56 protein-coding genes, 1 tRNA gene, 1 pseudogene and 1 riboswitch (1 of these 59 only partly in view) are annotated in these 54,959 nt (G+C 64.7%); of the genes and pseudogenes, 17 read left to right on the forward strand and 41 right to left on the reverse strand.

What is annotated here, in order from left to right; genetic code table 11:
* Together ACR9YP_RS02075 and ACR9YP_RS02080 are read left to right on the forward strand one after the other, a co-directional pair.
* Window positions 1–7 carry the end of an MBL fold metallo-hydrolase gene (locus ACR9YP_RS02075; RefSeq protein ID WP_474218904.1) on the forward strand. It extends 728 nt beyond the left edge of the window, so the window shows 7 of its 735 coding nt (coding positions 729–735); the start codon falls outside the window, past its left edge; it ends in the stop codon at window positions 5–7.
* A gap of 1 nt (window position 8) precedes the next feature.
* Complete coding sequence (locus tag ACR9YP_RS02080; protein ID WP_474218905.1) at window positions 9–1,334, forward strand: MATE family efflux transporter; 1,326 nt, start codon at window positions 9–11, stop codon at window positions 1,332–1,334.
* A 105-nt stretch (window positions 1,335–1,439) separates the two neighbouring features.
* Here the strand turns inward: ACR9YP_RS02080 and ACR9YP_RS02085 are convergent, their stop codons facing one another.
* Complete coding sequence (locus tag ACR9YP_RS02085) at window positions 1,440–2,537, reverse strand: quinone-dependent dihydroorotate dehydrogenase (protein WP_474218907.1); 1,098 nt, start codon at window positions 2,535–2,537, stop codon at window positions 1,440–1,442.
* Window positions 2,534–2,878 carry a DUF952 domain-containing protein gene (locus ACR9YP_RS02090; RefSeq protein ID WP_128936849.1) on the reverse strand — a complete coding sequence of 115 codons (345 nt, stop codon included), beginning with the start codon at window positions 2,876–2,878 and terminating at the stop codon, window positions 2,534–2,536. The genes ACR9YP_RS02085 and ACR9YP_RS02090 overlap by 4 nt, the downstream gene beginning before the upstream one ends.
* Window positions 2,879–3,173: 295 nt before the next feature.
* Between ACR9YP_RS02090 and ACR9YP_RS02095 the strand changes: the two genes are divergently transcribed.
* A complete protein-coding gene (locus ACR9YP_RS02095; protein WP_474218909.1) occupies window positions 3,174–3,827 on the forward strand; it encodes a S24 family peptidase in 654 nt (217 codons plus the stop codon).
* A gap of 118 nt (window positions 3,828–3,945) precedes the next feature.
* Window positions 3,946–4,698: a carbonic anhydrase gene (locus tag ACR9YP_RS02100; RefSeq protein ID WP_474218911.1), complete on the forward strand. Its 753-nt coding sequence runs from the start codon at window positions 3,946–3,948 to the stop codon at window positions 4,696–4,698.
* Window positions 4,699–4,849: 151 nt separating this feature from the next.
* Here ACR9YP_RS02100 and ACR9YP_RS02105 read toward each other — a convergent pair whose 3' ends face one another.
* From ACR9YP_RS02105 to ACR9YP_RS02125, 5 genes are all read right to left on the reverse strand, one after another.
* On the reverse strand, window positions 4,850–6,493 hold the full coding sequence (locus ACR9YP_RS02105) for a lysine--tRNA ligase (RefSeq protein WP_474218912.1): 1,644 nt from the start codon (window positions 6,491–6,493) through the stop codon (window positions 4,850–4,852).
* A 228-nt stretch (window positions 6,494–6,721) separates the two neighbouring features.
* The gene (locus ACR9YP_RS02110; protein WP_438104321.1) at window positions 6,722–7,657 is read right to left on the reverse strand and encodes a transporter substrate-binding domain-containing protein; all 936 of its coding nucleotides are present in this window, start codon (window positions 7,655–7,657) and stop codon (window positions 6,722–6,724) included.
* A 250-nt stretch (window positions 7,658–7,907) separates the two neighbouring features.
* On the reverse strand, window positions 7,908–8,498 hold the full coding sequence (locus ACR9YP_RS02115) for an SCO family protein (RefSeq protein WP_474218913.1): 591 nt from the start codon (window positions 8,496–8,498) through the stop codon (window positions 7,908–7,910).
* Between the two features lie 23 nt (window positions 8,499–8,521).
* On the reverse strand, window positions 8,522–8,716 hold the full coding sequence (locus ACR9YP_RS02120) for a hypothetical protein (protein WP_474218915.1): 195 nt from the start codon (window positions 8,714–8,716) through the stop codon (window positions 8,522–8,524).
* A gap of 110 nt (window positions 8,717–8,826) precedes the next feature.
* The gene (locus ACR9YP_RS02125) at window positions 8,827–9,348 is read right to left on the reverse strand and encodes a Clp protease/crotonase-like domain-containing protein (RefSeq protein ID WP_370987783.1); all 522 of its coding nucleotides are present in this window, start codon (window positions 9,346–9,348) and stop codon (window positions 8,827–8,829) included.
* Between the two features lie 264 nt (window positions 9,349–9,612).
* Here ACR9YP_RS02125 and ACR9YP_RS02130 point away from each other — a divergent pair, with 264 nt between their 5' ends.
* On the forward strand, window positions 9,613–11,271 hold the full coding sequence (locus ACR9YP_RS02130) for an FAD-binding dehydrogenase (protein WP_474218916.1): 1,659 nt from the start codon (window positions 9,613–9,615) through the stop codon (window positions 11,269–11,271).
* A 36-nt stretch (window positions 11,272–11,307) separates the two neighbouring features.
* Here ACR9YP_RS02130 and ACR9YP_RS02135 read toward each other — a convergent pair whose 3' ends face one another.
* The 3 genes from ACR9YP_RS02135 to ACR9YP_RS02145 form a co-directional block, all read right to left on the reverse strand.
* Complete coding sequence (locus ACR9YP_RS02135; RefSeq protein ID WP_474218917.1) at window positions 11,308–11,610, reverse strand: hypothetical protein; 303 nt, start codon at window positions 11,608–11,610, stop codon at window positions 11,308–11,310.
* 45 nt (window positions 11,611–11,655) lie between these two features.
* The gene (locus ACR9YP_RS02140; RefSeq protein ID WP_474218919.1) at window positions 11,656–13,764 is read right to left on the reverse strand and encodes a methyl-accepting chemotaxis protein; all 2,109 of its coding nucleotides are present in this window, start codon (window positions 13,762–13,764) and stop codon (window positions 11,656–11,658) included.
* Between the two features lie 515 nt (window positions 13,765–14,279).
* A complete protein-coding gene (locus ACR9YP_RS02145; RefSeq protein WP_474218920.1) occupies window positions 14,280–15,284 on the reverse strand; it encodes a PAS domain-containing protein in 1,005 nt (334 codons plus the stop codon).
* A 206-nt stretch (window positions 15,285–15,490) separates the two neighbouring features.
* Here ACR9YP_RS02145 and ACR9YP_RS02150 point away from each other — a divergent pair, with 206 nt between their 5' ends.
* From ACR9YP_RS02150 to ACR9YP_RS02160, 3 genes are all read left to right on the forward strand, one after another.
* On the forward strand, window positions 15,491–16,414 hold the full coding sequence (locus tag ACR9YP_RS02150) for a CE1 family esterase (protein WP_474220994.1): 924 nt from the start codon (window positions 15,491–15,493) through the stop codon (window positions 16,412–16,414).
* A 115-nt stretch (window positions 16,415–16,529) separates the two neighbouring features.
* Window positions 16,530–16,880 carry a RidA family protein gene (locus tag ACR9YP_RS02155; protein ID WP_027575148.1) on the forward strand — a complete coding sequence of 117 codons (351 nt, stop codon included), beginning with the start codon at window positions 16,530–16,532 and terminating at the stop codon, window positions 16,878–16,880.
* Window positions 16,881–17,080: 200 nt separating this feature from the next.
* The gene (locus ACR9YP_RS02160) at window positions 17,081–17,446 is read left to right on the forward strand and encodes a nuclear transport factor 2 family protein (protein ID WP_474220995.1); all 366 of its coding nucleotides are present in this window, start codon (window positions 17,081–17,083) and stop codon (window positions 17,444–17,446) included.
* Between the two features lie 190 nt (window positions 17,447–17,636).
* Here ACR9YP_RS02160 and ACR9YP_RS02165 read toward each other — a convergent pair whose 3' ends face one another.
* From ACR9YP_RS02165 to ACR9YP_RS02220, 12 genes and pseudogenes are all read right to left on the reverse strand, one after another.
* On the reverse strand, window positions 17,637–18,488 hold the full coding sequence (locus tag ACR9YP_RS02165) for an amidohydrolase family protein (RefSeq protein ID WP_438104309.1): 852 nt from the start codon (window positions 18,486–18,488) through the stop codon (window positions 17,637–17,639).
* Window positions 18,489–18,491: 3 nt separating this feature from the next.
* Complete coding sequence (locus ACR9YP_RS02170) at window positions 18,492–19,469, reverse strand: aldo/keto reductase (RefSeq protein WP_474218923.1); 978 nt, start codon at window positions 19,467–19,469, stop codon at window positions 18,492–18,494.
* 108 nt (window positions 19,470–19,577) lie between these two features.
* Window positions 19,578–20,509, reverse strand: a pseudogene (locus tag ACR9YP_RS02175) (sugar-binding protein).
* Window positions 20,510–20,605: 96 nt separating this feature from the next.
* Window positions 20,606–21,688 (reverse strand): ABC transporter permease, encoded by a 1,083-nt coding sequence (locus ACR9YP_RS02180; RefSeq protein ID WP_474218925.1) that lies wholly within the window; start codon window positions 21,686–21,688, stop codon window positions 20,606–20,608.
* Window positions 21,688–22,446, reverse strand: a complete 759-nt coding sequence (locus ACR9YP_RS02185; protein WP_091885062.1) for an ATP-binding cassette domain-containing protein — start codon at window positions 22,444–22,446, stop codon at window positions 21,688–21,690. Before ACR9YP_RS02185 ends, ACR9YP_RS02180 begins: the two co-directional genes overlap by 1 nt.
* A 12-nt stretch (window positions 22,447–22,458) precedes the next feature.
* Entirely contained in the window at window positions 22,459–23,781 is a 1,323-nt protein-coding gene (gene xylA, locus ACR9YP_RS02190) for a xylose isomerase (protein WP_474218926.1), read from the reverse strand.
* On the reverse strand, window positions 23,782–25,236 hold the full coding sequence (gene xylB / locus ACR9YP_RS02195) for a xylulokinase (protein ID WP_474218928.1): 1,455 nt from the start codon (window positions 25,234–25,236) through the stop codon (window positions 23,782–23,784).
* Between the two features lie 81 nt (window positions 25,237–25,317).
* Window positions 25,318–26,361 (reverse strand): LacI family DNA-binding transcriptional regulator, encoded by a 1,044-nt coding sequence (locus tag ACR9YP_RS02200; protein WP_091885050.1) that lies wholly within the window; start codon window positions 26,359–26,361, stop codon window positions 25,318–25,320.
* A 133-nt stretch (window positions 26,362–26,494) separates the two neighbouring features.
* Entirely contained in the window at window positions 26,495–26,959 is a 465-nt protein-coding gene (locus ACR9YP_RS02205; protein ID WP_474218930.1) for a GNAT family N-acetyltransferase, read from the reverse strand.
* A 43-nt stretch (window positions 26,960–27,002) separates the two neighbouring features.
* Entirely contained in the window at window positions 27,003–27,584 is a 582-nt protein-coding gene (locus tag ACR9YP_RS02210) for a helix-turn-helix domain-containing protein (protein ID WP_128942033.1), read from the reverse strand.
* 339 nt (window positions 27,585–27,923) lie between these two features.
* Window positions 27,924–28,142, reverse strand: a complete 219-nt coding sequence (locus ACR9YP_RS02215; RefSeq protein ID WP_474218931.1) for a hypothetical protein — start codon at window positions 28,140–28,142, stop codon at window positions 27,924–27,926.
* A 43-nt stretch (window positions 28,143–28,185) separates the two neighbouring features.
* A tRNA-Gly gene (locus tag ACR9YP_RS02220) sits at window positions 28,186–28,259 on the reverse strand.
* Window positions 28,260–28,432: 173 nt separating this feature from the next.
* Between ACR9YP_RS02220 and ACR9YP_RS02225 the strand changes: the two genes are divergently transcribed.
* From ACR9YP_RS02225 to ACR9YP_RS02250, 6 genes are all read left to right on the forward strand, one after another.
* Window positions 28,433–29,011: a methylated-DNA--[protein]-cysteine S-methyltransferase gene (locus tag ACR9YP_RS02225; RefSeq protein ID WP_474218933.1), complete on the forward strand. Its 579-nt coding sequence runs from the start codon at window positions 28,433–28,435 to the stop codon at window positions 29,009–29,011.
* 95 nt (window positions 29,012–29,106) lie between these two features.
* Entirely contained in the window at window positions 29,107–29,946 is an 840-nt protein-coding gene (locus tag ACR9YP_RS02230) for a helix-turn-helix transcriptional regulator (RefSeq protein WP_474218934.1), read from the forward strand.
* A gap of 128 nt (window positions 29,947–30,074) precedes the next feature.
* Complete coding sequence (locus ACR9YP_RS02235) at window positions 30,075–30,434, forward strand: hypothetical protein (RefSeq protein WP_474218935.1); 360 nt, start codon at window positions 30,075–30,077, stop codon at window positions 30,432–30,434.
* 104 nt (window positions 30,435–30,538) lie between these two features.
* Complete coding sequence (locus ACR9YP_RS02240; protein ID WP_164935100.1) at window positions 30,539–30,898, forward strand: VOC family protein; 360 nt, start codon at window positions 30,539–30,541, stop codon at window positions 30,896–30,898.
* Between the two features lie 217 nt (window positions 30,899–31,115).
* Window positions 31,116–31,517, forward strand: coding sequence for an SRPBCC family protein (locus tag ACR9YP_RS02245; RefSeq protein WP_474218937.1), 402 nt, complete (start codon window positions 31,116–31,118; stop codon window positions 31,515–31,517).
* Window positions 31,518–31,630: 113 nt separating this feature from the next.
* Complete coding sequence (locus tag ACR9YP_RS02250; protein ID WP_474218938.1) at window positions 31,631–32,131, forward strand: hypothetical protein; 501 nt, start codon at window positions 31,631–31,633, stop codon at window positions 32,129–32,131.
* Between the two features lie 90 nt (window positions 32,132–32,221).
* Here ACR9YP_RS02250 and ACR9YP_RS02255 read toward each other — a convergent pair whose 3' ends face one another.
* From ACR9YP_RS02255 to ACR9YP_RS02270, 4 genes are all read right to left on the reverse strand, one after another.
* Window positions 32,222–33,667: an MATE family efflux transporter gene (locus tag ACR9YP_RS02255; RefSeq protein ID WP_474218940.1), complete on the reverse strand. Its 1,446-nt coding sequence runs from the start codon at window positions 33,665–33,667 to the stop codon at window positions 32,222–32,224.
* Between the two features lie 344 nt (window positions 33,668–34,011).
* Window positions 34,012–35,064 (reverse strand): hypothetical protein, encoded by a 1,053-nt coding sequence (locus ACR9YP_RS02260; RefSeq protein ID WP_474218942.1) that lies wholly within the window; start codon window positions 35,062–35,064, stop codon window positions 34,012–34,014.
* Window positions 35,065–35,168: 104 nt separating this feature from the next.
* Window positions 35,169–35,582, reverse strand: coding sequence for a PAS domain-containing protein (locus ACR9YP_RS02265; RefSeq protein WP_474218943.1), 414 nt, complete (start codon window positions 35,580–35,582; stop codon window positions 35,169–35,171).
* A gap of 107 nt (window positions 35,583–35,689) precedes the next feature.
* Window positions 35,690–36,796, reverse strand: a complete 1,107-nt coding sequence (locus ACR9YP_RS02270; RefSeq protein WP_165405259.1) for a 2'-deoxycytidine 5'-triphosphate deaminase — start codon at window positions 36,794–36,796, stop codon at window positions 35,690–35,692.
* Between the two features lie 109 nt (window positions 36,797–36,905).
* Window positions 36,906–36,985, forward strand: a riboswitch (SAM riboswitch).
* A 73-nt stretch (window positions 36,986–37,058) separates the two neighbouring features.
* Here ACR9YP_RS02270 and ACR9YP_RS02275 point away from each other — a divergent pair.
* Window positions 37,059–38,246 (forward strand): O-succinylhomoserine sulfhydrylase, encoded by a 1,188-nt coding sequence (locus ACR9YP_RS02275; protein ID WP_474218944.1) that lies wholly within the window; start codon window positions 37,059–37,061, stop codon window positions 38,244–38,246.
* Window positions 38,247–38,375: 129 nt separating this feature from the next.
* Here ACR9YP_RS02275 and ACR9YP_RS02280 read toward each other — a convergent pair whose 3' ends face one another.
* Genes ACR9YP_RS02280 through ACR9YP_RS02290 form a run of 3 tightly spaced genes read right to left on the reverse strand, consistent with a single transcriptional unit; the run spans window position 38,376 to window position 41,416 of the window.
* Window positions 38,376–39,368, reverse strand: coding sequence for an SGNH/GDSL hydrolase family protein (locus tag ACR9YP_RS02280; RefSeq protein WP_474218945.1), 993 nt, complete (start codon window positions 39,366–39,368; stop codon window positions 38,376–38,378).
* Between the two features lie 12 nt (window positions 39,369–39,380).
* Entirely contained in the window at window positions 39,381–40,160 is a 780-nt protein-coding gene (locus tag ACR9YP_RS02285) for an SGNH/GDSL hydrolase family protein (RefSeq protein WP_370991155.1), read from the reverse strand.
* Entirely contained in the window at window positions 40,160–41,416 is a 1,257-nt protein-coding gene (locus ACR9YP_RS02290; RefSeq protein WP_128936885.1) for an OpgC domain-containing protein, read from the reverse strand. Before ACR9YP_RS02290 ends, ACR9YP_RS02285 begins: the two co-directional genes overlap by 1 nt.
* 197 nt (window positions 41,417–41,613) lie before the next feature.
* Between ACR9YP_RS02290 and apaG the strand changes: the two genes are divergently transcribed.
* Window positions 41,614–42,006 carry a Co2+/Mg2+ efflux protein ApaG gene (gene apaG, locus ACR9YP_RS02295; RefSeq protein ID WP_128936886.1) on the forward strand — a complete coding sequence of 131 codons (393 nt, stop codon included), beginning with the start codon at window positions 41,614–41,616 and terminating at the stop codon, window positions 42,004–42,006.
* A gap of 228 nt (window positions 42,007–42,234) precedes the next feature.
* On the opposite strand, the gene ACR9YP_RS02300 is transcribed toward apaG, so the two are convergent.
* The 3 genes from ACR9YP_RS02300 to ACR9YP_RS02310 all read right to left on the reverse strand — a co-directional run bounded on the left by ACR9YP_RS02300 (window position 42,235) and on the right by ACR9YP_RS02310 (window position 45,516).
* On the reverse strand, window positions 42,235–43,242 hold the full coding sequence (locus tag ACR9YP_RS02300) for an Hsp33 family molecular chaperone (protein WP_438104281.1): 1,008 nt from the start codon (window positions 43,240–43,242) through the stop codon (window positions 42,235–42,237).
* Window positions 43,243–43,384: 142 nt separating this feature from the next.
* Window positions 43,385–44,308, reverse strand: a complete 924-nt coding sequence (argF, locus tag ACR9YP_RS02305; protein ID WP_091884961.1) for an ornithine carbamoyltransferase — start codon at window positions 44,306–44,308, stop codon at window positions 43,385–43,387.
* On the reverse strand, window positions 44,308–45,516 hold the full coding sequence (locus tag ACR9YP_RS02310) for an aspartate aminotransferase family protein (protein WP_438104280.1): 1,209 nt from the start codon (window positions 45,514–45,516) through the stop codon (window positions 44,308–44,310). Before ACR9YP_RS02310 ends, argF begins: the two co-directional genes overlap by 1 nt.
* A 468-nt stretch (window positions 45,517–45,984) precedes the next feature.
* Between ACR9YP_RS02310 and ACR9YP_RS02315 the strand changes: the two genes are divergently transcribed.
* Window positions 45,985–46,497: a GcrA family cell cycle regulator gene (locus tag ACR9YP_RS02315; protein ID WP_091885401.1), complete on the forward strand. Its 513-nt coding sequence runs from the start codon at window positions 45,985–45,987 to the stop codon at window positions 46,495–46,497.
* 243 nt (window positions 46,498–46,740) lie between these two features.
* Here ACR9YP_RS02315 and phoB read toward each other — a convergent pair whose 3' ends face one another.
* From phoB to ACR9YP_RS02360, 9 genes are all read right to left on the reverse strand, one after another.
* Window positions 46,741–47,448, reverse strand: a complete 708-nt coding sequence (gene phoB / locus ACR9YP_RS02320; protein WP_008143479.1) for a phosphate regulon transcriptional regulator PhoB — start codon at window positions 47,446–47,448, stop codon at window positions 46,741–46,743.
* A gap of 14 nt (window positions 47,449–47,462) precedes the next feature.
* The gene (gene phoU, locus ACR9YP_RS02325; protein ID WP_091884957.1) at window positions 47,463–48,179 is read right to left on the reverse strand and encodes a phosphate signaling complex protein PhoU; all 717 of its coding nucleotides are present in this window, start codon (window positions 48,177–48,179) and stop codon (window positions 47,463–47,465) included.
* 11 nt (window positions 48,180–48,190) lie between these two features.
* Complete coding sequence (pstB, locus tag ACR9YP_RS02330; RefSeq protein ID WP_091884952.1) at window positions 48,191–49,009, reverse strand: phosphate ABC transporter ATP-binding protein PstB; 819 nt, start codon at window positions 49,007–49,009, stop codon at window positions 48,191–48,193.
* A complete protein-coding gene (gene pstA / locus ACR9YP_RS02335; protein ID WP_128955834.1) occupies window positions 49,006–49,851 on the reverse strand; it encodes a phosphate ABC transporter permease PstA in 846 nt (281 codons plus the stop codon). Before pstA ends, pstB begins: the two co-directional genes overlap by 4 nt.
* A 1-nt stretch (window position 49,852) precedes the next feature.
* A complete protein-coding gene (pstC, locus tag ACR9YP_RS02340; RefSeq protein WP_164934782.1) occupies window positions 49,853–50,842 on the reverse strand; it encodes a phosphate ABC transporter permease subunit PstC in 990 nt (329 codons plus the stop codon).
* A gap of 171 nt (window positions 50,843–51,013) precedes the next feature.
* The gene (gene pstS / locus ACR9YP_RS02345) at window positions 51,014–52,027 is read right to left on the reverse strand and encodes a phosphate ABC transporter substrate-binding protein PstS (RefSeq protein ID WP_091885397.1); all 1,014 of its coding nucleotides are present in this window, start codon (window positions 52,025–52,027) and stop codon (window positions 51,014–51,016) included.
* Between the two features lie 144 nt (window positions 52,028–52,171).
* On the reverse strand, window positions 52,172–53,470 hold the full coding sequence (locus ACR9YP_RS02350; protein ID WP_438104277.1) for an ATP-binding protein: 1,299 nt from the start codon (window positions 53,468–53,470) through the stop codon (window positions 52,172–52,174).
* Window positions 53,471–53,503: 33 nt separating this feature from the next.
* The gene (locus tag ACR9YP_RS02355) at window positions 53,504–54,559 is read right to left on the reverse strand and encodes a putative bifunctional lysylphosphatidylglycerol flippase/synthetase (RefSeq protein ID WP_091884934.1); all 1,056 of its coding nucleotides are present in this window, start codon (window positions 54,557–54,559) and stop codon (window positions 53,504–53,506) included.
* Window positions 54,560–54,871 (reverse strand): hypothetical protein, encoded by a 312-nt coding sequence (locus ACR9YP_RS02360; RefSeq protein WP_128955835.1) that lies wholly within the window; start codon window positions 54,869–54,871, stop codon window positions 54,560–54,562.
* Between the last annotated feature and the right edge of the window lie 88 nt (window positions 54,872–54,959).

Below are 54,959 nucleotides of genomic sequence, written 5' to 3' on the forward strand. Positions count from 1 at the left end.
GTTCTGACATGCACGCGCCCGTTCATCCCAGGATAGGCTCCCGCCAGGTGTTCGCCATCGCCGGTCCCGCGATGGTCGCGAACCTCACCACGCCGCTGATCGGCGTGGTCTCGACCACGGCGATCGGGCGGCTCGACGATGCCGCCCTGCTCGGCGGCGTCGCGATCGCGTCAGTGATCTTCGACTGCCTGTTCTGGCTGTTCGGCTTCCTGCGCATGAGCACGCTCGCCTTCACCGCACAATCGCTGGGCGCGGGTGACACGCGCGAGCCGACCGCGATTCTCGCGCGCGGCTTCATCGTTGCTGGCCTGATCGGCGCCGCGCTGATCCTACTGCAGCTGCCGCTGGCCGCAGTGCTGTTCGATCTCATGGGCGGCAGCGAGGGTGTGACACGGGCCGCGAAGACCTACTTCAAGATCCGGATCTGGTCGTCGCCGTTCGCGCTCGCCAATTACGTCATCCTCGGCTGGCTGATCGGCCAGGCCCGCGCCAATTCAGCGCTGTTGCTTCAGGTGGTCATCAACCTCGTCAACATGGCGGCGACGATCCTGCTGGTGCTGATCTACGACACAGGCATCGCCGGCGCGGCGATCGCCGCACTGTTGTCGGAAGCGGTCGGATTCGCGCTCGGCGTGATCGTCTGCCGCCATTATGCCGACGGCGGCTTCGCCGTGCCGTACGCTACTCTGCTCGACCGCGAGAAGCTGTTGCGGATGCTGGCGGTGAATTCCGACATCCTGATCCGCACCGCGGCACTGATCGCCGCGTTCCTGTTCTTCACCGCCAAGGGGGCACAGGCCGGCGACGTGACGCTCGCCGCCAACTCCGTGCTCAACAATTTCCTGCTGGTCAGCGCCTTCTTCCTCGACGGTCTCGCCAACGCGGCCCAGCAGCTCTGCGGCCGCACCCTTGGCGCACGCGATGCAAAAGGATTTGCCGATTCGACCCGGCTGGTGCTGCTGTGGGGGCTCGGCTTTGCAGTCGTCGTCGCGGTGCTGTTCGCGCTGTTCGGGCCGGCCTTGATCGATTTCATGACCGCGAGTGACAACGTCCGCCGTGCCGCGCGCGAATTCCTGCCGTTCGTCGTGCTCGCACCCATACCCGGCGTCTTCGCCTTCGGCTTCGATGGCATCTATATCGGCGCGACCTGGGCGCGCGAGATGCGCAATTTGATGCTGGCCTCGCTCGCAATCTTCCTCGGCACCTGGTGGGCGCTGCAATCGTTCGGCAATGCCGGACTGTGGAGCGCGCTGATGGCGTCCTACGTCTCGCGCGGCGGCTTGCAGGCCGCGCGCTATCCGGCGCAGTTCAGGGCGACGTTCGCCAAGCGCTAGAAGAATCGTAGCCCGGATGGAGCGCAGCGCAACGCAATCCGGGGTCTTCGTGCAGGTGGGCCGATCCCGGATTGCGCTTCGCTCCATCCGGGCTACGCAGCTCGCTTACATCCCCGGCCAGTCTTCTGCCGTGAGCGTCGCGGCATCCGCGCCGACGATCTCGGAGAGCGAATCCCGCCCCGTGCGGAGCAGCGTCGACGTCAGGTCGCGCTTGATCTCGTCGACGAGACCGAGACCCTTATAGACCAGCGACGAATAGAGCTGGATCAAGCTGGCACCGGCGCGGATCTTGGTCAGCGCGGCCCCGCCGGAATCGACGCCTCCGACACCGATCAGCGGGAATGCGCCCTCGACGCGCACATAGGTCTCCGCGACCATCCGCGTCGACAGGCGGAACAGCGGCCGTCCGGACAGACCACCCTGCTCCCTGGCGCGCATTTCCTCGCGCAGCGTGCTCGGCCGCGCGATGGTCGTGTTCGACACGATCATGCCGTCGACCCGGCGCGCGCGCGCGACCTGCACGACGTCGTCGAGCTGAGCGAGGCTGAGGTCAGGCGCGATCTTGAGCAGCACCGGCGTGTCGCCGGCCTTCTGCCGCACCCGCTCGCGCGCGTCGATTACCCTGGCGAGGAGATCATCGAGCAATGCGCCTTCCTGAAGGTTGCGCAGGCCCGGCGTGTTCGGCGAGGAGACGTTGATGGTGAAATAGCTCGCGACCGGCGCAAAGGTCTCGATCAACTTGACGTAGTCGCCGACGCGATCGGGAGAATCCTTGTTGGCGCCGACATTGACGCCGACGATGCCGCCGTGCTGCGCGCGCGCAGCTAACCGGCGCAGGGCGAGGTCCGCGCCGTCATTGTTGAAGCCCATGCGGTTGATGACGGCCTCGTCGCGCTCCAGACGGAACAGCCGCGGCCGCGGATTGCCGGCCTGGGGTTTCGGCGTCACCGAGCCGATCTCGACGAAGCCGAAGCCGAGCCGCAGCAGCGCATCCGGCACCTCGGCGCTCTTGTCGAAGCCCGCAGCCATGCCGATCGGATTGGGGAAGTTGAGCCCGAAGGCGCGCACCGCGAGCTTGGGATCATCAGCGCGCGGCTTGACCGGCGGCAAAAAGCGCAGGCCCTGGATCGCGAGGCGATGCGCGTCTTCCGGATCGAGCCAGCGCAGCACCGGTAGCGAAAAGGCGTCGAAAGCGCGGATCACGGCAGCAGCTCCGGAACATCGTGGCTACCGTCGGAGCGGATGTTGAGGTTCATCACCGCGATCACCGCGCCGAGATCGAGCTCGCCATAGAGATGCGGAAACAGCTCGTCATTGCGCGAGCGCTCCCAGCGCAATTCGCTGCCGAGCGCATCGCCGTCGACCTCGACCAGGAACAGCGCGCGCTGCCCGGCATAGTGCTTGCGCAAGGTCTCGGGAACCTGGGCCGCGGTCGAGAAATGGATGAAACCGTCGCGCGCATCGTCCGCGCTGCCGCGGTAGACACCCTGCCGTTCCGCCTCGCGCCAGGCCGAGGCCGGACAGATTTTGTAGATCTTGACCACCGGTTACGCAGCCCTGTTTGCTCTTTGAGTCTTTTGGGTTTTTTCGTCTCTCGCGGGTCCTTAAAACCCGGGCGCGACCGTAAAGGCGGCCCCTGCCGAACTCAAGACCTAGAGCCTTTTCCGCTCCGATGAAATCGGAATGGGACTCTAGATTCCTGTTTTGACGCGTTTTCTTGACGCGAACCGGGTACCCACTTCGCTTGAAAACGCTTTCCCCCGCCGCCTCTTGCACGGAAAGCGGAAAACCGGTTGATTTGAGGACAGTTTTCCTGAGTTGCGACGGGCTGGACCTTCCATGGTCAAACAAGCCAAAGCGCAGAGGATGCTGACTCACGACCAGATCTGGGGCGCGCTGGATCGGCTGGCCGCGCGCGCCGGGCTGTCGCCGTCCGGCCTTGCCAAGCGCGCCGGGCTCGATCCCACCACCTTCAACAAGTCCAAGCGCGTCACCTCCGACGGCCGCGAGCGCTGGCCCTCGACCGAATCGATCGCGAAGGCGCTGGCCGCAGCCGGCTCCTCGATCGACAGCTTTGCGAGGCTGATCGACGAGGACGCCGGCGACGATCGCTCGGTGCCGCTGCTCAGCTTCGCACTCGCCGGTGCCAGCGGCGCTTTCGACGAATCCGGCGTTCCATCCGGCAAGGGCTGGACCGAAATCGCGCTTCCCACCGCCGAGGACGGGCACGCCTTTGCGCTGGAGATTTCCGGCGATGCGCTACAGCCTGCCTATCGCAACGGCGATATCATCCTGGTCTCGCCCGGCACGCCGACCCGCAAAGGCGATCGCGTGGTGGTGAAGACCAAAGCGGGCGAGGTGGTGGTCGCGACGCTGAAGCGCCGCACGGCGAAGGCGCTGGACTTGCAGCCGTTCGATGCGTCACGGGCGGAGCGGACGATCGCGATGAGCGACGTCGCCTGGATCGCGCGGATCGTCTGGGCGAGCCAGTGATTGCGTCCCGCCCGGCGTGGTGACCGGGCGATGCGCCGCGGGCGAGCTTGCGACTCACCGGCCCTCTCGCATAGGTTGCGCACCGATTGCCGATCAAAATTCATCTCGGGGGAATACGATGAATCGCCGTCACGCATTGAAGGCCCTGGCGGGTCTCGCGCTTTGTCCGCTCTGCAAGCCGGCCTTCGCCGCCGAAGGCGTGCATTGGAGCTATGAGGGCGCCGGCGGTCCGGCCAAATGGGGCGATCTCGACGCGGCCAACAAGGCCTGCGCGATCGGCCTGCAGCAATCGCCGATCGACATCGAGGGGGCGATCAAGTCGCAATTGCCCGTTCTGAAGCTGAACTGGGCCAAGAGCGCCGACACCATCGTCAACAACGGGCACACGATCCAGCTCAACTTCGCCGAAGGCAGCACACTGATGCTCGGCAACGTCAAGTACAAGCTGCTTCAGGTGCACTTCCACCGCCCGAGCGAGCACATGATCGGCGGCAAGAATTTTCCGATGGAGGCACATTTCGTCCATCGCAACGATGCCGGCGGGCTCGCCGTGATCGGCGTGCTGATGGCCGAAGGCAGGCCGAACGCAGCCTTCAGCAAGATCGTCAAGACTATGCCGGCAGCCGAAGGTCCCGCGGTGAAGGCCGATGCGACCATCGATCCTCACGCCATGCTGCCGCAGCGACTCAGCTATTTCCGCTATCCCGGCTCGCTGACGACGCCGCCCTGCTCGGAGGTGGTCGAATGGCTGCTGCTGACCGACCCGATCCAGGTGTCAGCCGCCGATGTCGCCGCGTTCGCAAAGCTCTATCCGATGAACGCGCGTCCGGTGCAGAAGGACAACCGGCGTTACGTGCTGCGCTCGATCTAGGCGGGCGTCACTCCGCAACTTCGCTACATTGTTCAATGTCATTCCCCGCGAAGGCGGGGAATCTAGTCCACCGCGGCCTCTCGGCTCTATAACAACCGCCTCTGGAATACTGGATCGCCCGCCTTCGCGGGCGATGACAGCGGGAGTGCGCTCACGCGCTTCGCGCCAGCGCACCGTCGATCATGTTCACCGCATTCTGGATGCCGTACACCGCGACGAAAGAGCCGAAGCGCGGGCCCTTCTCCTGGCCGAGCAGCACCTGGTAGAGCATGTTGAACCAGTCGAGCGTGACGCCGGGGCGGCCGTCCTTGCCCTTCTTGACCTGATCGAGGAAAGGCTCGCGGCGGCCGACCTCGTAGACGACGTTCTGGATGTCCTCGGCCGATGCGTCCTGCGGCAGTTGCGACAGCGCATCGCGCAGGTCCTGGAGCGCGGCGCGCTCTGTGTCCGTGGGCACGCGGAACTGCTTCGTTGGCGCGACGAAGTCGCGGTAATAGTTGATGGCATAACCGACCATGGCATCGAGCTTCGGATGCGTCTGCGGGCTCACGCCGGGGCGGTAGCGGCCAATAAAACCCCACAGCGTCTCGGCATTCTCGGCGTTCGACGACGACACCAGCGTGAGCAAGAGCTGGAACGTCACTGGCATGTCGCCCTTCGGCGGCTTGCCGTTGTGGATGTGCCAGACCGGATTGCCGAGCTGCTGCTTGCCGTCCTGCTTGGCAAAGCCGTCGATGAATTGCTGGTAATCGTCGACATTGCGCGGGATGACGTCGAAATACAGCCGCTTGGCCGCCTTCGGCTCGCGATACATGAACAGCGACAGCGATTCCGGCGAGGCGTAGCGCAGCCATTCGTCGATGGTCAGGCCGTTGCCCTTCGACTTCGAGATCTTCTGGCCCTTCTCGTCGAGGAAGAGCTCGTAGTTGAAGCCTTCGGGCGGCGTGGCGCCGAGCGCCCTGGCGATCGCGCCGGACAGCTTCACCGAATCGATCAGGTCCTTGCCGGCCATCTCGTAGTCGACGCCGAGCGCGACCCAGCGCATCGCCCAATCCGCCTTCCACTGACATTTGACGTTGCCGCCGGTCACGGACGTCTCGACTTCCTGGTTGGTATCGGGGTCGACATAGGTCACCGTGCCGGCTGCGACGTCGCGGCGGATCATCGGCACCTGCAGCACGACACCGGTCGTCTTGCTGATCGGCAGGAACGGCGAATAGGTGGCGCGGCGATCGGGGCCGAGTGTCGGCAGGATGATGGCCATGATCTTGTCGTAGGCGGCCAGCATCTTGAGCAGCGTCGCATCGAAGCGGCCCGATGTGTAGTAGTCGGTCGAGCTCGCGAACTCGTAGTCGAATCCGAAATGATCGAGGAAGGCACGAAGCCGCGCATTGTTGTGATGCCCGAACGAGGGGTGTTCGTTGGAGAACGGATCCGGCACCTGCGTCAGCGGCTTGCCGAGATGCGCGGCCAGCATGTCCTTGTTGGGGACGTTGTCGGGCACCTTCCGAAATCCGTCCATGTCGTCGGAGAAGGCGAGCAAGCGCGTCTTGATCTTGTCCTCGGTCAGCACGCGGAAGGCGTGCCGCACCATCGAGGTGCGCGCGACCTCGCCGAACGTGCCGATATGCGGCAGGCCGGAGGGACCGTAGCCGGTCTCGAACAGCACCTCGTCCTTCGGGCTTTTCTTCAGCCGCGCGACAATGGCCTTCGCCTGCTCGAACGGCCAGGCGTTGGATTGTTCGGCGAGCGCACGCAGGTCGCTCGGGTTCGCAGCAAGATCGATAACGGACATCAGGGCCTCCGGGCCGCGGAAAATAGCGATTTCCGGGCAGAATGCAAAAGTTCGTGCGGCTGTCGCCGCGCTTACTCCCTCTCCCCGTTCTTACGGGGAGAGGGTTGGGGTGAGGGGCTGCTTCCGCGATCACGGTGAGAATTGGACTCGCGGAGAGTCCCCCTCACCCGGAATTTGCTCTCGCAAATTCCGGCCTCTCCCCGCACGCGGGGAGAGGCGAACAAGGAGCTAAAACGGGCTCACTGAAAAATACCGCAGCCACAGATCGGTGTAGCGGCCTTTTTCCCAGACGCGGAACAGGGCCCAGTTCAGGGCCTGGCGCAGCACGTCGTTGCCCTTGCGCACGGCGATGCCGATGCCCTCGCCGAAGAAGCGGCTCTCGACGAAAGGACCGCCGGAGAAGGCGCAGCAATCGCCGGAATCGGTGCCGTTGATCCAGAACGCGAGCGAGATGGCGTCGCCGAAGATGAAATCGACCTCGCCCTTGCGTAAAGCGCTGCGGAGCGCATCGTCGTTGGGATAGGCGTGCAGCTCGGCGTCGGTGAACATCGCCTTCAGATACGCCTCGTGCGCGGAGCCGGCGATGACGCCGACCTTCTTGCCTTCCAGATATTCGGGACGGATCTCTGGCATCACCGCGTCCTTGCGCGAGACGAAACGCGCCGGCACCCGGTAATAGGGATCGGTGAAGTCGACGCGGGCGCGAAGCTGTGGGCTCACCGCCATCGAGGCGATGATGGCATCGCCGCGGTTCGAGGTGAGCGCGTCGACCAGCGTCTCGAAGCGGCGCATCTGCACCGTGCAGGTGACCTTGATCTCGTCGCACAGGCTGCGTGCGAGATCGACGTTGAAGCCGGCCGGATTGCCGTCGGCGCCGGTGAAGTTGAACGGCGGATAGTCGGTCTCGGTCAGGAAACGGATCACGGTCAGGCGCGACAGGTCCGGCCGCTCCGGCCGGCGCCGCGGGTCCCAGAAGCCCGGCACGGCCTGTGGGGCGGCCTGGGGCGCGGTTTGCGGCGTGGCCTGGGGCGCCGTGGGCGGCCGCTTGGCTGGTGTCTGGGCATTCGTGGCGCCTGTCCCTGCGAACAGGCAAGCACCGATGGCCAGCCCCATCAGCAAACCACGGGCAGATTTCGACGATTTCGCCTGTTGCGATGGAGCCATCGGCCGGAAATGAACGAATTACGTTGAGATCGGAAGGCCTTATAGACCATTCGGCCCGGAACGCGAGCGCCGATTGTGGCCAAGGTAACGGTGCGCTCCCTCCCCCGCTCTTGTCCGCCGAAGCCTTGGCGAAGGCGGATGCGGGGGGAGGGCTGGGGAGAGGGTGCCTCCGCGGGCGAGAACCCCAGCGCGGAGAGACCCCTCACCCGGCGCTCCGCGCCGACCTCTCCCGCAAGCGGGAGAGGTGTCCCTAGAGATACCGCTTCAGCTCGGTCGCGGCCTCTTCCGGCGTCCGCTTCAAATTGAACGGCGAGACGAAGCGGCCGTCGCGGTCCATCAGATAGACCAGCGCCGTGTGGTCCATGGTGTAGTCGCCGTCCTTGGTCGGGACCTTCTTGGCGTAGACGCGGTAGGACGTGATCACCTTGGCGACCTCGGCGGGATCGCCGGAGAGGCCCGCAAGATGCGGATCGAAGCTCGTCAGATAGTCCTTCATCGCCGCCGGCGTATCGCGCTCGGGGTCGACCGAGATGAAGATGGCATTGACCTTGTCGGCATCCTTGCCCATCGCACGCAGCACTTCCGACATCTCGAACAACGAGGTCGGGCAGACGTCGGGACAATGGGTGTAGCCGAAGAAGATCAGGGTCGGCTTGCCCTTCAGGCTCTTGTCGGTGACGGCCTTGCCGTTCTGGTCGGTGAGCTGGAACGGGCCGCCGATCGCGGCCGGTTGCGCCACCTTGCTCACCCCGCCCATGGCCCAGAACATGACCAGCAGCCCGACAATGAGGCTTGCGGCGAAGGCAGTCGCGATCACCAGCGGACGGGCGATGGGGCTCATTGTCGGAACACTTCCTATCGGGATCAGAAGCAGGCGGCGAAGCCGGTCCTGATCATTTCGAAGAACACCTGGGTGCCGTAATGGAACCAGAGCGCGAGGGCGGCGACCACGACCAGCGCGCCGAGACCTGCGCCCGCCCACAGCAGCACGGACGGCATCCGGCCGGCATTGGGCGAATTGTCCGATACAGGATGAGCCGGATGCAGTGGTTGAGCCATGGCAATGATCTGGGCGAAGGCCCCGGTTCCCAGGCCTTCAGATAGGCTTTGGGCCGCCCGCGGACAAGACACCCGCGTCGGCCCGAAAGGATCCCATCATGCCGCGAAGATCAGTGAAGCAGCTGGCCCCGAGCGGATTCGAGTTGCTCCGCTTGTGGGAGAGATCGGCGCGACGGCCTGTTGCTCGAGGCTTGCGCGTCCAGGTAGCAGGGCTTGTACATGGCCTCGAGCTGCTTGCCCCTCAGGAAGAGCATGCGTGGGGTCAGCCCGCCCCGCTGGCCGATCCAGCGCCTCACCTGCGAGGGATACATCGCATAGAGCATCTGGGTCGCTTCGGGATTGGTGACGGCGCGGCCATTGCTGCCGAAATCCCAGGCGGCGTGGAAACCGAGCGTTGCATGCGAGGTCACGCAGATGCGGTCGCGTGGGATGGCGCCGAGGACGATGGTGCAGGCGGAGGCGCAGAGGCCGTCGATAATGACGGTTTCGCCTGACTGGCGCAGGTCCTGGTACCTGTCGACGTAGGTTCCGATCCTGCCGCCGCGGTCATCCGCGATACGAACCACTGCGTGAGAAGCCCCCATGCCGGCGATCAGGAGAATCGCCGCAAGCAACCCCGTCAGAAACTTCATTGTTCCCCGCCCCAGTCGGATTCGAATCTGCGTGTCAGTGGTGATGCACGGCTAGCGTCTGTCGACTCTGCAATTTTGTCTAGGCGCGTCGGCTCAGTCAAAACAAATTCAAATACACTGTTGCGTCCGCGCTGCACTCGGCTGGTCTCTATCCCGAAGTGGAACAAGTTAATGTTGTCTTACGGGCCGCACCCTTGATCTCAGTTGCAACCGCTGGCTTCAATCCGGGTAACTACCGGGGGGAACCCGTGGAGGGGGAAATACATGGCGGAAGAAACTGACGTCATCGTGGTCGGCGCGGGACTATCGGGCCTCGTGGCCGCAACCGAGATCGCGGACGCGGGCAAGCGCGTGATCGTGGTCGACCAGGAGGGCGAGCAGTCGCTCGGCGGCCAGGCGTTCTGGTCGTTCGGCGGATTGTTCCTGGTCGATTCGCCGGAGCAGCGCCGGCTCGGCATCAAGGACTCCTACGAGCTCGCGCTCCAGGACTGGATCGGCACCGCCGGCTTCGACCGCGACGAGGATTTCTGGCCGCGGCAATGGGCCGAGGCCTATGTGGCGTTCGCGGCCGGCGAGAAGCGCGATTGGCTGCGCGCCATGGGCCATCGCATCTTTCCCGTGGTGGGTTGGGCCGAGCGCGGCGGCTATGACGCGATGGGCCACGGTAATTCGGTGCCGCGCTTCCATGTCACCTGGGGCACCGGCCCCGGCATCGTCGAGCCATTCGAGCGCCGCGCGCGCGAAGCCGCCCGAAGCGGCCGGCTGACCTTCAGGTTCCGCCATCGCGTTGATGCGCTCTCCATCACCAACGGCACCGTGGATGGCGTCAGCGGCGCCGTTCTTGCCCCCGACACTATCGAGCGGGGCAAGAGCTCGTCACGCAACGTCGTCGGCGAGTTTGCGTTGAAGGCGCAAGCCGTGATCGTCGCCTCCGGCGGCATCGGCGGCAATCATGAGCTGGTGCGGCAGAACTGGCCGAAGCGGCTCGGCGAGCCGCCGAAATTCATGATCTCGGGCGTGCCCGAGCATGTCGATGGCCGCATGATCGGCATCACGGAAAAGGCTGGCGCGCGACTGATCAATCGCGACCGCATGTGGCATTACGTCGAGGGCATTCAGAACTGGAATCCCATCTGGCCGCGCCACGGCATCCGCATCCTGCCCGGCCCGTCCTCGATGTGGTTCGACGCCACGGGCACGCGGCTGCCGGCGCCGCTATTCCCCGGCTCCGACACGCTCGGCCAGCTCAAATACATCATGTCGACGGGCTATGATTATTCCTGGTTCATCCTGACGCAGAGCATCATCAAGAAGGAGTTTGCGCTGTCGGGCTCGGAGCAGAACCCCGACCTCACCGGCAAGAGCTGGCGCATGACCTTGCGCCGCGCCACCAACAAGGGGGCGCCGGCGCCGGTGGAGGCGTTCAAAAGCCACGGTGTCGACTTCATCGTGCGCGACAAGCTCGATGAGCTCGTTGCAGCCATGAACGAGCTCGCCGGCAGCGATCTCCTCAGGCTCGAGCACATCAGGATGCAGATCGAAGCGCGCGACCGCGAGATCGCCAACCCCTACGTCAAGGACGCGCAGGTGATGAACATCCACAATGCGCGCCGCTATATCGGCGACAAGCTGATCCGCACCGCCTCCCCGCACAGAATCCTGGACCCCGGGCATGGACCGCTGATCGCGGTGAAGCTCAACATCCTCACCCGCAAGACGCTGGGCGGCTTCGAGACCGATCTCGAGTCGCGCGTGTTCGGGGAAGAGGGCAGCGTCATCCCCGGCCTCTATGCCGTCGGCGAAGCCGCCGGCTTCGGCGGCGGCGGCATGCACGGCTACCGCTCGCTGGAGGGCACCTTCCTCGGCGGCTGCCTGTTCTCGGGGCGCAATGCCGGCCGCTCCGCGGCGAAGGCGGTGGGGTGATCGGCGAGACCGGCGCCGCGCGGCGGCGCACCCGCCTCAGCCGCTGCGAAGCAAGTCCTGCAACAAGCGTTCGGTCAGCGAGAGCTGATCGAGCCGCAGAGACAACAGCTCGTTCAGCTCGGCCATGTGGACTCGAAGTCCCTCGGCCTCCGGCCCGTCATCGAGGTTGCGGACAAAATCGCCGAGCGCCCTGAGACATTGCTGCATTGTCACGATGCTTTGCTGCAGCGATTTGCAGTCTCTGCTGGTATTGGCGACCAGGCTGGTTTGGTTGAGCGGCAACGCGATGACGTTATCGACCGCGCCCGCGAGCGATTCTTGTGTGGTTCGATCGGCCATCGCGTTCCCCCATGCGATACTCGTAGGGCACCTCGTCTCTTCGGGTCAGGCTGCGCGCACCGTGGTCAGGAACTGCTCGACCTCGGAGTGCAATCGCGCGCTGTCCTTCGACAGCCTTTGTGCCGAGGCAAGCACCTGGGTTGAAGCCGAACCAGTCTCCGCCGCCCCGTGCTTCACATCGCTGATGTTGGCTGCGACCTGGTCGGTGCCTTGCGCCGCCTGCTGGATGTTGCGGGCAATCTCCTGCGTCGCCGCTCCCTGCTCTTCGACCGCCGAGGCGATCGCCGAAGAAATCTCCGAGATCCTGCCGATTGTTCCGCTGATCTCCTTGATCGCGATCACCGATTCCTGGGTGGCGGCCTGAATGTCGGCAATCTGGTGACCGATCTCTCCGGTTGCCTTCGCTGTCTGCTCGGCCAGCGCCTTGACCTCGGACGCAACCACGGCAAAGCCGCGCCCGGCTTCGCCGGCTCGCGCCGCTTCGATCGTGGCGTTCAGAGCGAGCAGATTGGTCTGCCCCGCGATCGTGTTGATGAGTTCTACGACGTCGCCGATGCGGGTGGCCGCCTGCGACAGCTTGTTGACCCGATGATTGGTCCTCTGCGCCTGCTCCACCGCCGCGCCGGCGATTCTGGCGGCGTCCTGCACTTGGCGGCCGATTTCGGTCACGGATGAGCTCATCTCTTCGGTGGCGGAGGCAACCGATTGAACATTGGTCGACGCTTCCTCGGACGCGGTAGAGACAACGCTCGAGAGCTCCTGGGTGTTCTCCGCGGTCTTGCTCAGGGTCCGGGCCGCCGCTTCGAGCTCGGTCGATGAGGACGACAGCGTCTTCACGATGTCGCCGACCGCGTCCTCGAACTGACCCGCGAGCCTGTGCATGTCGGCTTTGCGTTGAGCGGCCGCGCGAGCCTCCGTCTGTGCCTGCTCGGCGCGCAGACGATCGGCCTCGATCATGTTGTCTTTGAACACCTGGACCGCATTGGCCATCTCGCCGACCTCGTCGGTGCGGCCCACGCAGGGAACGTTCGTGGAGGTGTCGCCGCCGGCGAGCTTGCCCATAGCAAAGGTCATTCCCCGGATCGGGGCGGCGATCGAGCGGGACGTGAACAATGCGATTGTCCCGCCGAGGCCGACTCCCGCGGCCAACAGAGTCCACAGGACCAGCTTCAGCAGCGAGATGCTGTCCTGCACGCCGCGCGTCTCCTCGACGAGCATCCGCTTCTGATTGGACTTGATGCCTCCCGAGCGGGTGCCGTCGACGTCCTTGGGCCCGTCGAGCAGGTCGAGAATCCTTGCGGCGCGTGGCGCGGCTTCGGTCACCAGCAGATAAACCGGCGCGTTCCAGTCCGGGGACTCGCGAAGCGCGAAGATCCTTTCATAGAGGGGCGCGAACTCGCTTTTCGCCTTTGCGATCTTGTCGAAGGACGCCTGTTGCGAAGCAGTGAGCAGGTCCTTTCGCGCATTGACTCCCGCATAGCCTTTCTCAAAGGCCTCCCACGGCCTTGCGAATTTTTCCTTGTCGGTCTTTTCGCCCGAGAGCAGGTACATCCGGAGCAGGGCCGTGGCAGCGGCAAAATTGCCCCGCGTGTCGGCCATCGCCTTGAGCAACTTCTTCCGTTCTGGCGTAGCTTCCTGTGCTTCCTCCTGATCGATCATCTTCGTGATCTCGGAGAAGATCACGTCTGCGCGCGGGCCGGCCTCGCCGACCATGAGCTTGGTCGCCGGATAGGCGTCAGGGGTGAAAGCGATCGCTTCGGCCTTGTCCTGCGCCGCACGAAACTCGGCGAGCAGCAGCCTGGCTTGCTCCCATTTTTGCCTGTTCTCGGGATTGGTGAATTGCGCCGCCTGCTCTTCGAACGCAGCTACAGTCCTATCCATCTCCTTCCACATTGACATGCGATCGAGCTTGCCTTGCGGATTCCCGCTCAGCAAATAGCCGCGCAGGGTCGCGAGCGTGGAATAGAGATTGCCGATCAGCTCGGTGCTCGCCAGCGCGACCGGCGTGCGCAGGTTCGTCATGCGATTGACCGTCGTTGAAATGCGCCCGACCTCGAACATGGTGTAGCCGGCGGAAAGGGCAATGATGGCGCAGACTGCAGCAAATCCCGCGATTAACCGGCCACCGATACGAAATTTGAAATAAGAAGACATTGGCAAATACTCCGCAGCTATGGCCGCTATGGCCTAAGACATCGCATGAAAATCCCCGCGCGGACGTTGCCGCAGACGGATATGACCGTTTGACATGACCAGATCGGGCGATACCCCACCATTCCGATCGCGACAGCATTGGCGCACCCGGCTGGCAATGATCCAGACAGATCGACGCGCGCGCCGCTTGAGCAATCCGGACGACGATGCAGCGCCCCGTTACCCCGCTACTACCGTCAGTTTTACGCCCCTCCGACTCTGACTTTGACGTGTGTGGCCAAGGTGACCAAAATTGCTTATTGCGACATTAAGAAAAATTTGTTCGCGAGGTCTCTCAACGCGCAAAAATTGAGCGCTGCTTCTGCAGCCGGAATTAAAGTGCGAGGCCTTGCCAGGATCTTGTTGTCTCTCAATCGACAGAGCGCTGCGCCAACATCAAAACTGGTGAGAAGTGGGCTCGATCTCACCTCGATCTCCGCAAAGATCGATGGCGGTCGCGATTGGCTGCTCGACGATTATCTCGGCCTCACGCCAGGTTTCCCGGCTCCGAAGATGAACTCGATGCCCGCAGACGAGAGCGTGGCGCAAAGAGTCGTCAATGTCTCGTCGGGCAGGCGCAGGAGACCGTTCTGCTCCTCAAGCCGGCGAATCACGGCAGCAGAAATCCCGGTTCGCGCGGCGAGCTGTTTCACCGACCAGTTCAGCATGCCGCGGGCCGCGCGCAATTGCGCCCCCGTCAATCTCGACGGCGCTGCCTGTTCGATCGAGAGTCGATCCTCATGCACGTCCGTGGAGATTCCCAACCATTCCCGAATACCGCCATTCGCATCCGGGACCGGCACAGCCCTGCAATGATACCAGCGATAAGAGCCGTCGGACTGGCGCAGCCTATGCTCGACATCGTAGAGCTCTCCCGTTTCGGCAGCAGCCGCCCAGATCCGCAAGGCCGCTTCGCGTTCCTCTTCGGGGAGCAGATCGACCCAGCCCTTGCCGAAAAACCGGTGCGCGTCCGGCTTGTTCTCAGCATTCAACAGCGCGGTAATCCGGCCGTCCCGACTGCCGACCCACAGCAATCCGCCTGCGACCTGCGTCAGCGCCGCGTAGCGACCCGCATCAATCTTGAGAGGCTGCAATGATCTGCGGTGTTCGGTGATGTCGATGGCGACGCCGACCACGCATTCCGGCTCGCCGGCCGAGTTCAAAAAAGTCTCGGACTGCATACGGATCCAGCGCAGTGCACGATTCGGCCGGATGATGCGAAACTCGCCGTCGAGCAAAAATCGGTCGAAGGCCAATTCGCGCGGATCGCGCTGCTGCCGGCGATCCTCCGGATGAATTCGTCTCTCGATTTCCGCATAGCTGGGCGCGACGGCGTGGGGATCGAGGCCCAGCAGGCCGTAGAAGCCACGCGACCACTGCATCCGGCCTTCGGCATCGCAGCGCCAGACGCCAGTCCCAAATTTTTCTTCAAAAAGACGAAGTATCTCCGAAGGATCGAGGTAGTTTTCCAGGTGGCGCAATTCAGCCTCCTGTCGTGAAAATTAAATCTCATCTATTAATTGCAGTCTATCTCACTTCCGCTCGTTGACGCAGCTCAATTCGCGATTGCTGCAAGATATTTGTGCAATCCAGATATACATGCGGTCGAAGGTCGCGCCGAGATCTTGAACTTGGTTACGTGCGTCGAAGCGGCTAAACGCTATCGATGGTACCGATCATGGCCTGGATGATACGACCAGCCTTGCACGTTGCCCCGTTCTGGCTGGCCGTGATCTGCTGCTTCTCTCCTGCATCGGCCGACACTGTCGACGTCAACGGCGTGAAGCGCTCCTACACCGCGCAGCTGCCGGCGAAAAAGCCGGCACCGCTCGTGATCGTGCTGCATGGCAAGACCCAGCGCGGTGCCGACATGGTCGCGCGGACGGCGTGGCCACAGCTTGCCAAGCGCGAGGGCCTGGCCGTGGTCTTTCCGGACGGGCTCAACCACGCCTGGGCCGATGCGAGGACCAAGGCGGGACCCGCGCTCCGCGGCCCACCCGATGGCACCGATGACGTCGCGTTCATCGCAAAGCTGGTCGAGAAGCTGGTGGCCGACGGCACGGCCGATGCGAAGCGCGTTTATGTCACCGGCATCTCCAATGGCGGCGCCATGGTGATGACGCTGGTTTGCGCCCGCGCCGATTTGTTTGCGGCCGGCGCGAGCGTGATCATGAACCTCACTGAAGAGGCCGCCGTCACCTGCCATCCGTCGCGGCCGTTGCCGATGCTGCTCATGAACGGCACCGCCGATCCGCTGGTGCCCTATGAGGGCGGGCGCGGATCGAGCTATTATGCCGCAGACGGGTTCTGGTCGACGGACGAGACGCTGGCATTCTGGCGCAGCCTCAATGGCTGTGAGACCGATGACGCCGAGGTGACCGAGATGCCCGACAGGGCGCCCGCAGACCAGTCCACCGTCACGCGCATCAATTCGCGCTGTCCGACCGGGCACGACGTCGTGCTCTATCGCATCAACCATGGCGGCCACCGTATGCCCGGATTTGCACCGGACGCGCGTTTCCCGAAAGTCGCGACCAAACTGCTCGGCCCGCAGAACAGCGACATCGACGGCGCCGAGACGATCTGGGCTTTCTTCAGCCAATTTCGCTGAGCGGCGCATCGCGCGCAGGCGACGCATGCGTGCCTGGCAACGCATGCGTGCCTGGGGTGGCAGAGGGCGGGTCGCTGGGCTAGACAGGGCCGCCCTTTCCACCAGGAGACCCCAAATGAGCATTCAGCGTTTTGAAACCGGCCCGCGCATGAGCCAGGTCGTCGTGCACGGCAACACCGTCTATCTCGCCGGCGTCGTCGCGAACAAGGCCGCCGGCGAAAGCGTGACGAAACAGACCCAGGACATCCTGGCAACCATCGACGGTCACCTCGCCAAGGCTGGCACCGACAAATCAAAGCTGCTCTCGGCCACGATCTACATCACCGACATGAAGACGTTCGGCGAGATGAACGCGGTGTGGGACGCCTGGGTCTCGCCGGGCAATACGCCGGCCCGCGCCACGGTCGAAGCCAAGCTGGCGGCGCCGCAATACACCGTCGAGATCATGGTGACCGCGGCGAAGTGACGCCCGCATGAGATTATGCGTGCGCCTGAGGCGCGATGAAACATCATCGCGCCTCAGTTTTTTTGCGCATGGTCTGATCGGAAAACCGCTCCACACTTTTCCGGATCATGCGCATGACCTCCGAGGTAATCGATCGGCGCGCGCATTCCTTCGATAGTCGCGGTCAGCCGGACAACACGGCGCCATCGAAGGAGAGTACCATGGCCGACCCCGTCACCATCGCCCGCCGCTACATCGAGCTCTGGAACGAACGCGCCGCCGGCCGCCGCCGCGAGCTGCTCCGCGCGAACTGGACGGCGGACGCGAACTATGTCGATCCCCTGATGAAGGGCGATGGCCAGGACGGCATCGACGCGCTGATCGCCGGTGTGCAGCAGCGCTTTCCCGATTTCAGATTCAAGCTGATCGGCGAGCCCAACGGCTACGGCGACCATGTGCGCTTCTCGTGGGGACTTGGTCCTGACGGCGTCGACAGCCCGATCAAGGGGACGGACTTCGCCGTGCTGAAGGACGGCCGGATCAGGAGCGTGACAGGATTCTTGGATCAAGTGCCCGCGGGGGCGTGAGGTCTCTTACCCTCCCCTGGAGGGGGAGGGTCGGCTCACATTGAGCGCAGCGAAAATGTGAGACGGGGTGGGGTGACAGTCTCTCCACGGCAGCGGTGCCCGAGTGGAGAGATCACCCCACCCCGCTCGCGCTGCGCGCGGTCGACCCTCCCCCTCCAGGGGAGGGTAAGAAACAGCCCGGTGCTTCGCTCTAACTGCCAACCCCCAACCGATACGCCGTCCGTGCGTTCACACCAAACGCCTTCTCCCTCACCTGCGGACCAAGCTTCATCAAGCACGCTTCCAACGCACCCTTGATCTCGCCGTAGCTGCCCGCAAGCAGACACACCGGCCAGTCCGAGCCGAAGATCAACCGATCCTCGCCAAAGCATGTCGCGACATGCTGAACGAACGGAAACAGACGCTCCGCATCCCAATCGCTCCAGACTGCTTCCGTCGCTAACCCTGAAATCTTGCACCAGACATTGCCGCAGGCGGCGAGCGCTTTGATGCGATCGGCCCATTCGTCGCTTCCACCGTCGGCGATCGGCGGCTTGGCGGCGTGATCGAGCACGAAGCGTGCTTGCGGGAAGGCCTGGGCGGTTGCGATGGCCGAGGGTAGCTCGCGGGTGCGGACCAGGAAATCGTAGGCGAGATCGCGGGCGAACACCGCCGTGAGTCCGCGCTGGACGTCCTCGCGCAGCAACCAATCCGGATCGGACTCGTCGTGCACCTGGTGGCGGATGCCGACCAGCTTGTCGCCACCGGGGGAGGCTCGAAGGCGATGAAGCGTCTCGTCAAGTGCCCCGTCCGTCAGATCAGCCCAACCGACGACACCGATGACAGAGGGCGTCGCATCCGCGATGCGCAAGAATTCCTCGGTCTCCTCCAGCGCGGAGCGGCATTGCACCAGGATGCTGGCGTCGATGCCGTTTGCTTTCAGCAATGGTGCGAGATCGCCGGGACCGAAGGCACGGCGGATCGGCGTGAGCTCGTCCGCCTCCATCCAGGGATAGTCGGCGCGCGCCGGATCCCAGAAATGCTGGTGACCGTCGATGATCATGGCTCACGCTCCGCCCGGCAGCGGCGCCCGCGCATCGACGAGGTTTCTCGCGCGCAGCTCCTGCCAGAAGGCCTGCGGCACCGCCGCCTCCGACATCGCGATGTTGTCGGCGACTTCCGCGGCATTGCGCGCGCCCATCACGGCGACCGTCACGGTCGGATGGGCCATGCAGAACTGAAGCGCTGCGGCTTTCAGCTCGGTGCCGTGCTTGCGGCAGAGCCCGTCGAGTTCGAGCGCACGCGCGACAAGCGCCGAATCGGCGTCCTGATAATTGAACTTCGCACTCGTGTGCGGATTGGCCAGGATGCCGCTGTTGTAGATGCCGCCGAGCAGGATGCCGATGTTCCTGGCCTGGCAGGCTGGAAACAGCGCATCCAGCGCGCCCTGATCGAGCAGCGTGTACCGGCCGGCGAGCAGGAAGCAGTCCACGGGCACGGCGTCGGCAAAGCGGACTGGCATCTCCGACTGGTTCATGCCGGCCCCGATTGCCTTGACCGTGCCGTCCTCGCGCAGGCGCTGCAGCGCGCGGAAGGCACCGGCGACGGCATCGTCATAATGATCGTCGGGATCATGCACGAGCAGGACGTCGACACGATCGAGCCCGAGCCTGGCGAGGCTTTCTTCTACCGAGCGCATCACGCCGTCATGGCTGAAATCGAACACCGGCCGCTCGCGCGGCGTGCCCTTGTAGTGCTCGTCCTCGGCGGCAGCGCCCTCCGGCGCGCGCAAGAGACGCCCGACCTTGGTCGAGATCGCATAGGATTCGCGCGGCTGCTGCTGCAGGAACGCGCCGAGCCGCCGCTCGGCCAGGCCAAAGCCGTAAAGCGGTGCGGTATCGAAGAAGCGCACGCCGAGCGACCAGGCACGTGCGATCGTCGCTTCCGCATCGGCATCGCTCACGGGGGTGAACAATCCGCCGAGCGGAGCGGAACCGAGGCCGATTGAGGTGACGTCGAGAGAGCCAAGGCGCGACCGTTTCATTCCCATTGCCTTCCAGGAGTCTTCCTTCCAACGTCCAAATCATCTCCCCCGCTCGCGGAAACCGCAAGCGGGGGAGGCAGGCAGGAGCGCGGGGCTGGCGGCGCGCTCCTACTTCAACATCTGCGCAACGTTGTCCTTGGTCACCAGATCGAGGCCGGTGTAGACGATCTCCGGCACCTTCTCGCCCTTCTTGATGGCGAGCAGCGTGTCCATCGCCTTCTCGCCCATCTCGAACGGGCGCTGGCCGACCAGCGCATTGGCATAGCCGTCGCGCAGGAGCTCGAGCTGCATCTTGAGCGTATCGGCGACGACCAGCGTGAACTTGCCTGAATCGATATCCTTCTTGTTCCTGGAGGCGAACGCCTTGAAGCCTTCGGGGGCGAACATCGGCCAGCCGCCGATGGGAACGATGGCGGCGAGGTCCGGCGTTGCGGTGCGCATGTCCGTCATCTGCTGCACCGCGAGCGCGGGATCGTCGTTGCAGAAGGTCGGCGAGCCCGCGACTTCGGTCCATTTCGAGCCCTTCAGCGCCTCGCGCACGCCGTCGACGCGCTCGGCGAGGTTCTTGGCGCCGGGACCGCCCGAGACCATCGCGTATTTGCCGCCGTCGGGACGCATCTTTAGCAATTGCTTGCCGAGGGCCAAGCCAAACTCCTTGTTGTTGGTGCCGATATAGGCGATGCGCTTGGAGCCCGGCGCATCGGCATCGAAGGTGATGACGGGAATGCCGGCGGCGGTCGCCGCCTCGATCGACTTGGTCATGGCCGCGACGTCGGCGACCGAGATGGCGAGACCGTCAACCTTCTGCGTGACGAAGTCCTGGATGATCTGGGCCTGCGTCGCCGGCTCATGCTCGACCGGACCCTTGTAGATGCACTCGATATTGCCGAGCTCCTTGGCGCGCTTCAGACAGCCGTCGCGCGCGAAGTCGAAGAACGGATTGTTCATCGCCTTCGGCACGATGACGAAGCGGTAATTCGCAGCGAAGCCGGCGTTGCCATCATTGCAACAGTGATGCCGGCAAGAAGAAGTTTCCTCATTGTCTCCTCCACCCTTCTCTTGCGCCTATCCTCTCAAAGAAGCGTCCGGGAAGCGGATAGGCGGCATGTTCGTTGCCCTCCCGAAACGACGTCACCTCAGCTCATCCGCGAGCGCACGCGATCGACCAGCACGGCCAGGATGATGATCACGCCCACCAGCGTCTGCTGCCAGTAGGAGCTGACCTGGGCCAGCACGAGCCCGTTGCGGATCACCTCGAGCAGCACGCAGCCGACGATGGCCCCCAACGGACCGCCGATGCCGCCGGCCAGATTGGCGCCGCCGATGACGGCCGCCGCGATCACGTTGAGCTCGTAGGATGTCGCCATGTTGGCCGGCGCCGATCCGAGCCAGCCGGAGATGATAATGCCCTGGAGCCCCGCCGCGAGCGCGCAGATCACGTAGACCTCGATCTTCACCCGCACCACCGGAATGCCGGTGAGCTCGGCCGCCTTCTCGTTGCCGCCGAGCGCGAAGACGTGGCGGCCGAATGAAGTGTGGTGCAGCACCACGGCCATCGCCAGCGCGAGGATCACGAGATAGATGAAAGGCACGGGCACGCCGAGCACGTCACCCGACGTAGCTGCGTAGAAATAATCGGCGTCCGGTCCGCCCGGAAAACTGCCGCGGCCGTTGGAGACGACATAGCCGAGCCCGCGCACGATCGAGAGCATGCCGAGCGTGGTGACGAAGGGCGACAGGCCGAGCACGGCGATGCAGAAGCCGTTGACGAGGCCGGCGACCAGCGCGACGCCGAGGCCGGCGAGGATCGAGACTAGCAGGATCAGCCCCGGCACGTTGGCGAGCACGGTCTTGCCGTCGGCCGCCATGTGCACGAACAGCGAGGCGCCGAGCCCGCCGGGCGTCGACAGCTCGGTCATCACCATCGAGGTGATCATGGCGGAGAAGCACATCATCGAGCCGACCGACAGGTCGATTCCGCCGGTGATGATCACGAAGGTAACGCCCAGCGTCGCAATGGCGATGAAGGAGAAGTTCTTCGCCACGTTCTGCATGTTGCCTTCGGTGAAGAAGTATGGGCTGGCGAAGTGCATGATCACCAGCAGCACGGCCAGCGCGAGCAGGACATAGCCGGTCTGGGAGGCGAAGATGCCGCGCTGCCACCATCTGATCCGGCCAATATTGGTGAAGCTGATCGGAGATTCCATGGGCATGGCCATCACGCCGCCTCCTTCGCACCGGTGATGAGGGCGGTGACCTCCTCGGGGGAGGTCTGGTGGATCGGCTTGTCGGCGCGCTTCTCGCCGCGGCGCATGACGACCACGCGGTCACACACCGCGAACACGTCGGGCATGCGGTGCGAGATCAGCATCACGGCGACACCCTGCTCCTTCAGCCGGTGGATCAGGCCGAGCACCTGCTCGACCTGGCGCACCGAGATCGCGGCGGTCGGCTCGTCCATCATGACCAGCCGCGCGTTGGAGAGCCGCGTCCGTGCGATCGCGACGGCCTGGCGCTGGCCGCCCGACATCTGCTTGACGAGATCGTCAGGGCGCGTCTCCGAGCGCAGCTCGCCGAACAGCTCCAGCGCGCGCGCCGCCATCGCCTTGTGGTCGAGCAAGGCAATGGGTCCGAATTTGCGCTTCAGCTCGCGGCCGAGGAAGACGTTGGCGGCCGCGGTCAGATTGTCTGATAGCGCGAGGTCCTGGTAGACGACCTCGATGCCGACGGCGCGGGCATCGACCGGCCGGTTGAAGTGGACCGCGCTGCCGGCGAAGCGGATCTCGCCGTGCGTGGGGCGGAAATTGCCGGCGATGATCTTAACCAGCGTCGACTTGCCGGCGCCGTTGTCACCCATCAGGCCGACCACTTCGCCCGGGAAGACCTGCATGTCGACGTCGTGCAGCGCGCGGATCGCGCCGAACTCCTTGCCGATGCCGGTCAGCTCCAGGACCGGGGTCGCGTCAGCATTTGCCATCAGCGGACTTCCTCAGACGTAGCGGTTGACCAGGGATTCCAGATATTCCTGCCGCCCCGAGCGCGGCTGCGGGTCGAAGCCGGGGCCGAGCGCACGGTCGGCGAGATCGGCGAGCGAACGCTGGCCGCCAAGAATGGCCCGGCCCTCGGGGCCGGCCCATCCCTCGTAACGCTTCGCAAGCGGCGTGGTGAGCGCGCCGGCGTCGAGCATGTCGGCGGCGGCGAGGAAGGCGCGCGCGCAGGCATCCATCGAGCCGACATGGGCATGGATCAGATCGTCAGGATCGATCGATTGACGCCTGATCTTGGCATCGAAATTGAGCCCGCCCGTGGTGAAGCCGCCGCGGTTCAGGATCTCGTGGAACACCAAGGCGAGCTCCGGCACGTTCATCGCGAATTGGTCGGTGTCCCAGCCGAGCAGATCGTCGCCGCGGTTGATGTCGAGCGAGCCGAACACGCCGAGCGCCTCGGCGAGAGCGACCTCGTGATGGAAGGAATGGCCGGCGAGGATGGCGTGGTTCTGCTCGATGTTGAGCTTGACGTCCTTGAGAAGATCGTAGCGTTCGAGGAAGCCGTAGCAGGTGGCGACGTCGAAATCGTATTGATGCTTGGTCGGCTCCTTCGGCTTCGGCTCGATCAGAATCGGTCCCTTGAAGCCTATTCTGTGCTTGTGCTCGACGACCAGCGAGACGAAGCGGCCGAGCTGGTCGAGCTCGCGCTTGAGATCGGTGTTGAGCAGCGTCTCGTAGCCCTCGCGCCCGCCCCACAATACGTAGTTCTGGCCGCCGAGCCGGTGCGTCACCTCCAGCGCGGCGCGAACCTGGCCGGCGGCATAGGTGAAGATCTCGGGGTCCGGATTGGTCGCGGCGCCGGCTATGTAGCGACGATGCGTGAACAGATTGGCGGTGCCCCAGAGCAGGCGGACCTTCGCGGAAGCCATCTTCGCTTCGAACAGATCGGCGATCGCGTTGAGATTGGCGACGGACTCGCGAAGCGAAGCACCTTCCGGCGCCGCATCGACGTCGTGGAAGGTGAAGAACGGCACGTCGAGCAGGCGAAACAGCTCGAAGGCGGTATCGGCCTTGGCCCGCGCCAGCGCCATCGCATCATTGCCGTGGTGCCAGGGTCGCAGGAAAGTCTCACCGCCGAAGGGATCGCCGCCCGGCCAGCAGAACGAATGCCAATAGCAGACCGCAAAGCGCAAATGGTCTTCCAGCCGGCGGCCATGCACGAGGCGGTCCTTGTCGTACCAGCGGAAGGCGGGCGTGCTTTCCGCATCTTTGCCGGCAAAGGCGACAGGCGTGCTGGCCTCGAAGAATTTGGCTGACGCGTTCACTTAAGATAACTCCTTCAATGCGGGATAAAGCGCGCGCCACCGCCGATAGGCCTCGTCATAGGCCGCAATGACGGACGGGCGGGGTGTGAAGCTCGCGAGCCGCCGCGGGGGTTTGCAGACCTCCGCGGGGTCTCCGCCGGTCGCGGCGATGCGGCCGAGACGCGCAGCGCCGAGCGCGGCGCCCACTTCGCCTTCCTCGATGCGGTGGACGGGAATGCCGAGTACGTCGGCGCAGATCTGTGCCCACAGCGGCGAGCGCGAGCCGCCGCCGACGAGATCGAGCTCGGCAAGCGGCCCACTCGCTGAGCTCAGCGCCGCCAGATTGTCGCGCGCGGCAAAGGCGACGCCTTCGAGCACGGCCTGGACGATCTGCGCCCGCGCGGTCGCGCCGCGCAAGCCCACAAAGGCGCCGCTGGCGGCGGCATCGTTGTGCGGCGTGCGCTCGCCATCCAGGTACGGCAGGAAGGACACGGGGCTCGGTCCGTCGACGCGCTCGCCGAGCGGCGCCAAGAGCGCTGCGGCCGGCGTCTCCATCACGCCTGACAGCCAGGCGAGCGAGGCCGCTGCCGACAGCATCACCCCCATCTGGTGCCAGAGACCGGGCAGCGCGTGGCAGAAGGCATGCACGGCCGAAGCGGGCGCCGGCGCGAACCGGTCGGTCACGCGGAAGACCACGCCGGATGTGCCCAGCGACAGGAAGGCATTGCCCGGCGCGATCGCGCCAAGTCCGATGGCGCTTGCCGCATTGTCGCCGGCGCCGCCGGCAACCACGACATTCCCAGTCATGCCCCAGCGCTGCGCCCATTCCGGCGCGAGCACCGCGCTCACTTCGCTGCCCTCGACGAGGCGCGGCATATGATGCAGATCGAGCCCGGTGGCATGCAGCAACAGGGCCGACCAGCGGCGCAGACCGACATCGAGCCACAGCGTGCCAGCCGCGTCCGACATATCCTCGACCATTTCGCCGGTGAGGCGATAGCGGACATAGGCCTTGGGCAGCAGCACCTTTGCCACGCGGTCGAAGATTTTCGGCTCATGCCGCGCGACCCAGAGCAGCTTCGGCGCCGTGAAGCCGGGCATGGCGAGATTGCCGGCGATCGCGTGCAGCGACGGGCAGCGCCGCTCCAGCGCGACGCATTCGGCCTGCGAGCGGCCGTCGTTCCAGAGAATGGCCGGGCGCAGCGGCCGTCCGTCCTCGCCAAGCAGCGTTGCGCCGTGCATCTGGCCTGACAGCCCGATGCCGGCTACCCGCGCGACTTCGCGCGGATGGCGAGCGGCGAGATCGTCGACCGCGCCGATCGCCGCATCGGCCCAGGCATCCGGGTCCTGCTCGGACCACAGCGGCGCGGGATGCGACAGCGCAAGCTCGCGCGCGGCCGTCGCGACAATCGCGCCGGCTTCGCTCACGAGCACCGCTTTCACACCGGACGTGCCGATGTCCACGCCGAGATACACGCCATCCTCCCTTTTGCCTGTCGCGGTGCTCGATCTTGACGTCGCGTTCACCGCAGCGGACCGTTTCGAAATCCACTGCCGCTAGGGCAGATTGTCCCGCATCACGATGTCGATCCTGATCTTCTCCTGTTCGCGCAAGATCGGCTCGCCGCGGGCGAGCGCGAGCAGAACGCGCACGGCGGCACGCGCTTCGTGGCCGGGGTTCTGCGAGATCGCCGCATCCATCACGCCCTGCAACAGCAGCCGCCGTGTCAACGCGGTGACGTCGTGTCCGACGAACACCACCTGCTTGTCGCGGCCGGCATCGGTCAAAGCCTTGGCCACGCCTTGCGTGCCGGCGCCGACGTTATAAAGGCCGACAATGTCGGCATGCCTGCCGAACAGCCGCGCCAGCAGTTGCTCCGAACGCTCGTCCTCGTCGCGCCCTTCCAACACCGGCAGCACGCTGAGATCGGGGAATTCCGTCGCCATCACCTGGTTGAAGCCGAAGATGCGCTCGGCGTGGTCGCGCAGGCCCTGCGAACCCGCGACGATCGCGACCTTGCCGGACCTCTGGCCGACCAGCCGCCCGACCAGCGCGCCAGCGGTGCGACCCGCAGCGATGTTGTCGATGCCGACATAATGGTGACGGCCCGAGGACGGCACGTCCGAGACCAGCGTCACCACCTTGGTGCCGGCATCGACGAGATCGTTGATGGCGGCGCGGACGCCGGGATGGTCCAGCGCCACCACGGCGATGCCGTCGTAATCGCCCGAGAGCGACTCCAGCGAGGCCGCGAGCGCGGAGGGGTCGAACACGTCGGTTGCGATCATCTCGACGCTGAGGCGGCGGGCCGACAGCCAGGCCGACATTTCACCGAGATAGGCTTCGATCTGCTGCATGAACGGATTCGGCCCCGACGGCATCACGAAGGCAAAGCGCCGGACGCGGCTGCGGGCGAGCTCGGCGGCGGCGACGTGCGGTTGGAACGAATTGCGCTCGATCGCCGCCTTGACGCGCCGGACCGTGTCCGGCCGGACGCCCGGACGGTTGTGCAGGACGCGATCGACCGTCGCCAAGCTGACGCCGGCCTCGCGGGCGATGTCCTTCAGCGTCAGCGCAGTCGGGGTGAGCGTCTCGGCCATGGCTGAAGGCTAGCAGAGGTGTTTTGAGGTACGCAACTCATTTTGAGGGATGCGGGTCATTTTCCTCCCCGCCATGCTCCCACGAACAATGCGAACAGGTTGAGGCTGGATGCGCCTCGCGCCAGTCGCAGGCTCAGCCGGTGGCCAGGTCGAGCGTCAGGAACAGGCTGTTGGGGTCCTCGACATAGAACTCGAACGGGCCGCAGGCGACGAAGCCGTGAGCCCGGTAGAGGGCGTGCGCGGGCCTGAAATAATCCCAAGAGCCGGTCTCCAGGCTGAGCCGCGTCATGCCGCGCATGCGGGCTTCCGCGATGATGTGGCGGAGCATCTGGCCGCCGAAGCCGCGCCGGCGCGTGGTCTGCAGCGTGTGCATCGACTTCACCTCGCCGTGGTCAGCCGAAAGCATCTTCAGCGCGCCGGTGGCGACCAACGTCTCGCCGTCCCAACCGGTCCAGAACGCGATATCAGGCGCGCGAAGCCCCGCGAGATCGAGCGCATGGGCGCTGCCGGGCGCAGTCTGCGCCCGCGCCGCCGTGACGTGATGATCGAGCAGCGCGATGACGCGCGGATCAAAGGTGTCGCCAGTGCGGATCTGCATCGTCAAGGCCTCACCTGAGGGGTCTCGGATCGCGTCGGCACCATCACATCTTCCCGTAAGAGGCGCCGCGCCGCGTGATGATGACGTAGCGCGCATCCTGCCGGGTCTCGTTCTCGAACATCACGGCGCGCATCACGTCGAAATCCAGGCAATCGCCTTCGCGCAGCCGCACCGCCTTGGCATCGATATGCACGGCGATCGCGCCCTCCAGCATCAACAGTTGCTGGGTGAAGGCGTTGCGGCCCCAGGGACTGTAGGAAACACGGGCACCGGCCGGCAGGTCGACGACGATGATCTCGATGCCGCTTGCCGCATCCGGCGGCGAGGCATGACGCCGCCGATAGCCGCTGTCGGGATCACGCCAATGCGGCTGGTCGGCAAGCCGCACCAGCCGCTCCGGCGGCTTCTCGGCCAGCGCGACGACATCGCTCAGCGACACGTCCAGCGCCGCGCAGAGTTTTCCGAGCAGCGCGGCCGTCGCACTGCTCTGCGCCCGCTCCACCCGCCCGATCATGGCCCGGCTGACGCCGGACCGCGCCGCAAGTTCGTTCAACGTCATGCCCGCCTGCGTCCTCAGCGTCTTCAGGCGGCGACCGATCGCGCGATCGAGTTTCTGCTGGTCCATGGCTTTCACCACAAGCGTTGCCTGGCAATCGGACCGTATAAGATAGAGAGATTACTACGGAGCGCGACAGATGCCGGAAAGCGTGAGGCCAATATATTAGAATCTTGGCCCGCGCGGCCCGCCCGAAGAGATTCGGGCTTAGTCGGCAGACGACGCCTTCATCAGGCATCGCCCGCTCTGCCACCCATTCTTGTCATTGGAAAAGATCGGCTCGATATCCTGCCTGCCATCGAGCACTCGCACGATCTCAGCCCGGTCATCCTTCAGGCGATAGAAGATAATTTGCGGAGCGGCCGCCAGCGAACGCAATCCGTACCCAATTTCGTCTCGCGCGGAAGCCTATGCTCCACCATGGCGTGAGTTCTTTTCGCGAAGAAACTCTTCCATATTCAGGGATTCGCCCTCGCCTGCATCGAGCGAATGGATGCCGCGGTCTATTTCAGACCGAAGGGCGCTGAGCTTTTCGACATGCGAAAGCAATTTCCGGCCAATCTCTTCCTGATCGGCAGCCGGGAGCCGGGAGATTTGCGCAATGGCTTGTTCGAGCGTCCTGACCATAGCTTCAGCCTACCACATTCCGCATATCGGCCGGGTCGAAGCTTGGAGCGGGCGAAGGGAATCGAACCCTCGTATGCAGCTTGGGAAGCTGCCGTTCTACCATTGAACTACGCCCGCGGATGCGCAAGCCGCGCCCATCCTGATTAGCCGAGACGGCGCCGCGCGCCAAGCGCTTTGGCGCGGCCGGCCTGACGCTTCTTAACGTTTTGGCAAGATTCCAAGTGCGCCGGATTGTGGCGGTGTTATGATCGCCGGTCTGGGGAGAAACGTGCACTGAGTGGGGCGTGTGCATGGTGGGGCGTGCTTACGCGATATTCGACACGGCCGTAGGGCGCTGCGGCATCATCTGGAGCAGCACCGGCGTGGTCGCCGTGCAATTGCCCAAGGCGCGGGAGATCGACACCCGTCGCCGGATTTTCCAGATCCATCCCGAGGCGCGCGAGCAGCGGCCGTCCGAGAACGCCGAGCTTGCGATCGAGGGCATCGTAGCTCTGCTGCAAGGCAGCGACCCCGATTTTTCCGACGTCAGCCTCGACGCCGGCGGCGTGCCCGGCTTCAACCGGCGCGTCTACGAGTTCGCCTGCACCATTCCGCGCGGGGAAACTCGCACCTATCACGAGGTCGCCAAGGCGCTGGGCGCCTCCGGTGCCGCGCATTCGGTGGCGCAGGCGATCGCGAAAAATCCCTACATGCTGATCGTGCCCTGCCATCGGGTGCTGGAGGCCGGCAACTATACCGACCGGCTCTCGCCTTACGGCGGCGTGATCTCCAAGCGGCGGCTTCTGGCGCTCGAAGGTGCTCATCCCGTCGCCAGCAAGACGCTGTTCGAGGTGTTGCTGCCCGTTGCCCCGCCGAGACCGTCCACTTAAGGTGCGATCTGGATCGCACCTCAGCTTTGTTTTTTGGGGATGATCTCGTCGGAAATCCGCTAACACTTCCCCGGATCATGCCTAGATAGAGCGGCATGGACGCGACCACGCTGCTGACGACACGTTCGATGACCGTCTCCGAGTTTCGCTGCGATGCGGGACCGGACGACACGCCATTTGCCGAATGCCGCACCGGCCATTCCATCGCCTATGTCCGCTCGGGCAGCTTTGGCTGCCATTGCCGCGCCGGCTTCTTCGAGCTGGTGGCGGGCTCGATGCTGGTCGGCGCCCCCGGCGAGGAATACACCTGCACGCATGAGCACGTGTCCGGCGACGTCTGTCTGTGCTTTTTCCTCAGTGAGGATCTGGTCGACGCCCTCGGCGGACGTCGCGAGGTCTGGCAGATCGGCGCGACGCCCCCGCTGCCCGAGCTGATGGTGTTCGGTGAGCTCGCCCAGACGGCGGCAGATGGCAACAGCGACATCGGCCTCGACGAAATCGGTCACATCCTGGCCGGCCGCTTTATCGATGTCGCCTCGGGCAAGACGCGCAAGCAGACACCGCCGACCGCGCGCGACCGCCGGCGCGCGGTGGAAGCTGCGCTGTGGATCGACGACAATTCGCAATCCGAAGTCGACCTGGAGCAGGCCGCGCGGCAAGTAGGCCTTAGCCCATTCCACTTCCTGCGATTGTTCTCGAGCGTGCTCGGTGTCACCCCGCATCAATATCTGGTGCGCTCGCGCTTGCGACATGCGGCGCGGCTGCTCGCTGATGAAGACATCGCGGTCACCGACATCGCCTATGACGTCGGCTTTGGCGACCTCTCCAACTTCGTCCGCACCTTCCACCGCGCCGCGGGCGTGTCGCCGACCAAGTTCCGTCAGGCCTCGAAGGGGGAACGCAGCATTTTTGGGGAACGCCTCGTCCTCAACTGAGACAGGCCCGGCATCGCAGGTAACCCTCTGTTGACCAGACAGGCGCGACGCGCTGGCGCCCGCGGCACATCGCGCTGTACTACAACCGAAGGGCGAATCAACGCCCCGTCAATGCGGCGAGCCGGCAGATGAACAGTCCCTCGGGTAACGTGATTGCGGCCACGCTGATCGCGCTTGCCGTGGGGCTCGCCTTCATCGCGGGCTGCGCCCTCTATTACGGCCGCCAGATCAACTCGCGCAAGATTCCGATGCAATGGGGGCCCGATGGAGAGCCAACCTGGTTTGCACCACGCCTCATCGGGCTCTGGTCCAGCTTTGGAGTCACGGCGATCCTGTCCGCGTTCCTGCTCGTCCTCGCCCTCCATAAACCGCAGAAGCTCACGGCATTGATCGTCGCAACGGTCAGTGTGATCGGAGCCAACATGTGGGTCCAGCTGTATCACCTGAAGCGGGTGATCCGGTGGCAGGCGGAGACGCCGGCGATCTAGCCGGGCGCCGAGCGCAAGATTTTCCAAGAGCGTCTCACCTCACCTCGACTAGCTTCGGCTCCGGCGCGCGCCAGTTGCGGCGCGTTTTGCAAATGGAGACGAACATGTACGACCACATCGGACTTCGCGTTGCCGATCTCGACGCCGCCACGCGCTTCTACACCGCGGTGCTGGCGCCGCTCGGCCATGTCCTGTGCTCGAGCGGCGACGGATATGCCGGCTTCGGGCCGAAGGGCGAGCCGGCGCTCTGGCTGCATCTCAACAAGGGCCGCAAGGCCGACGGCGCCCACATCGCGTTTCGCGCCAAAGATCACGACGCGGTCAAGGCCTTCCACAGCGAAGGCCTGAAGAACGGCGGTCGCGACAATGGCGGCGCCGGCCCGCGCAAGGATTACAGCCCGACCTATTATGCGGCGTTCTTGATCGACCCTGATGGCAACAATGTCGAGGCGGTTTGCGTGTGAGTGCGATAGTGCTCACTCCATGCACGCTGTCATGCCCCGGCTCGACCGGGGCATCCAGTACGCCGCAGCTTCTCGATTCAATCGCAACGGCCTCTGGAATACTGGATCGCCCGACCAAGTCGGGCGATGACGGCGGAGAGTGCAGCACGCGCAAGCCACAAGCTCGCCAGTGCAATCACGGTTCTTGCTATGCCCCCTTCCAATCAAGGACACCTCCATGGCCTCCATCCACAATGACATTCCCCTTCCCGCCTCCGCACACGATGTCTGGGACGCGGTGCGCGATTTCGGCGCGCTGCATCAACGGCTGGTGCCGGGCTTCGTCACCGCCTGCACCCTCGACGGCGATGCGCGCATCGTCACCTTCGCCAATGGCTCGGTGGCACGCGAGGTGCTGGTCGATTGCGACGACGCGCGGCGGCGCCTGGTCTACGCCATCAGCAACGAGCGGCTGAAGCACTACAGCGCCTCGGTGCAGGTGATTGCCGATGGTGAGAAACGGTGTCGCCTGGTCTGGATCATCGACATGCTGCCGAACGAGCTTGCGCCTTATGTTCAGGGGCAGACCGGCGAAGCCGTGATCGCCTTGCACAGAGCGTTTCCGCCCGCCGCGGCCTGATCATCCTCCGTGAGTTTTCTCACAGAGCTCCGCCCTCGCCAGCCATAACCATGGCGAGGTGCGCCCGGTTGGTTCCGCTCTCCCGGCGGAGCGACGCACGCGAGGAGCATGCCATGAGAGGTGCGGACAAGGTGATCTGCCAGGCGGCCGCCGTGCTGCTGTTGTTTTGCGTCGCGAGCTCGCCGGCGAAGGCGCAGTTCGCAGGTTTTGGCGGCGGAGGTGCCGGCGGCGAGGACATGATGACCCGGATGGCTCCGATGCTGGAAATGATGAAGGCAAAGATGGGCAAGCGCCGCTTCGCCATGCTGATGCAGACCATTGGCCCGATGATGAGCCGCATGATGGAGAATGGCGGCGGCGGGCTCGGCGGGATGATGGGCGGCGGCCTGTCCGGCGGCAATTTCGGCGGCGGCTTCGCTGCGCCGAACTACGGTGGTTACACCCCGATGGGCGGCGGCTATATGCCGACCGGGCTCGGCGGCATGGGCGGCGGCGACATCATGGGCATGCTCGGTGGCGCCGGTGGCGGCGAGATGATGGCAATGATCCCGCAATTGATGCGGCTCGCCAACACCGGCGGCGGTGGCGGCCATCGCCGCCATAGGCATCGCTAAAGCATGATCCGGAAAAGTGCGCAGCGGTTTTCCGAAAAGATCATGCTCAAACAACAACCTAAAGCGCGTTCATCCTAATCTCATCGCGCTTTAGTCGGCAGCACCTGACAGAGCTGGCCTGATCACAGGTTTCGTCTGGCGCGGTCCCCAGCGGGTCAGCACCACGCTGGAGCACGACAGCAGGCCGAGCACGACCATCGAGCTTGCGGCAAGCCAGAAGAAGCTCTGCGCGGTGGCATCGTGGGTCGACAGCCACCAGCCGACAGCTGCGATGTAGATCAGCCGCGCGGTCTGCGCTAGCACCGGCCCGATCACCTTGGCGGCGCCTTGCGAGGAGAAATACATCGTCGTTGCAAGGCCGAAGAAGGCGTAGAACGGTCCGACCGTCGAGAGATATTGATGGCTCGCTGCGCGCACGGCGACGCTGTCGGTGAAGATATTGACCCAGAGATCGGGGAACATCGCAACGAAGCATGCCGGCGCGCCGACCGCCACGAAAGCGGCAGCACTGGCGATCCAGGCGATGCGCCGGGCGCGCGCGACGCGACCCGCGCCGATCGCCATCCCGACCATTGGCACACAGGCGATGCCGAACGAGAACGCGATCGAGGTCAGCAAAAATTCCAGCCGCGCCCCGATACCGTAGCCGGCGAGGATCGCGGTGCCGAACTTCGCCAGCATGTGGGTGAAGATCGAGATCGTCAGCACCGATTGCAGCGGCGAGAAGCAGGCGATGGCGCCGACCTTCAGGATGTCGAAAAATATCGCCCATTGGATGCGCAAGCCGCGCAGCCTCGGCGCGATGCGGGCGCGGCCCGAGAACAGGTACCAGCCCATGATGCAGATATTCATGGAGTAAGCGATCAGCGCGCCGGCCGCGACGCCGCGCATGCCGAGCTGCGGCACCGGTCCGAACCCGAGGCCCAGCGTACCGCCGAGCACGACCTGCCAGGCCGCCGAGTTGAGGATCAACAGCGACGGCAGCTTCATGTTGCCGGTGCCGCGCAGGACGCCGGCCATGGTGTTGAGCAGCCAGGGCAGCACCGCGCCGCCAAAAAACACCTGCGTGTAGGCGATTGCATGGGTCAGCACATTGCCGCGGCCGCCGAGCAATTCCAGCAGGCGCGGCCCGAAGATCAGCATGCCCAGCATGAAGACGAGACCGAAGCTGATGCCGATCAGCATCGCGTGCACGGCGAGCGTTCCGGCGCGCTCGCGATCCCCGGCGCCGAGCGCACGCGCGATGGCGGAGGCCACCGCGCCGCCCATGGCGCCGCCCGACATCGTCATGGTCAGGATCACAGTCGGAAACACCAGCGCCATCGCGGCCAGCGCCTCGACACCGAGCCGGCCGACATAAGAGGTCTCGGCGATCACCACGCACATGCCGGCCGATAACCCGATCACGTTCGGCCAGGCGAGCCCGAGCAGCGTGCGCAGGATCGGGCCGTCGGTCAGCGCGCTCCTGACCGGCCGCGGAGGCGGCGGCAGCGGGCGCTCCCGTGCATCGACCGGGATTTCGGCGATGTCGGACATGTCCTCTCCCGGGCACAAGCGCCAATTGCGGCGCGGCAATATCTAGGTGTGCGAAACGATTTCTTCGCGCGGAAAGCGCAACAGGCGCTTGTTAGCATGCTGCGCAGCGATTCCTCCTGCGTCAGGTGCAGGCGTGCCCTGCGGCAGCGCATTTCAACCCGCGAATTGCGGCTTTCCTTCTCCCTCTCCCCGTTCTTACGGGGAGAGGGCTGGGGTGAGGGGCTGCTCCGGCAAAGGCAGTGACAGTTGGACTCGTCGAGACCCCGCACCCGGAATTTGCTTTCGCAAATTCCGGCCTCTCCCCGCAGGCGGGGAGAGGCGAAGTGGTGCGGCGGCACCCTGGCCTATTCAATCGTCCAGACCAGCGGCGGGCGGCCGCCCCTCGCGGTGCGCATGCGCACGCCGATGTTTCGTCCGCATCCCGCAGCGAGGCCTTCGAACAGTCCTTCCAGCACCTTAGCGCAGGCGGGGTGATAGTCGGCGACGTCGTCCATCAACTTCCAGCTCTGCTGGCTTGTTTCGAACGCGCCTTCTGATTGCACCGTTTCGGCCACATCGTCCTGCGCGGCGAACAGCGCGTTCAGGAACGATGCGAATTCGCGCGCTCCACCGCGGCTCATCGCCAACGCCGCCGCGACCTCGTCGAAATATTGCATGCCGATCAGCTTGCCGGTGAGATGCAGGAGATAGCCGGCATCTTCCGGGCCGAACAGCTGCACCATCACCGGCGCAGCGGTGCGGACATATTCCATCGCATAGTTGCGATAGGCTTTTTCCAGCCGCGGTTTCGGCCAGCTCGCAACTGGCAAAGCCGGCGCGGTCTTCGCGTCGAACGTAGGGGCCTCCAGATGCCGCGCGAACACCAGGCGCTGGTCGAGCTCGAGTGGGTGATCGTATTGGTGGTAATAGCCTTCGAGACCGTCTTGGCCATCGACGCTCTGCTTGGTGCAGACGAAGCCGAGGCGGAGATCGCCGAGCGCGACGCCGTTGTTGGCGTGCCAGCCACGCAGCATCGCGCGGCTGACCTCGCCGGGCACGCCGCAGATCGCGGTGCCCTTCCAGATCCAGCGCGGCGGCGGATAGCGGATCCAGGCTTTGCGATCACTCTCATACATGTATTCGACATGCACGCCGCCGATCCAGTTGGAGAGATAGTGATATTGCGCAGCAGCCACCGCCGGCGGCAGATGCCGCAGGCCGAGCTTGTCTAGCCCCGGCAGGAAGCGCTCCTGCTGCTGACGGCGGAACACGCGGAAGACGAATTCAGCGGCATCCGCCGTGCCGCGCCGCGTGACAACGGTGAGGATCAGGCCCGTGAAGTAGGCGTGATAGAGATCCGCGACCGCGCGCCAGCGTTTCCATTGGGCTTCCTGCGCTGTGTCTAATGCGGCGGTCATGTTCGCTCCCGATCGTTGTTTCGATCGAGTGTGTCACTGCACCGGGTGACAGGCAACATGACGCGCATGCAGGCCGCCCTGCACGGCGGCCCGTCAATTCCGCATCACGAATTTTGTGCGGCCTTAGCAGCGCGCTCGCGCTCGACGCGTTCCGTCACGTCGCGCGCCATCGCCACCGATCCCTGCACCGCTCCAGCGACATCGCGCACCAGCGCGAAGGTCATCTCGATGTAGAGCTTGCGTCCGCTCTTGTGCAGCGCGCGTGTCAGCGTCGGACGCCCTGCAAGCTTCATCGTGCCGCTGGAAAGCGCAGCCTCAAAACCCCTCCAGTGTGCGGCGCGCAGATGCTCTGGAATGATCAGATCGAGATTCTGCCCCAGCGCTTCCCCGGCGGAGAAGCCGAACAGGGCGGCCGATGCCCGATTCCAGCGTGTGATTGTGCCGGAGCGATCCGAATAGATCAGCGCGTCCGCAACGTCGTCGAGGATATGTGCGTCGAGTTCGGATTGATCGGTCATGCCAACACCTTGTAGCCCGGATGGAGCGCAGCGTAATCCGGTATTGGTGCCACAAGCGAGAGAACTCCCGGATTACGCTTGCGCTCCATCCGGGCTACAGGATCGGGCTACACCCGAAAATGCTTCGATAGTTTGAGGCCCTGCGCCTGGTAGTTGGAGCCGATGCGCTGGCCGTACATGGCGTCGGGGCGCGCCAGCATCTTCTCGTAGACGAGGCGGCCGACGATCTGGCCGTGTTCGAGAATGAACGGCACTTCGCGCGAGCGCACCTCGAGCACGGCGCGCGCGCCTTGCCCGCCGGCACCGGCATAGCCGAAGCCGGGATCAAAGAATCCGGCATAGTGCACGCGGAACTCGCCGACCAAGGGATCGAACGGCACCATCTCGGCGGCGTAGTCGGGCGGGACCTGCACAGCTTCCTTGGAGGCGAGGATGTAGAACTCGCCGGGATCGAGGATCAGGCTGCCGTCGGGGCGGGCCGAGATCGGCTCCCAGAAATCCTCTACTGCATAGCCGGAGCGGCGGTCGACGTCGACGACGCCGGTGTGGCGCTTGGCGCGATAACCGACGAAGCCATTCGCTTTCTCACCCGACAGGTCGACGGAGACGGCGACGCCACCGGAGAGATCGGCATCGTCGATGTCGACCAGGCGTTCGGCGGCATGCAGCGCATCGAGCTCGTCGGCATTGAGGATGGCGTCGCCAGTGCGGAAGCGGACCTGCGACAGGCGCGAGCCCTCGCGCACCAGCACCGGAAACGTCTTCGGGCTGATCTCGGCATAGAGCGGGCCGTGATAGCCGGCGCCGATCATGTCGAAGCGGCGGGTACCGTCGGCGATCACGCGGGTGAAGACGTCGAGCCGGCCGGTCGAGCTCTTGGGGTTCGCGGCCGCGACGATCTCCGGCGGCAGCGCGAGGCTTTCCAGCAGCGGCACGATGTAGACGCAGTTGGTCTCCAGCACCGCGCCGTCGGCCAGGCTGAACTCGTGCAGCTTCAATTCGTCGATGCGTTCGGCGACGGTGGCGCCGGGACCGGGCAGGAAGCTGGCGCGGACGCGATAGGCGATGTCGCCGAGGCGCAAATCGAGGCTCGCCGGCTGGATCTGGCTCTCGACGAAGTCGTACGCGGGCAGGATGAGCCCCGCCTCCGCCATCGCCGCGATCATGCGGTCGGGCAGGATACCATTGGCGTCGGCAGCGACCGTGAACGTCAACCGGGGATCCTCAGCAAGGGGCAACGCATCCCGATAGACGGGAAATACTAGCCTTTTACGGCTATCCGATGGACGCCTTGACGGAAAGGGCATTGCGGAATATGAGCATCACTTATCCCGTGGTGATTTGAGCCGGCCGGCTTGCAGCCACGTTAAATAAGTCGCTAAACAGGCCGGGGACCTCTGTGATCCCGGCCCGTGGAGATATCCAGGCCGGTTTTTTTGTGACCGTTCTCGCTCGACGGTCATGTCGGAGGGTCCTATGTCGAAGTCGCCTGCCACTTACCGTCCCGAAACCCGCCTGGTCCATTCCGGGACCCTGCGCTCGCAATATGGCGAGACCTCGGAGGCGCTGTTCCTGACGCAAGGGTACGTCTACAACAGCGCCGAGGAGTGCGAGGCGCGGTTCAAGGGCGAGGACCCCGGCTTCATCTATTCGCGCTACTCCAATCCGACCATCGCGATGTTCGAGCGCCGCATGATCGAGCTCGAAGGCGCCGAGGCGGCCCGCTCGGCGGCCACCGGCATGGCGGCGGTGACGACCGCGATCCTGGCGCCGCTGAAGGCGGGCGACCATGTGGTCGCTTCGCGGGCGCTGTTCGGCTCGTGCCTCTATGTGGTGCAGGATTTGCTGCCGCGCTACGGCATCGAGACCACGCTGGTCGACGGCCTCGATCTCGACCAGTGGCAGCGGGCGCTCAAGCCCAACACCAAGACGTTCTTCCTGGAGAGCCCGACCAATCCGACGCTCGATGTGCTCGACATCCCCGGCATCGCCGAGATCGCGCACAGGGGCGGTGCGCGGCTCGTCGTCGACAACGTCTTCGCAACGCCGATCTGGCAGAGCCCGCTCGCGCTCGGGGCCGACGTCGTGGTCTATTCGGCGACCAAGCACATCGACGGCCAGGGCCGCTGTCTGGGCGGCATCATCCTGTCCTCGGAAGCCTTCATCGCCGAGCACATCCACAATTTCATGCGCCAGACCGGCCCGTCGATCTCGCCGTTCAACGCCTGGGTCCTGCTCAAGGGCCTGGAGACGCTGGGCGTGCGCGTGCGCGCGCAGACCGACACCGCGGCGCGCATTGCCGAGGTGCTGGCCAGCCATCCGAAGATCTCGCGGCTGGTCTATCCCGGCCGCGCCGATCACCCGCAGGCGGCGCTGGTGAAGAAGCAGATGCGTGGCGGCTCGACGCTGGTCGGCTTCGAGGTCAAGGGCGGCAAGCAGGCCGCGTTCCGCGTGCTCAATGAATTGAAGCTGGCGAAGATCTCCAACAATCTCGGCGACGCCAAGAGTCTCGTCACGCATCCGGCGACCACGACGCATCAGCGTTTGAAGCCGGAAGACCGCGCCGCGCTCGGCATCAGCGAGGGCTTCATCCGCTTCTCCGCCGGGCTCGAGCATGCGGACGATCTGATCGAGGATCTGACCGCGGCGCTGGAGAAAGCGTGAGCGAGCCAAGGGCTCGGACTCGTAGGGTGGGCAAAGCGAAGCGTGCCCACCATTCACGATCACACTGACGATGGATGGTGGGCACGGCGCGCGAAGAGCGCGCCTTTGCCCACCCTACGGCACCTATATTTACATCGGCCGATACGCGCGCACGTCGGCCGGCACGTTCACACCGAGCTTGATCTGGCCGACGGAGTGGATGATGTCGTCGCCGAGGAGCTGGGCGAAGCAGGCATAGCCCCAATCGTTCATGTGTAGGCCGTCGGCGATGACGAAGCCCTCGACCGGGATCGCCTGCTTCTCGTGCCACTCGCGCATCACCTCGAAGCGCGGGAAGATGCCGACGTGACGAAGCTCGGCGACCTTGCCGAGCAGCTTCACCATCTTGCCGGCGCTCTCGGCGCGCTGGTTGACCGCCGGCGAATATTGCGGATCGACCAGCACGATGTCGGCGCCGCCCGCAGCCTGGATGCGGGAGATGCCGTCCTCGACTATCTTTGCGGTCTCGCCGGGATCGAGGTTGCGCAGCACGGCGTTGGTGCCGACCTGCCAGATCACCATATCCGGATGCACGTCGATCACCTGCGTCTGAAGGCGCTTCATCATCTCGGGCGCATCCTCGCCACCAACGCCGGCATTGACGACGGTGATGTCGGCGGTCGGATAATTCCGGCGCAGCTGTGCGGCGAGGCGGTTCGGATAATTGAACTCCGGCGAACTCGCACCGAATCCTGCGGTCGACGACGAGCCGAACGCGACGATGACGACGGGCTGGCCGGCGACGAGCTTGCTTGCGACATGCGGCAGCGTGCCCATCGCCTTCGAGCCGCCCTTCGGCGGCAGACAGGGCACTCGGCTGAAGATGTCGCCGGCGGACTTTGCGACCTCCTTCACCTTGTCGATGGCACGCGCGGTGATGCCGCGCTGGTCGGGAGACGTTGCGGCGACGGTGGTTTGGGAGGACGGGGCGGAAGCGGGATCAGCCGGCGGCGCGGGCGCGGGCGTCGCCTGTGCGGCTTGCGTCTGCGCGCGCAGCTGCGAAGCGGGTGCCAGCACCAGCAGCATTGCTGCTGCGGGCGCAGCCAGCCATGACGTCAGACAAAAAGGGCGGAGAGAACTCATTAACGCTAGACCTCAATTTTGCTGCTGGGCCGGCTCCAGATGGGCAGCGTCGATCACGAATTGTGCCAACGCCCGGCCAAGGCAATCATGAACCTGTTTCGCCAGCTCAGGCCCGCGGGACGGGTTGAACAGGTCGAACTGGCCCTGATCGTTCCACTGCCGCATGATCGCGAAACGGTCGAACAGTGGGATGTCGTGCTCCTGCGCCACCACGCGCATATTATCGAGAAAAGGCTGCGCCGCGATCATGGTTTCGGTGCGCGGGCTATACTGCAAATTCATCAAGACGACGTCAGCCCCTGTCTTTTGCAACGCAGTAACCCCCTCGGTTACTGCGCTGCGAAATTCGTCGGGATCGATGGATCGGATAGCATCCACGGTCCCGGTCTGCCAGATGACCAAAGTAGGCGTTTTTGCTTCCATCAGCTTAACGAAGGTGGCGGCGGTCTCCTGTGCCGTCCTCTTGCTCTGTATTTCTACGGAGACGTGCACCGCTCCCGGGGGCGGCAGCTTGTCCTTGAGGCTCACCTCCATGCGTGCCGGATATGAGCTGCTCTCCGAGGAAGGAATCGTGGTCGAGCGGCTGCCGATGACCAGAATCTCGAGCGGTTTGCCGGCCTTGACGGCGTCGGCGACCTTGGGAAGCTGGCTTTCGCTGGTGAGCAGATAGGGCGGCAATTCGCAGGCCGCGGGCGCGGCCGGAGCGGCAGACGCAGCATCGCCCGCGCGCGCCATGGGCGCGGCGAGACCACCGCATAGCAGGATCAGGCTCAGGAGAACCTTCGCCTTCATCAGCCCCCTCCCGCCAGATCGGCGTTGCCGACGGCGTTTTTGGTTTTCGCACCGCTCTTGTCAGCCACGCTCTTGTACCACGAAATGACCCAGGCCACCCCCCACATGATCAGGATTCCGGAGAGACTAATCAACGCATGCATGGCTGCGCCGCCGGAGACCTCGGCCAGGATGAAATGGCCGGCGAAGGCCAGGAAGACGCCGAGACAGAAGATCTCGAGGGAATGCTGCCCACACAGGATCAGCGGCCGCAGCCAGCGCGATTTCAGGCCCGGCCAGGTCCGCGGCAGGAAGCGCACGGTGAGCGCGGCCAGCGCCAGGAAATGGGTGAAGCGCAGTACGTCGAGATCGGTCTTGTCGATCGGATACATCCACTGCTCGATGCGCTTCGGCATGAGGTGACCGAGCTGCGGCACGTACCAGGTCAGCGTCACGTAGAACGCCGCGACCAGATAAGCGATCGCAATCCACATCGTCACCGGTGAGGCCAGAATGCGCGACATGCGTCGCGCACCTCCGAGCGCACACCATGCACCGAAGACGAAAAGCAATTGCCAGGCCAGCGGATTGAACGCCCAGAAGCCGTTCGGATAGGCCGAGAAGTAGAGGTCATATTCCCAGGTCACCGCGTAGAGCACGACCGAGAGGCCGAGCGTGACGTCGGGCTTCCACTTCATCGACCACAGGATCAACGGCAGCGCCAGCATCAGCACGATGTAGAGCGGCAGCACGTCCATGTTGACGGGCCGGAAGCGCAGCAGCAGCGCCTGCACGATGGTGACGTCGGGCTGCTTGAGGAAATCCATGATGCCCATCTCTTCGGTGTAGAGCGGGTTCTCGAAGCTGGTCGCCACATAGGAGATCTCGGCGAGGAAGATCGTGAACAAGAAGACGTGGGCGACGTAGATCTGCCAGACGCGCCGCAGGATGCGCGCGGTGGCGATGACGACGCCGTTCTCCAGCATCGCACGGCCGTAGACGAAGGCGGCGGTATAGCCGGAGATGAAGATGAATATCTCGGTGGCGTCGCTGAAGCCGTAATTGCGGATGGTGAACCAGGTCAGCAGGCTGGTTGGCAGATGGTCGATGAAGATCAGCCACAGCGCCAGCCCGCGGAACAGATCGAGCCGGAGTTCGCGCTCGCCGATGGCCGGCAGCGTGATGGCCGGCGCGGCGGCCCGCGGCTTGGTGCCTGCGGGTTTGGCACCCGCGGTTCCCGCGATCGTCGATCCCGTCACTTGGTCGGCAATGGTCATCGGGGGCCAAAAACCCTTCCGCAAATCGCGACGTGCAATGGAGTTTACCGTTCCAGCCGTCGTCCCGCAAAGCGGCACGATCACATAAGGGTGTCTTCCCTTGGGGGAGTCCTTCCCCGCGAATTCTGGCGGGACGATGTCGCCAAAGCCGTCTCCAGCGTTTGGTTCCCCGGGCGGATTTCGGTATGATGGAGGTTATGTACCGCGCCGTGACCCGCCAGATCGAAGTGACCGTCGAGCCGAACTTTGTTCCGGAGCAGTCGTCGGCCGACCGCTCCCGCTATTTCTGGTCCTACACCATCGTCATCACCAATTCCGGCGACGAGACCGTGCAGCTGAAGACGCGGCACTGGATCATCACCGATGCCTCCGGCCGCCAGCAGGAGGTGAAGGGCGAGGGCGTCGTCGGCGAGCAGCCGATCCTGGCCCCCGGCGAGCGCTTCGAATATACCTCCGGCGTGCCGCTCACGACCGCCTCCGGCTTCATGACCGGCCGCTACCAGATGGTCAGCGAAAGCGGCGAGCGCTTCGAGATCGACGTGCCGACGTTTTCGCTGGACAGCCCGGACTACAAGCGGGTGTTGAATTAGGGGCGGGCCTCGGTGCCGTAGGGTGGGCAAAGCGAAGCGTGCCCACCATTTCAGTCGCCGCGGATAAGATGGTGGGCACGCTTACGCTTTGCCCACCCTACGAGATCGGAGTTCTTGGCAAGCAGCCTGCCCCATCATCATTGCGAGCGCAGCGAAGCAATCCAGAATCTTTCCGCGGCGGCAGACTGGATTGCTTCGCTCCGCTCGCAATGACGGAGAATGCAGAACCTACGCGTTCTCCACGCCCGCCTCGTGCGGCGTGAACTGATAGACCGACGAGCAGAACTCGCAGGTCACCACGACCTTATCGTCCTTGACCATGGCGGCGCGGTCGTCCGGCGAAAAACTCTTCAGCATGGACGCGACCGCATCGCGCGAGCAGGAGCATTGTGCCTTCAGGACCTGTGGATTGAACACGCGCACGCCGCGCTCGTGAAACAGGCGGAACAGCAGCCGCTCACCGGACAGCTCGGGATCGATCAGCTCGACGTCCTCGACGGTCTCGATCAGCGAGCGCGCCTCGACCCAGGCGTCGTCTTCCGCGACACTGTGCACCTCGGTGCCTTCGGGCGCGTTGCCGGGATGCAAATCGGCCTGCCGCGCGCGCTCCGGCGCCTTCGGCAAAAACTGCATCAACATGCCACCAGCACGCCAGCGATGCTTGCCGCCGTCGCTACTGCGCCATTCCTCGCCGACCGCGAGGCGCACGCGCGTCGGGATCTGCTCGGAGCGCAGGAAATATTCGTGAGCGGCCTCTTCGAGGCCGCCGCCGTCGAGCGCGACCAGGCCCTGGTAACGGCTCATGTCGGGACCCTGGTCGATGGTCATGGCGAGATGGCCGCGGCCGAGCAGCGTCCCTGAATCCCTGGCGTCACCGAGGCGCGCAGCATCGAAGCGCGCATAGGCGCGCAGGCGATCCGGCGCCATGTAGTCGACGACCAGGAACGATACCGGACCGTCGGTCTGGGCTTGAAGGATGAAACGGCCCTCGAATTTCAGCGCCGAGCCGAGCAACGTCGTCAGCACGATGGCCTCGCCGAGCAGCTTGCCGACGGGGGCGGGATAATCGTGCTTGGTGAGGATGTCGTCGAGCGCCGGGCCGAGCCGCACCAGGCGGCCGCGCACGTCGAGCGCATCGACCTCGTAGGGCAGCACGGCGTCATCGATCGGAACTGCTGATGGCGCGCGAACCGGGCCTTCGAGCCCGGTTTTCATGTCAGGGGATTGGAAAACCATGGCGCTTTATCTGGGGTCGGAGGTGACGGATTGGAAGGGGTGCGAGGCGGCGTGTTCCGGATGCAGCTATGATTACACACGATCCTGCAAATTCGGTGTCGTCCTGGCGAAAGCCAGGACGACGATCCAAATGCGCCCCCGCCTACTTCACCGCGTCAAAGCACCAGGCCAGAATGCCCTTCTGCGCGTGCAGGCGGTTTTCGGCCTCGTCGAACACGACCGATTGCGGGCCGTCGATCACGTCATCCGTGACCTCCTCGCCGCGATGGGCGGGCAGGCAGTGCATGAACAGCGCATCGGACTTGGCCAGCGACATCAGCTTGGCATTAACCTGGTAGGGCTTGAGCACGTTATGGCGGTGCTCGCCTTCCTTGTCGCCCATCGACACCCAGGTGTCGGTGACGACGCAATCGGCACCGCGCACGGCGGCTTCCGGATCGGTGCCGAGCACGATCGGCGCATTGGTCGTCTTGATCCAGTCGCGCATCGCCTTCTTCGGCGCGAGCTCCGGCGGCGTTGCGACGTTGAGCTGGAATTTGAAGCGCTCGGCGGCGTGGGCCCAGGACGCCAGCACGTTGTTGTCGTCACCGGTCCAGGCCACCGTCTTGCCCTCGATCGGGCCGCGATGCTCCTCATAGGTCATGAGATCGGCCATCACCTGACAAGGGTGCGAACGGCGCGTCAGGCCGTTGATGACGGGCACGGTCGCATAGGCCGCAAGCTCCAGCAGCGCCTCGTGATTGAGGATGCGGATCATGATGGCGTCGACATAGCGCGACAGCACGCGCGCGGTGTCGGCGATGGTCTCGCCACGGCCCAGCTGCATTTCGGCACCGGTGAGCATGATGGGCTCGCCGCCGAGCTGGCGCATGGCGACGTCGAACGACACCCGCGTCCGCGTTGAGGGGCGCTCGAAGATCATCGCCAGCGTCTTGCCTTCGAGCGGCCTGACCGGCTGATGCGCCTTCTGCTTCGCCTTCATGGCGGAGGATGCGGCGAGCATGCGCTTGAGCTCCGACAGCGGGAGCTCGTTGATGTCGAGGAAGTGCTTTGGCGACTTGCTCATCAGCTTGCCGCCCGCTTGGTCTGACTGGACGAGATCGCCGTGCAGGCGCGCTCGAGCCGCCCGACGCTGTCCTCGATCTCGGCTTCGGTGACGATCAGAGGCGGCAGAAAGCGCACGACATTGTCGCCGGCGCCGACGGTGAGCAGTTTTTCGTGGCGCAAGGCGGCAACGAGATCACCCGAAGGCACGACCGCCTTGATGCCGATCAGGAGACCCTCGCCCCGCACTTCGCTGACGACATCAGGATGGCGATCGATCACGGAGGCGAGCTTCTGCTTGAGCAGCAGCGACATCTTCTGCACGTGATCGAAGAAGCCGGGCTTGAGCATGACGTCGAGCACGGCGTTCGCAGCGGAGATCGCGAGCGGATTGCCGCCGAAGGTCGAGCCGTGCGAGCCGGGTGTCATGCCGGAGGCCGCTTCCGCGGTCGCAAGGCAGGCACCGATCGGAAAGCCGCCACCGAGCGCCTTCGCCAGCGACATCACGTCGGGCGTGACGCCGAGACGGCGATGCGCGAACAGATCGCCGGTGCGGCCCATGCCGGTCTGCACCTCGTCGAACGCGAGCAACAGGCCCTTCTCGTCGCAGAGCTGGCGCAGCGCCTTGAGAAAGGCGGGTGCCGACGAACGCACACCGCCCTCGCCCTGGATCGGCTCGATCAGGATGCCGGCGGTCTGCGGACCGATCGCCTTCTTCACGGCCTCGATATCGCCATGCGGGACCTGGTCGAAGCCGTCCATCGGCGGGCCGAAACCTTCGAGATATTTTGCCGAGCCCGTCGCAGCCAGCGTCGCCAGCGTACGGCCGTGGAAGGCGCCTTCGAAGGTGATCATGCGATAGCGATCGGGATGGCCTTTGGCGGCGTGATAGCGCCGCACGACCTTGATCACGCATTCCAGCGCTTCGGCGCCGGAATTACAGAAGAACACGAAGTCCGCGAAACTCTCGTTGCACAGACGCGTTGCAAGCCGTTCGCCATCCGGGCTCTGGAACAGGTTCGACATGTGCCAGAGCTTGGTCGCCTGCTCCTGCAACGCCTTGACCAGCGCGGGATGGGCATGGCCGAGCGCGTTCACCGCAACGCCCGACGTGAAATCGAGATAGCGATCGCCATTGGTCGCGATCAGCCAGCAGCCTTCGCCGCGCTCGAAACCAAGGTCGGCCCTGGCGAAAACGGGAAGCAGATGCGGCGCGGCGCTGTTGGTCATGACCATCACTTGGATGTTGCATTTGAAAGTTGAGACCTGCCTGGCGTGCCTTGCGCAGCGCACCATTGACCGGTCCGGAAAACGAAACGTGCCGCCTTTTAAGGGCGGCACGCGGCACTATCTTATGCCTGGCAAGACCGGTGTCAATGCCGCCCGGAAAGCCTCGCGAAACGCTGAATCCGTAGTCTTGCGGTGCCGATTTTGCGGGGTTTTCACCACGGAACATGTGGAAGCGAGTCGGCGGACTCTTGCGCGGGAGTCACGCCATATTGTAGCGTTTGGCCTGTCAGATACGACATCTCGTGCAGCGGTTCTGATCCTCTAAGTCCTCATGTACCGGCGTAAACGTTCGGGCGTCAGTAGCGCGCCCGGCGAGCCTTAAGGGATTCTGGCGGCACGGGTTTTTCAAGGCTTAGGCATTCGCTGTGAGGCCCCAGGATGGCGGCGCGCAGCGAGGGAAAGGGTGCAATGACGGTTTTGACCTGGTCCGACGATCGCGTCGAGCAGCTGAAAAAGCTCTGGGAGGCCGGACTTTCGGCCAGCCAGATCGCGGCCGAGCTCGGCAATGTGACCCGCAATGCCGTGATCGGCAAAGTGCACAGGCTCGGCCTGTCGGGCCGCGCCAAGAGCCCATCTTCGGCCGCGCCGCGGCCGCGCAAGGCGCGCCCAGCACAGCACATGATGCGGGTGACCCGGCCGATCTCGCGCGGCAACACCGCGCTGGCGCAGGCCTTCGAGGTCGAGGTCGAGGCCGAACCGGTCACCTACGACAACGTGGTGCCGATGAGCCAGCGGCTGTCGCTGCTGGAATTGAACGAGGCAACCTGCCACTGGCCGGTCGGCGATCCCTCGAGCCCGGATTTCTTCTTCTGCGGCGGCAGGGCGCTGTCCGGCCTGCCCTACTGTGCCCAGCACTCGCGCGTGGCCTATCAGCCGGCCGCAGATCGCCGGCGCGCGCCGGCCAAGCCGAGCACGCGGTGAGTTTGTTCTGAGACCAGAAATGAGCCGTCGTGCGATGGCGGCTCTACATGTTCGGTGTCGTCCCGGCGAAGGCCGGGACCCATAGCCACCGAATGCCATTTGGCGAAGACTCTCAATGATGCGGCTGCACCGTGCAATCAAGACCGCGCCCAATCGATAGATCACGCGGTATGGGTCCCGGCCTTCGCCGGGACGACGCGGAAATTGGGGCGACAGCTCGCTAACTCATCCCCACCAAACGCCTTACGTCTGCTCCGCCTTCGCAAACCGATCATCCAGCGCATAGCCGGCGCCGCGGACGGTGCGGATCGGGTCCTGCTCGCGGCCGAGATTGAGCAGCTTGCGCAGGCGGCCGATATGGACGTCGACAGTGCGCTCGTCGATATAGATGTCGCGGCCCCAGACGCTGTCGAGCAGCTGCTCGCGCGAGAACACGCGGCCGGGATGCTCCAGGAAGAACTCCAGCAGGCGATATTCGGTCGGGCCGAGATCGATCGGCCGGCCCGAGCGCGCCACGCGGCGCTTGTCCCGATCGAGCTCGATGTCACCGTAGGCGAGCACGGTGGCGAGCCGCTCCGGACTTGCGCGCCGCAGAAGGCCCTTAACGCGCGCGAGCAGCTCCGGCACCGAGAACGGCTTGACGATGTAGTCGTCGGCGCCGGTCGCAAGACCCCGCACCCGCTCGCTCTCCTCGCCGCGCGCGGTGAGCATGATGATCGGGAGTTGCTTGGTCTCGGGACGGGTGCGCAGCCGCCGGCACAGCTCGATGCCTGATAGTCCCGGCAGCATCCAGTCGAGCACGATCAGATCCGGGATGTGTTCCTTGAGGCGGGTGTCGGCGTCGTCGCCGCGCATCACCGTCTCCACGTCATAGCCGTCGCCTTCGAGGTTGTAACGGAGAAGCTCGGTGAGAGCTTCCTCGTCCTCAACCACCATAATGCGTGCGCCCATGTTGTCGTCGCTCCCTAGGTATTCGGTACCGTCGTGGCGAAGGTCGTCATGTCGCCCTTCGGCCGCTTGTCGGTGATCGCCTGCCCCTCGATCATGTAGAACACGGTTTCGGCGATGTTGGTGGCGTGGTCGCCGATCCGCTCGATGTTCTTGGCGCAGAACATCAGATGGATGCAGAACGAGATGTTGCGCGGATCCTCCATCATGTAGGTGAGGAGCTCGCGGAACAGCGAGGTGCAGATGGCGTCGACTTCCTCGTCGCCCTTCCACACCGCCATTGCCGCCGGCAGGTCATGCGCGGCATAGGCGTCCAGTACCGACTTGACCTGCTGCTGCACGAGGTCGGTCATGTGCTCCAGGCCGCGGAACAGTTTTAGCGGATGGAAGTCCGTCTCCAGCGCCGCAACGCGCTTGCCCATGTTCTTGGCGAGGTCGCCGATGCGCTCGAGATCGGTGGCGACGCGCATGGCGCCGACGATCTCGCGCAGATCCACCGCCATCGGCTGGCGGCGGGCGATGGTGAGCACGGCGCGCTCCTCGATGCGCTTCTGCAGCGCATCGAGCTCGGCGTCGGTGGTGACGACGCGCTGACCGAGCGCGACGTCGCGGCGGATCAGCGCGTCGACGGAATCGACGATCATGCGCTCGGCGATGCCGCCCATCTCGGCGACCAGGCGGGTGAGCTCCTGGAGGTCGGTGTCGAAGGCCTTTGCGGTATGTTCAGTACCCATGTCCCGTCTCCTCAGCCGAACCGGCCGGTGATGTAATCCTGCGTACGCCGGTCGCTCGGCGACGTGAAGATCTTGCTGGTGTCGTCGAACTCGATCAGCTCGCCAAGATACATGAAGGCGGTCTTGTCGGAGACGCGCGCCGCCTGCTGCATGTTGTGGGTGACGATCGCGATCGTGTAGTTCTCGGACAGTTCCTGGATCAGCTCCTCGACCTTGGCGGTCGAGATCGGATCGAGCGCCGAGCAGGGCTCGTCGAACAAGATCACTTCAGGCCGCACCGCGACCGTGCGGGCGATGCAGAGGCGCTGCTGCTGGCCGCCGGAGAGCGACAGGCCCGAAGCGTTGAGCTTGTCCTTGACCTCGTTCCACAGCGCGCCGCCGCGCAGCGCCTTCTCGACCCGGTCGTCCATCTCCGACTTCGAGATCTTCTCGTAGAGGCGGATGCCGAAGGCGATGTTCTCGTAGATCGTCATCGGGAACGGCGTCGGCTTCTGGAACACCATGCCGACGCGGGCGCGCAGCAGATTGAGGTCGAGCTTGGGGTCGAGAATGTTGGTCTGGTCCAGCATCAGCTGGCCGGTGACGCGCTGGCCCGGATAGAGGTCGTACATCCGGTTGAAGATGCGCAGCAGGGTCGACTTGCCGCAGCCCGACGGGCCGATGAACGCCGTGACGCGGTTGGTGCCGAGCGTCAGGTTGATGTTCTTCAGCGCGTGATGCTCGCCGTAATAGAAGTTGAGGTTGCGCACCGTCACCTTGGCGGGCGCTTCCGGCAGCGGATGCGAGGCCAGGTGACCGTTGGAACTCACGGATACGGACAGGTCGGTCATTTTGCGGTCCTCTCGGCACCGAGGATGCGGGCGCCAATGTTCAGGGCAAGCACGGTGAGCGTGATCAGCAGCGCGCCGCTCCAGGCGAGTTGCTTCCAATAGGCGTAGGGGCTCTGCACGAAATTGTTGATGGTCACGGGCAGGTTGGCCATCGTCTTGTTCAGGCCGAGGCTGAAGAACTGGTTCGACAGCGCGGTGAACAGTAGCGGCGCGGTCTCGCCGGCGACGCGGGCGGTGGCGAGCAGCACGCCGGTGATGAGGCCGGAGCGCGCGGCGCGGTAGGCGATGCGCTTGATCACCAGCGAGCGCGGCAGGCCGAGCGCGGAGGCCGCCTCGCGCAGCGCGTTCGGCACCAGAAGCAGCATGTCCTCGGTGGTGCGAAGCACCACGGGGATGACGATCACGGCGAGCGCGAGGCTACCCGCGATCGCCGAGAAGCCGCGCATCGGCACCACCACGGCGCCGTAGATGAACAGGCCGATGATGATCGAGGGCGCCGACAACAGGATGTCGTTGATGAAGCGGATCACCGAGGTCAGCTTGTCGTTGCGGCCGTACTCGGCGAGATAGGTGCCGGCGAACAGGCCGAGCGGCGCGCCGATGCCGACACCGAGCACGGTCATGATCAGCGAGCCGACGATGGCGTTGAGCAGGCCGCCTTCGGACGCGCCGGGCGGCGGCGTGTTCTCGGTGAAGACCTGGAGGTTCAGGCCGCTAAGGCCGTTGTAGAGCAGCGTGATCAGGATCAGCGCGAGCCAGGTGACGCCGAAGGCGGCGGCGGCGATGCAGAGCCCGCGGATGACGATGTCGGTGCGGCGACGGCGTGCGTAAATCGGGTTCATGTCACTTCCCCGCCTTCTGTTCCAGACGCAGCAGCATCAGCCGCGCGGCCGCGAGCACGAAGAACGTCAGCACGAACAGGAGCAGACCGAGCAGGATCAGGCCGGACTGGTGCAGGCCGTCGCTCTCGGCAAACTCGGAGGCGATCGCCGCCGAGATCGTGGTGCCCGGTGCAAAGATCGACGAGGAGATGCGGAACGAGTTGCCGATGATGAAAGTCACCGCCATAGTCTCGCCGAGCGCGCGGCCCAGCGCCAGCATGACACCGCCGATGATGCCGACACGGGTGTAGGGGATCACCACGCTGCGGACGACTTCCCAGGTGGTGCAGCCGACGCCGTAGGCGGCCTCTTTCAGCACCGGCGGCACCGTCTTGAACACGTCGACCGAGATCGAGGTGATGAAGGGCAGCACCATGATGGCGAGGATCAGCGCGGCGTTGAACAGACTGAGATAGGACGGGGGACCTGCGAAGATCGCCCCCAGCACGGGAACGCCGTCGAAGACCCTGATCATGAAGGGCTGGAAGGTGTTGGCCAGGAACGGGCCCAGCACGAAGAAGCCCCACATGCCGTAGATGATCGACGGAATGCCGGCGAGCAGCTCGATCGCCATGCCGATCGGGCGGCGCAGCCATTGCGGGCAGAGCTCGGTAAGGAAGATCGCAATGCCGAGACCGACCGGAATGGCGATCAGCATCGCGATGAAGGAGGTGACGAGCGTGCCGTACATCGGCCCGAGCGCGCCGAGCACGGGCGGATCGGCCGAAGGCGCCCAGCGCTGCGTCCACAGGAACGACAGGCCGTATTCCTTGATCGCCGGGAAGGCGCCGACGATCAGCGAAATGATGATACCGCCGAGGATCAGCAGCACCGAGATCGCGGAAAGCCGCGTGATCCAGTAGAAGGTGACGTCGCCGAGCTTGAACGCGCTCAAGGCCTTGGCGCGGTCATACGGTCCGGCGTCGTCGATTACATCGCTCTGAACGGCCATCTCTGCCACGCCGATCCCCTGTACCCGTTCTCTATACGCTTGTTGCCGGAGTTGTGCCCCGGATGCGGCGCGAGCTGCGAAGCGGTGCGACGCTGATCCGGGGCCCGGTTCTTGTGGGTCCCGGGGCTGCGCAGCAGCGTTTCACGCTGCAGCGCGTCCGGGACATTCGCTTCAGCTCTTGATCTCGGCAGCCCAGGTCTTCTCGATCAGCTGGACGACGCTGTCCGGCATCGGGATGTAGTCGAGCTCTTCAGCCGCCTTGCCGCCGTTCTTGAAGGCCCAGCGGAAGAACTTGATGGCTTCCTGGGAGGCAGCCTTGTCCGTCGCAGACTTGTGCATCAGGATGAAGGTCGCCGCCGTGATCGGCCAGGACTTGTCGCCGGGCTGGTCGGTCAGGATGACGTAATAGCCAGGAGCCTTGGCCCAGTCGGCGTTGGAGGCGGCGGCCTGGAAGGCCTCGACGGTCGGTTGCACCGGCTTGCCGGCCTTGTTGACGAGACCGGTGTAGGTCAGCTTGTTCTGCTTGGCATAGGCGTACTCGACATAGCCGATCGAGTTCTTGGTCTGGCTGATGTTGCCCGACACGCCTTCGTTGCCCTTGGCGCCGACGCCGACCGGCCACTCGACCGCGGTGCCCTCACCGACCTTGCTCTTCCAGTCCGCGCTGGCCTTGGAGAGGTAGTTGGTGAAGTTGAAGGTGGTGCCCGAACCGTCCGAACGGCGGACCACGGTGATCGCCTCCGCGGGCAGCTTCACGTTCGGATTGAGCTTCTTGATCGCGGCATCGTCCCACTTGGTGATCTTGCCGAGATAGATGTTGGCCAGCGTCTCGCCGTCGAACACCAGTTCGCCGGGCTTCACGCCCTCGAGGTTGACGACGGGGACGATGGCGCCCATCACCATCGGCCACTGGACGAGGCCGTCCTTCTCGAGCTGCTCGGCCTTGAGCGGCGCGTCGCTGGCGCCGAAGGTCACGGTCTTCGCCTGGATCTGCTTGATGCCGCCGCCCGAGCCGATCGACTGGTAGTTCAGACCGTTGCCGGTCTCCTTCTTGTAGGCATCAGCCCACTTCGAATAGATCGGGAACGGGAATGTCGCACCGGCACCCGTGATGTCGGCTGCAAACGCCGCCGTCGTCGATGCGGCGACCAAGCCGGCAGCGACGATAGTTTTGAGGAAATTCATGCTGGTCTCCATACAGGGGAGCGAAGCGCCATCCGCGCCCGATCGCGCTCCCCGCGCCGCCCCTTTAGGAGCGGTCGGCTGTGCTTTTACGAAGGTTTCGTGACAGCTGGATGACACCTTCAAGCGATTGAAATCGCTTGATTTTCAGGTCGAAGTCGGAGGCCTGGCCTGGGGAAAACAGGCGGTAAAAGTGGCGCCCTGTTTGGGTACGCTTTCGATCAGGAGCCGGCCGCGATGACGGTTAAGAATATGTTTCACCAGCGATAATCCGAGCCCGGTTCCACCCTGCGAGCGGCTGTCGCCGACGTCGACCCGATAGAAGCGCTCGGTCAGCCGGGGCAGGTGCTCCGGCGCGATGCCCGGGCCGAAATCCCGGACCATGGCCCGGATTTCCTGAGATCCATCAGTGGCCGCGCTTGACGTCAGCGACACGATGACGCGTCCGCCCGAGGCGCCGTATTTGAGCGCATTCTCGATCAGGTTCTCGAACAGGCGAAGCAGCTCCTCGCGGTCTCCCGCGATCATCACGGGGGCTTCCGGCAGATCGGTCTCGACATCGACCTGGCGTTCCCGCGCCAGCGGCTCGAGCCCGTCGGCGACCTGGAGGATGATCGGCAAGAGGTCGACCAGCGTGTCGGGGCGGACATGGGCCGACAGCTCGACCCGCGACAGCGACAGCAGATCGTCGATCAGGCGCGCCATACGGGTCGCCTGGTTGTGCATGATGCCGAGGAAGCGCTCGCGCGCCTTGGGATCGTCCTTGGCCTGGCCCTGGAGCGTATCGATGAAGCCCGACAGCGCGGCGAGCGGCGTGCGCAGCTCGTGGCTGGCATTGGCAACGAAGTCGGCCCGCATCTCCTCGACCCGGCGCAGCGGCGTCTGGTCGTGGAAGGTCATCAGCATGCATTTGTCGGCGCCGCCGAAGGTGGTCGGCACCGGCACCGGCGTGATCATGAGCTCCATCCAGCGATCGACCGGAACATGGTCGAGATAGGTCGCGCGCCGCGGCTCGGTGGTCGCGATCGCCTCGCGCAACGCCGTGATGATCTCCGGCGAGCGTAGCGCGAACTGGGCGAGCTCGTTCCTGCGCAGCGCCGGCGCGAGCTGGGCGGCGGCGGCATTGAGATGGATGACGCGGCCGGCGCGGTCGAGCAGTACCGCAGGATCCGGCATGCCGGCGACGACGGCGGCCACCGCCGCGCTCTCGACCGGGTTGATGCGCCTGACATCGTCGCGCGAGGCTGTGGGATCGTGCAGGCGCCAGGGGATCAGCGCCGCGGCTGCGATGCAGAGGAAAACGATCGCGGCATGCAGCGCCGACAATTCGCCGAGCGAGACCACCACCGACAGCGCCAGCGCCGCAGCGATCAGGATGATGGTCGAGTGCCGCAGCCGATCGGACCAGGGCTGGGTGTTGGGAGAAGATGGGGCGTCGATCGCCATCGGGGAGGGCTTCTCCTTAAAGGCTTGCGCCGGTCAGGCGCCGCTGTCGCTGCGCTCTCTCACATAAGCGGCCTCATGCGCCGGGCCGGGATCGAGCTTGAGCGCCGCCTGCTGCAAGCGCTTCGAACGTGCGCCGATGATAACTTCGCGAAACGTCAGCAAGATTACAGATAGAACGAAGGGGGACAAATAATAGAGGACGCGGAACAGGAGCATCCCGCCCAGGAGCTCCTCGCGGTCCATCTGCCAGAGGCCGACCAGCATGGCGGCATCGAACACGCCAAGACCTCCGGGCGAATGGCTGGCAAAGCCGAGCAGTGTCGCCGAGACGAAGATCACCGCGACCACGACGAAGCCGAGGTTGGGCTCGTCCGGGACCAGCACGTACATCGCGAGCGCGCAGAAACCGAGATCGACGATGCCGATCGCGATCTGGAGCAGCGTCAGCGGGCCGCCCGGCAGCACCACGGTCCAGGGCCCGCGTCCGACCACGCGCGGCTGGGTCCAGACCCACACCACATAGGCGACCAGCCCCACGATGATCATCATCGCCAGCGCCCGGTTCAGCCAGGGCGGCAGCTGGTCGATCGCGGCGGCGGCCTCCGGATGGTAGGAGATGCCGAGGCCGAGCACGGCGGCATTGCCGAGCCAGAAGGTCAGGCCGGCGAGAAAGCAGATTTTTGCGACGTCGATCGCATTCAGCCCATAGGCCGAATAGATGCGGTAGCGCACCGCGCCGCCGGTGAAGACGCTGGCGCCGACATTGTGGCCGATCGAATAGCTGGTGAAGGCGGCGAGCGCGTTGATCCGGTAGGGCACGTGGGAATGCCCGATCGCGCGCGTGGCGAACAGGTCGTAGAAGGTCAGGGTGAAATAGCCCGCAGCCACGAACAGCGCCGCCATCGCAATCTGGCTCGGCTCGGTGCTCTTGATCGCCTCCAGAACCTCGTTGCGATCGATGCCGCGGAGCATGTGGTAGAGCACATAGCAAGCGATGCCGATGACCGCGACGCTGATCACAACTCCCAGCTTATGCAGGATTTGCTTCTGGCGCAGAAACGTCGTCGCCCTGCGTATGGCTTCCAGCATCTAGACCTCGAACAACGCTTCAGCGGCCAGGTTGGCCGGCAGACAGGCGGACGACGCACCGGCACTCAACGACCCCTCGCCGCCGGCTTCGGCATCGCGCATGCCCCCTGCCCTTCCACTAGCGCGTTTTCGGGCGAAGTGGAATTCGCCAATTCGAACAAAAACACGTGCCTTCAATATTTTAGGCAGGGTTGCGGGCTCCTGATGCACGGTTTGGCGCTTTCGGCGGCAAGGCTTGACGCGAATCTCCTTGGCAATCCTGCGCAGACGCCATGAAGTTTTGATGATTTCAACCGCACAATGTTCCGTCACGGCTTTAAGCCGACGTCAATCTATGGGGCGCGCCGGCCTGTTGAAAGGGGGGCATCGAAGCGGCCGGTCACGGATTTCTGATGCGCCG

The sequence above is a fragment of the Bradyrhizobium sp. BR14999 genome (genome assembly GCF_056106085.1).

Bases quoted from the DNA above. Each gene is read 5' to 3' on its own strand.
- ACR9YP_RS02080 (WP_474218905.1), top strand. From the start codon at position 9: ATGCACGCGCCCGTTCATCCCAGGATAGGCTCCCGCCAGGTGTTCGCC.
- ACR9YP_RS02095 (WP_474218909.1), top strand. From the start codon at position 3,174: ATGGTCAAACAAGCCAAAGCGCAGAGGATGCTGACTCACGACCAGATC.
- ACR9YP_RS02100 (WP_474218911.1), top strand. From the start codon at position 3,946: ATGAATCGCCGTCACGCATTGAAGGCCCTGGCGGGTCTCGCGCTTTGT.
- ACR9YP_RS02105 (WP_474218912.1), bottom strand. From the start codon at position 6,493: ATGTCCGTTATCGATCTTGCTGCGAACCCGAGCGACCTGCGTGCGCTC.
- ACR9YP_RS02110 (WP_438104321.1), bottom strand. From the start codon at position 7,657: ATGGCTCCATCGCAACAGGCGAAATCGTCGAAATCTGCCCGTGGTTTG.
- ACR9YP_RS02115 (WP_474218913.1), bottom strand. From the start codon at position 8,498: ATGAGCCCCATCGCCCGTCCGCTGGTGATCGCGACTGCCTTCGCCGCA.
- ACR9YP_RS02120 (WP_474218915.1), bottom strand. From the start codon at position 8,716: ATGGCTCAACCACTGCATCCGGCTCATCCTGTATCGGACAATTCGCCC.
- ACR9YP_RS02125 (WP_370987783.1), bottom strand. From the start codon at position 9,348: ATGAAGTTTCTGACGGGGTTGCTTGCGGCGATTCTCCTGATCGCCGGC.
- ACR9YP_RS02130 (WP_474218916.1), top strand. From the start codon at position 9,613: ATGGCGGAAGAAACTGACGTCATCGTGGTCGGCGCGGGACTATCGGGC.
- ACR9YP_RS02135 (WP_474218917.1), bottom strand. From the start codon at position 11,610: ATGGCCGATCGAACCACACAAGAATCGCTCGCGGGCGCGGTCGATAAC.
- ACR9YP_RS02140 (WP_474218919.1), bottom strand. From the start codon at position 13,764: ATGTCTTCTTATTTCAAATTTCGTATCGGTGGCCGGTTAATCGCGGGA.
- ACR9YP_RS02150 (WP_474220994.1), top strand. From the start codon at position 15,491: ATGATACGACCAGCCTTGCACGTTGCCCCGTTCTGGCTGGCCGTGATC.
- ACR9YP_RS02155 (WP_027575148.1), top strand. From the start codon at position 16,530: ATGAGCATTCAGCGTTTTGAAACCGGCCCGCGCATGAGCCAGGTCGTC.
- ACR9YP_RS02160 (WP_474220995.1), top strand. From the start codon at position 17,081: ATGGCCGACCCCGTCACCATCGCCCGCCGCTACATCGAGCTCTGGAAC.
- ACR9YP_RS02165 (WP_438104309.1), bottom strand. From the start codon at position 18,488: ATGATCATCGACGGTCACCAGCATTTCTGGGATCCGGCGCGCGCCGAC.
- ACR9YP_RS02170 (WP_474218923.1), bottom strand. From the start codon at position 19,469: ATGAAACGGTCGCGCCTTGGCTCTCTCGACGTCACCTCAATCGGCCTC.
- ACR9YP_RS02180 (WP_474218925.1), bottom strand. From the start codon at position 21,688: ATGGCCATGCCCATGGAATCTCCGATCAGCTTCACCAATATTGGCCGG.
- ACR9YP_RS02185 (WP_091885062.1), bottom strand. From the start codon at position 22,446: ATGGCAAATGCTGACGCGACCCCGGTCCTGGAGCTGACCGGCATCGGC.
- ACR9YP_RS02200 (WP_091885050.1), bottom strand. From the start codon at position 26,361: ATGGCCGAGACGCTCACCCCGACTGCGCTGACGCTGAAGGACATCGCC.
- ACR9YP_RS02205 (WP_474218930.1), bottom strand. From the start codon at position 26,959: ATGCAGATCCGCACTGGCGACACCTTTGATCCGCGCGTCATCGCGCTG.
- ACR9YP_RS02210 (WP_128942033.1), bottom strand. From the start codon at position 27,584: ATGGACCAGCAGAAACTCGATCGCGCGATCGGTCGCCGCCTGAAGACG.
- ACR9YP_RS02215 (WP_474218931.1), bottom strand. From the start codon at position 28,142: ATGGTCAGGACGCTCGAACAAGCCATTGCGCAAATCTCCCGGCTCCCG.
- ACR9YP_RS02225 (WP_474218933.1), top strand. From the start codon at position 28,433: ATGGTGGGGCGTGCTTACGCGATATTCGACACGGCCGTAGGGCGCTGC.
- ACR9YP_RS02230 (WP_474218934.1), top strand. From the start codon at position 29,107: ATGGACGCGACCACGCTGCTGACGACACGTTCGATGACCGTCTCCGAG.
- ACR9YP_RS02235 (WP_474218935.1), top strand. From the start codon at position 30,075: ATGAACAGTCCCTCGGGTAACGTGATTGCGGCCACGCTGATCGCGCTT.
- ACR9YP_RS02240 (WP_164935100.1), top strand. From the start codon at position 30,539: ATGTACGACCACATCGGACTTCGCGTTGCCGATCTCGACGCCGCCACG.
- ACR9YP_RS02245 (WP_474218937.1), top strand. From the start codon at position 31,116: ATGGCCTCCATCCACAATGACATTCCCCTTCCCGCCTCCGCACACGAT.
- ACR9YP_RS02250 (WP_474218938.1), top strand. From the start codon at position 31,631: ATGAGAGGTGCGGACAAGGTGATCTGCCAGGCGGCCGCCGTGCTGCTG.
- ACR9YP_RS02255 (WP_474218940.1), bottom strand. From the start codon at position 33,667: ATGTCCGACATCGCCGAAATCCCGGTCGATGCACGGGAGCGCCCGCTG.
- ACR9YP_RS02260 (WP_474218942.1), bottom strand. From the start codon at position 35,064: ATGACCGCCGCATTAGACACAGCGCAGGAAGCCCAATGGAAACGCTGG.
- ACR9YP_RS02265 (WP_474218943.1), bottom strand. From the start codon at position 35,582: ATGACCGATCAATCCGAACTCGACGCACATATCCTCGACGACGTTGCG.
- ACR9YP_RS02275 (WP_474218944.1), top strand. From the start codon at position 37,059: ATGTCGAAGTCGCCTGCCACTTACCGTCCCGAAACCCGCCTGGTCCAT.
- ACR9YP_RS02280 (WP_474218945.1), bottom strand. From the start codon at position 39,368: ATGAGTTCTCTCCGCCCTTTTTGTCTGACGTCATGGCTGGCTGCGCCC.
- ACR9YP_RS02285 (WP_370991155.1), bottom strand. From the start codon at position 40,160: ATGAAGGCGAAGGTTCTCCTGAGCCTGATCCTGCTATGCGGTGGTCTC.
- ACR9YP_RS02290 (WP_128936885.1), bottom strand. From the start codon at position 41,416: ATGACCATTGCCGACCAAGTGACGGGATCGACGATCGCGGGAACCGCG.
- apaG (WP_128936886.1), top strand. From the start codon at position 41,614: ATGTACCGCGCCGTGACCCGCCAGATCGAAGTGACCGTCGAGCCGAAC.
- ACR9YP_RS02300 (WP_438104281.1), bottom strand. From the start codon at position 43,242: ATGGTTTTCCAATCCCCTGACATGAAAACCGGGCTCGAAGGCCCGGTT.
- argF (WP_091884961.1), bottom strand. From the start codon at position 44,308: ATGAGCAAGTCGCCAAAGCACTTCCTCGACATCAACGAGCTCCCGCTG.
- ACR9YP_RS02310 (WP_438104280.1), bottom strand. From the start codon at position 45,516: ATGACCAACAGCGCCGCGCCGCATCTGCTTCCCGTTTTCGCCAGGGCC.
- ACR9YP_RS02315 (WP_091885401.1), top strand. From the start codon at position 45,985: ATGACGGTTTTGACCTGGTCCGACGATCGCGTCGAGCAGCTGAAAAAG.
- phoB (WP_008143479.1), bottom strand. From the start codon at position 47,448: ATGGGCGCACGCATTATGGTGGTTGAGGACGAGGAAGCTCTCACCGAG.
- phoU (WP_091884957.1), bottom strand. From the start codon at position 48,179: ATGGGTACTGAACATACCGCAAAGGCCTTCGACACCGACCTCCAGGAG.
- pstB (WP_091884952.1), bottom strand. From the start codon at position 49,009: ATGACCGACCTGTCCGTATCCGTGAGTTCCAACGGTCACCTGGCCTCG.
- pstA (WP_128955834.1), bottom strand. From the start codon at position 49,851: ATGAACCCGATTTACGCACGCCGTCGCCGCACCGACATCGTCATCCGC.
- pstC (WP_164934782.1), bottom strand. From the start codon at position 50,842: ATGGCCGTTCAGAGCGATGTAATCGACGACGCCGGACCGTATGACCGC.
- pstS (WP_091885397.1), bottom strand. From the start codon at position 52,027: ATGAATTTCCTCAAAACTATCGTCGCTGCCGGCTTGGTCGCCGCATCG.
- ACR9YP_RS02350 (WP_438104277.1), bottom strand. From the start codon at position 53,470: ATGGCGATCGACGCCCCATCTTCTCCCAACACCCAGCCCTGGTCCGAT.
- ACR9YP_RS02355 (WP_091884934.1), bottom strand. From the start codon at position 54,559: ATGCTGGAAGCCATACGCAGGGCGACGACGTTTCTGCGCCAGAAGCAA.